At 68.5% G+C, this 54,830-nt stretch carries 57 protein-coding genes, 4 tRNA genes and 1 pseudogene (1 of these 62 running past the window's edge); 28 read left to right on the top strand and 34 right to left on the bottom strand.

The genetic code is table 11. The features are described from left to right. The 12 genes from J2W68_RS03970 to J2W68_RS04025 form a co-directional block, all read right to left on the bottom strand. On the bottom strand, window positions 1–419 hold a 419-nt coding region (locus J2W68_RS03970; protein WP_310233009.1), incomplete at its 3' end, for a GTP-binding protein. Between the two features lie 79 nt (window positions 420–498). Then, window positions 499–574 (bottom strand) — tRNA-Thr (locus J2W68_RS03975). 37 nt (window positions 575–611) lie between these two features. After that, window positions 612–685, bottom strand: a tRNA-Gly gene (locus tag J2W68_RS03980). A gap of 62 nt (window positions 686–747) precedes the next feature. Continuing rightward, window positions 748–833, bottom strand: a tRNA-Tyr gene (locus J2W68_RS03985). 250 nt (window positions 834–1,083) lie between these two features. Then, window positions 1,084–2,175 carry a redox-regulated ATPase YchF gene (gene ychF / locus J2W68_RS03990; protein ID WP_310233011.1) on the bottom strand — a complete coding sequence of 364 codons (1,092 nt, stop codon included), beginning with the start codon at window positions 2,173–2,175 and terminating at the stop codon, window positions 1,084–1,086. Between the two features lie 73 nt (window positions 2,176–2,248). Continuing rightward, window positions 2,249–2,830 (bottom strand): aminoacyl-tRNA hydrolase, encoded by a 582-nt coding sequence (gene pth / locus J2W68_RS03995; protein ID WP_310233014.1) that lies wholly within the window; start codon window positions 2,828–2,830, stop codon window positions 2,249–2,251. A gap of 45 nt (window positions 2,831–2,875) precedes the next feature. Beyond that, a complete protein-coding gene (locus tag J2W68_RS04000; RefSeq protein ID WP_310233015.1) occupies window positions 2,876–3,532 on the bottom strand; it encodes a 50S ribosomal protein L25/general stress protein Ctc in 657 nt (218 codons plus the stop codon). A gap of 83 nt (window positions 3,533–3,615) precedes the next feature. Beyond that, window positions 3,616–4,575: a ribose-phosphate diphosphokinase gene (locus J2W68_RS04005; RefSeq protein ID WP_310150742.1), complete on the bottom strand. Its 960-nt coding sequence runs from the start codon at window positions 4,573–4,575 to the stop codon at window positions 3,616–3,618. A gap of 75 nt (window positions 4,576–4,650) precedes the next feature. After that, a tRNA-Gln gene (locus J2W68_RS04010) sits at window positions 4,651–4,723 on the bottom strand. 63 nt (window positions 4,724–4,786) lie between these two features. Next, complete coding sequence (gene ispE, locus J2W68_RS04015; protein WP_310233016.1) at window positions 4,787–5,656, bottom strand: 4-(cytidine 5'-diphospho)-2-C-methyl-D-erythritol kinase; 870 nt, start codon at window positions 5,654–5,656, stop codon at window positions 4,787–4,789. Between the two features lie 5 nt (window positions 5,657–5,661). After that, window positions 5,662–6,330 (bottom strand): lipoprotein insertase outer membrane protein LolB, encoded by a 669-nt coding sequence (gene lolB / locus J2W68_RS04020; protein ID WP_310233018.1) that lies wholly within the window; start codon window positions 6,328–6,330, stop codon window positions 5,662–5,664. Continuing rightward, window positions 6,327–8,024 (bottom strand): tetratricopeptide repeat protein, encoded by a 1,698-nt coding sequence (locus J2W68_RS04025; RefSeq protein ID WP_310233020.1) that lies wholly within the window; start codon window positions 8,022–8,024, stop codon window positions 6,327–6,329. The genes lolB and J2W68_RS04025 overlap by 4 nt, the downstream gene beginning before the upstream one ends. Window positions 8,025–8,115: 91 nt before the next feature. Here J2W68_RS04025 and hemA point away from each other — a divergent pair, with 91 nt between their 5' ends. From hemA to ppk2, 5 genes are all read left to right on the top strand, one after another. Next, window positions 8,116–9,414: a glutamyl-tRNA reductase gene (gene hemA, locus J2W68_RS04030; protein ID WP_310233023.1), complete on the top strand. Its 1,299-nt coding sequence runs from the start codon at window positions 8,116–8,118 to the stop codon at window positions 9,412–9,414. Then, window positions 9,392–10,474: a peptide chain release factor 1 gene (gene prfA / locus J2W68_RS04035; protein WP_310150732.1), complete on the top strand. Its 1,083-nt coding sequence runs from the start codon at window positions 9,392–9,394 to the stop codon at window positions 10,472–10,474. Before hemA ends, prfA begins: the two co-directional genes overlap by 23 nt. A gap of 85 nt (window positions 10,475–10,559) precedes the next feature. Next, window positions 10,560–11,081, top strand: coding sequence for a molybdenum cofactor biosynthesis protein B (gene moaB / locus J2W68_RS04040; RefSeq protein WP_310233024.1), 522 nt, complete (start codon window positions 10,560–10,562; stop codon window positions 11,079–11,081). Further along, window positions 11,081–11,425, top strand: coding sequence for a helix-turn-helix domain-containing protein (locus J2W68_RS04045; RefSeq protein WP_310233026.1), 345 nt, complete (start codon window positions 11,081–11,083; stop codon window positions 11,423–11,425). The genes moaB and J2W68_RS04045 overlap by 1 nt, the downstream gene beginning before the upstream one ends. Before the next feature lie 23 nt (window positions 11,426–11,448). Further along, complete coding sequence (gene ppk2 / locus J2W68_RS04050; RefSeq protein WP_310233028.1) at window positions 11,449–12,225, top strand: polyphosphate kinase 2; 777 nt, start codon at window positions 11,449–11,451, stop codon at window positions 12,223–12,225. A gap of 7 nt (window positions 12,226–12,232) precedes the next feature. Here ppk2 and J2W68_RS04055 read toward each other — a convergent pair whose 3' ends face one another. Both J2W68_RS04055 and J2W68_RS04060 read right to left on the bottom strand, forming a co-directional pair. Continuing rightward, a complete protein-coding gene (locus tag J2W68_RS04055; protein WP_310150725.1) occupies window positions 12,233–12,805 on the bottom strand; it encodes a TlpA family protein disulfide reductase in 573 nt (190 codons plus the stop codon). Continuing rightward, window positions 12,802–14,076, bottom strand: a complete 1,275-nt coding sequence (locus tag J2W68_RS04060; protein WP_310150723.1) for a YihY family inner membrane protein — start codon at window positions 14,074–14,076, stop codon at window positions 12,802–12,804. Before J2W68_RS04060 ends, J2W68_RS04055 begins: the two co-directional genes overlap by 4 nt. A 237-nt stretch (window positions 14,077–14,313) precedes the next feature. On the opposite strand from J2W68_RS04060, the gene wrbA reads away from it, so the two are divergent. From wrbA to J2W68_RS04075, 3 genes are all read left to right on the top strand, one after another. Continuing rightward, window positions 14,314–14,907, top strand: a complete 594-nt coding sequence (gene wrbA, locus J2W68_RS04065; RefSeq protein WP_310233031.1) for an NAD(P)H:quinone oxidoreductase — start codon at window positions 14,314–14,316, stop codon at window positions 14,905–14,907. 5 nt (window positions 14,908–14,912) lie between these two features. Beyond that, on the top strand, window positions 14,913–15,260 hold the full coding sequence (locus J2W68_RS04070) for a DUF2069 domain-containing protein (RefSeq protein ID WP_430539674.1): 348 nt from the start codon (window positions 14,913–14,915) through the stop codon (window positions 15,258–15,260). A gap of 75 nt (window positions 15,261–15,335) precedes the next feature. Continuing rightward, the gene (locus J2W68_RS04075) at window positions 15,336–15,824 is read left to right on the top strand and encodes an asparaginase domain-containing protein (protein WP_310233461.1); all 489 of its coding nucleotides are present in this window, start codon (window positions 15,336–15,338) and stop codon (window positions 15,822–15,824) included. Window positions 15,825–15,827: 3 nt separating this feature from the next. On the opposite strand, the gene J2W68_RS04080 is transcribed toward J2W68_RS04075, so the two are convergent. The 4 genes from J2W68_RS04080 to sufT all read right to left on the bottom strand — a co-directional run bounded on the left by J2W68_RS04080 (window position 15,828) and on the right by sufT (window position 21,529). Beyond that, window positions 15,828–16,277 (bottom strand): hypothetical protein, encoded by a 450-nt coding sequence (locus J2W68_RS04080; protein WP_310233033.1) that lies wholly within the window; start codon window positions 16,275–16,277, stop codon window positions 15,828–15,830. Window positions 16,278–16,363: 86 nt separating this feature from the next. Next, window positions 16,364–18,682, bottom strand: coding sequence for a pre-peptidase C-terminal domain-containing protein (locus tag J2W68_RS04085; protein ID WP_310233035.1), 2,319 nt, complete (start codon window positions 18,680–18,682; stop codon window positions 16,364–16,366). Window positions 18,683–18,816: 134 nt separating this feature from the next. Continuing rightward, window positions 18,817–20,550 carry a S8 family peptidase gene (locus J2W68_RS04090; RefSeq protein ID WP_310233037.1) on the bottom strand — a complete coding sequence of 578 codons (1,734 nt, stop codon included), beginning with the start codon at window positions 20,548–20,550 and terminating at the stop codon, window positions 18,817–18,819. A 427-nt stretch (window positions 20,551–20,977) separates the two neighbouring features. After that, on the bottom strand, window positions 20,978–21,529 hold the full coding sequence (gene sufT / locus J2W68_RS04095; protein WP_310233039.1) for a putative Fe-S cluster assembly protein SufT: 552 nt from the start codon (window positions 21,527–21,529) through the stop codon (window positions 20,978–20,980). A gap of 100 nt (window positions 21,530–21,629) precedes the next feature. Here sufT and J2W68_RS04100 point away from each other — a divergent pair, with 100 nt between their 5' ends. After that, entirely contained in the window at window positions 21,630–22,052 is a 423-nt protein-coding gene (locus J2W68_RS04100) for a hypothetical protein (protein WP_310233041.1), read from the top strand. A 13-nt stretch (window positions 22,053–22,065) separates the two neighbouring features. Here the strand turns inward: J2W68_RS04100 and J2W68_RS04105 are convergent, their stop codons facing one another. Together J2W68_RS04105 and J2W68_RS04110 are read right to left on the bottom strand one after the other, a co-directional pair. Continuing rightward, window positions 22,066–23,454: an NAD(P)(+) transhydrogenase (Re/Si-specific) subunit beta gene (locus J2W68_RS04105; RefSeq protein WP_310233043.1), complete on the bottom strand. Its 1,389-nt coding sequence runs from the start codon at window positions 23,452–23,454 to the stop codon at window positions 22,066–22,068. Window positions 23,455–23,497: 43 nt separating this feature from the next. After that, window positions 23,498–23,797 (bottom strand): NAD(P) transhydrogenase subunit alpha, encoded by a 300-nt coding sequence (locus J2W68_RS04110; protein WP_310150697.1) that lies wholly within the window; start codon window positions 23,795–23,797, stop codon window positions 23,498–23,500. A gap of 196 nt (window positions 23,798–23,993) precedes the next feature. Here J2W68_RS04110 and J2W68_RS04115 point away from each other — a divergent pair, with 196 nt between their 5' ends. From J2W68_RS04115 to J2W68_RS04125, 3 genes are read left to right on the top strand one after another with little or no spacing between them, the layout of a single operon-like run. Beyond that, a complete protein-coding gene (locus tag J2W68_RS04115) occupies window positions 23,994–24,545 on the top strand; it encodes an RNA polymerase sigma factor (protein WP_310233044.1) in 552 nt (183 codons plus the stop codon). After that, window positions 24,542–24,925: a hypothetical protein gene (locus J2W68_RS04120; RefSeq protein ID WP_310150693.1), complete on the top strand. Its 384-nt coding sequence runs from the start codon at window positions 24,542–24,544 to the stop codon at window positions 24,923–24,925. The genes J2W68_RS04115 and J2W68_RS04120 overlap by 4 nt, the downstream gene beginning before the upstream one ends. Then, window positions 24,922–25,371, top strand: coding sequence for a DUF3106 domain-containing protein (locus J2W68_RS04125; RefSeq protein ID WP_310233047.1), 450 nt, complete (start codon window positions 24,922–24,924; stop codon window positions 25,369–25,371). The genes J2W68_RS04120 and J2W68_RS04125 overlap by 4 nt, the downstream gene beginning before the upstream one ends. 124 nt (window positions 25,372–25,495) lie before the next feature. Here J2W68_RS04125 and J2W68_RS04130 read toward each other — a convergent pair whose 3' ends face one another. The 3 genes from J2W68_RS04130 to J2W68_RS04140 form a co-directional block, all read right to left on the bottom strand. Then, on the bottom strand, window positions 25,496–26,608 hold the full coding sequence (locus tag J2W68_RS04130) for an NAD(P) transhydrogenase subunit alpha (RefSeq protein ID WP_310233049.1): 1,113 nt from the start codon (window positions 26,606–26,608) through the stop codon (window positions 25,496–25,498). An 82-nt stretch (window positions 26,609–26,690) separates the two neighbouring features. Next, entirely contained in the window at window positions 26,691–28,817 is a 2,127-nt protein-coding gene (locus tag J2W68_RS04135; RefSeq protein ID WP_310233051.1) for a DUF1631 family protein, read from the bottom strand. Between the two features lie 80 nt (window positions 28,818–28,897). Then, window positions 28,898–31,243 carry a DUF1631 family protein gene (locus tag J2W68_RS04140; protein ID WP_310233053.1) on the bottom strand — a complete coding sequence of 782 codons (2,346 nt, stop codon included), beginning with the start codon at window positions 31,241–31,243 and terminating at the stop codon, window positions 28,898–28,900. A 70-nt stretch (window positions 31,244–31,313) separates the two neighbouring features. Here J2W68_RS04140 and J2W68_RS04145 point away from each other — a divergent pair, with 70 nt between their 5' ends. From J2W68_RS04145 to J2W68_RS04155, 3 genes are read left to right on the top strand one after another with little or no spacing between them, the layout of a single operon-like run. Further along, window positions 31,314–31,907 carry a nitroreductase family protein gene (locus J2W68_RS04145; protein WP_310233055.1) on the top strand — a complete coding sequence of 198 codons (594 nt, stop codon included), beginning with the start codon at window positions 31,314–31,316 and terminating at the stop codon, window positions 31,905–31,907. Then, window positions 31,904–32,860, top strand: a complete 957-nt coding sequence (locus J2W68_RS04150) for a 5'-3' exonuclease (RefSeq protein ID WP_310233058.1) — start codon at window positions 31,904–31,906, stop codon at window positions 32,858–32,860. The genes J2W68_RS04145 and J2W68_RS04150 overlap by 4 nt, the downstream gene beginning before the upstream one ends. A 41-nt stretch (window positions 32,861–32,901) precedes the next feature. Next, window positions 32,902–33,462, top strand: a complete 561-nt coding sequence (locus J2W68_RS04155; RefSeq protein ID WP_430539665.1) for an NUDIX hydrolase — start codon at window positions 32,902–32,904, stop codon at window positions 33,460–33,462. A 13-nt stretch (window positions 33,463–33,475) separates the two neighbouring features. On the opposite strand, the gene J2W68_RS04160 is transcribed toward J2W68_RS04155, so the two are convergent. The 4 genes and pseudogenes from J2W68_RS04160 to prmC form a co-directional block, all read right to left on the bottom strand. After that, window positions 33,476–34,255 (bottom strand): class I SAM-dependent methyltransferase, encoded by a 780-nt coding sequence (locus tag J2W68_RS04160; RefSeq protein ID WP_310233060.1) that lies wholly within the window; start codon window positions 34,253–34,255, stop codon window positions 33,476–33,478. A 10-nt stretch (window positions 34,256–34,265) separates the two neighbouring features. Beyond that, window positions 34,266–34,475: pseudogene (locus tag J2W68_RS04165) on the bottom strand (alkylphosphonate utilization protein); the annotation flags it as partial. Between the two features lie 101 nt (window positions 34,476–34,576). After that, complete coding sequence (pip, locus tag J2W68_RS04170; protein ID WP_310233061.1) at window positions 34,577–35,518, bottom strand: prolyl aminopeptidase; 942 nt, start codon at window positions 35,516–35,518, stop codon at window positions 34,577–34,579. Window positions 35,519–35,553: 35 nt separating this feature from the next. Continuing rightward, window positions 35,554–36,405 (bottom strand): peptide chain release factor N(5)-glutamine methyltransferase, encoded by an 852-nt coding sequence (gene prmC, locus J2W68_RS04175; RefSeq protein ID WP_310233063.1) that lies wholly within the window; start codon window positions 36,403–36,405, stop codon window positions 35,554–35,556. Between the two features lie 60 nt (window positions 36,406–36,465). On the opposite strand from prmC, the gene J2W68_RS04180 reads away from it, so the two are divergent. The 5 genes from J2W68_RS04180 (at window position 36,466) to rnk (ending at window position 41,524) form a co-directional block, all read left to right on the top strand. Then, on the top strand, window positions 36,466–37,329 hold the full coding sequence (locus J2W68_RS04180) for an alpha/beta hydrolase (protein WP_310233066.1): 864 nt from the start codon (window positions 36,466–36,468) through the stop codon (window positions 37,327–37,329). 342 nt (window positions 37,330–37,671) lie between these two features. Next, window positions 37,672–38,235, top strand: a complete 564-nt coding sequence (gene ahpC / locus J2W68_RS04185; RefSeq protein ID WP_101925207.1) for an alkyl hydroperoxide reductase subunit C — start codon at window positions 37,672–37,674, stop codon at window positions 38,233–38,235. 187 nt (window positions 38,236–38,422) lie between these two features. Continuing rightward, complete coding sequence (ahpF, locus tag J2W68_RS04190) at window positions 38,423–40,006, top strand: alkyl hydroperoxide reductase subunit F (protein ID WP_310233067.1); 1,584 nt, start codon at window positions 38,423–38,425, stop codon at window positions 40,004–40,006. Between the two features lie 73 nt (window positions 40,007–40,079). After that, the gene (locus J2W68_RS04195) at window positions 40,080–40,991 is read left to right on the top strand and encodes a LysR substrate-binding domain-containing protein (protein WP_310233068.1); all 912 of its coding nucleotides are present in this window, start codon (window positions 40,080–40,082) and stop codon (window positions 40,989–40,991) included. A gap of 110 nt (window positions 40,992–41,101) precedes the next feature. After that, on the top strand, window positions 41,102–41,524 hold the full coding sequence (gene rnk, locus J2W68_RS04200) for a nucleoside diphosphate kinase regulator (RefSeq protein ID WP_310233069.1): 423 nt from the start codon (window positions 41,102–41,104) through the stop codon (window positions 41,522–41,524). A 51-nt stretch (window positions 41,525–41,575) separates the two neighbouring features. Here rnk and msrA read toward each other — a convergent pair whose 3' ends face one another. From msrA to J2W68_RS04220, 4 genes are all read right to left on the bottom strand, one after another. Then, window positions 41,576–42,226 carry a peptide-methionine (S)-S-oxide reductase MsrA gene (msrA, locus tag J2W68_RS04205; protein WP_310233070.1) on the bottom strand — a complete coding sequence of 217 codons (651 nt, stop codon included), beginning with the start codon at window positions 42,224–42,226 and terminating at the stop codon, window positions 41,576–41,578. An 82-nt stretch (window positions 42,227–42,308) separates the two neighbouring features. Next, window positions 42,309–42,827, bottom strand: a complete 519-nt coding sequence (locus tag J2W68_RS04210) for an EamA family transporter (RefSeq protein ID WP_310233072.1) — start codon at window positions 42,825–42,827, stop codon at window positions 42,309–42,311. A gap of 3 nt (window positions 42,828–42,830) precedes the next feature. Continuing rightward, window positions 42,831–43,238, bottom strand: coding sequence for a DMT family transporter (locus J2W68_RS04215; RefSeq protein WP_310233075.1), 408 nt, complete (start codon window positions 43,236–43,238; stop codon window positions 42,831–42,833). Window positions 43,239–43,290: 52 nt separating this feature from the next. Further along, complete coding sequence (locus tag J2W68_RS04220; protein WP_310233077.1) at window positions 43,291–45,426, bottom strand: diguanylate cyclase; 2,136 nt, start codon at window positions 45,424–45,426, stop codon at window positions 43,291–43,293. A 262-nt stretch (window positions 45,427–45,688) separates the two neighbouring features. On the opposite strand from J2W68_RS04220, the gene J2W68_RS04225 reads away from it, so the two are divergent. The 6 genes from J2W68_RS04225 (at window position 45,689) to J2W68_RS04250 (ending at window position 51,210) form a co-directional block, all read left to right on the top strand. Beyond that, window positions 45,689–47,452, top strand: a complete 1,764-nt coding sequence (locus J2W68_RS04225) for a glutamine--tRNA ligase/YqeY domain fusion protein (RefSeq protein ID WP_310233079.1) — start codon at window positions 45,689–45,691, stop codon at window positions 47,450–47,452. A 125-nt stretch (window positions 47,453–47,577) separates the two neighbouring features. Continuing rightward, complete coding sequence (locus J2W68_RS04230) at window positions 47,578–47,967, top strand: hypothetical protein (RefSeq protein WP_310233082.1); 390 nt, start codon at window positions 47,578–47,580, stop codon at window positions 47,965–47,967. 26 nt (window positions 47,968–47,993) lie between these two features. Then, a complete protein-coding gene (locus J2W68_RS04235) occupies window positions 47,994–48,554 on the top strand; it encodes a nucleoside deaminase (RefSeq protein ID WP_310233083.1) in 561 nt (186 codons plus the stop codon). 76 nt (window positions 48,555–48,630) lie between these two features. Then, on the top strand, window positions 48,631–49,680 hold the full coding sequence (gene rlmM, locus J2W68_RS04240) for a 23S rRNA (cytidine(2498)-2'-O)-methyltransferase RlmM (protein WP_310233463.1): 1,050 nt from the start codon (window positions 48,631–48,633) through the stop codon (window positions 49,678–49,680). Window positions 49,681–49,701: 21 nt separating this feature from the next. Next, entirely contained in the window at window positions 49,702–50,043 is a 342-nt protein-coding gene (locus tag J2W68_RS04245; protein WP_310233085.1) for a hypothetical protein, read from the top strand. A gap of 231 nt (window positions 50,044–50,274) precedes the next feature. Next, window positions 50,275–51,210 (top strand): DUF808 domain-containing protein, encoded by a 936-nt coding sequence (locus J2W68_RS04250; RefSeq protein WP_310233087.1) that lies wholly within the window; start codon window positions 50,275–50,277, stop codon window positions 51,208–51,210. Between the two features lie 10 nt (window positions 51,211–51,220). Here the strand turns inward: J2W68_RS04250 and J2W68_RS04255 are convergent, their stop codons facing one another. The 3 genes from J2W68_RS04255 to ubiH form a co-directional block, all read right to left on the bottom strand. After that, window positions 51,221–51,457: a hypothetical protein gene (locus tag J2W68_RS04255; RefSeq protein ID WP_310233089.1), complete on the bottom strand. Its 237-nt coding sequence runs from the start codon at window positions 51,455–51,457 to the stop codon at window positions 51,221–51,223. A 71-nt stretch (window positions 51,458–51,528) separates the two neighbouring features. Next, complete coding sequence (locus J2W68_RS04260) at window positions 51,529–52,707, bottom strand: FAD-dependent oxidoreductase (RefSeq protein ID WP_310233091.1); 1,179 nt, start codon at window positions 52,705–52,707, stop codon at window positions 51,529–51,531. Beyond that, on the bottom strand, window positions 52,704–53,927 hold the full coding sequence (ubiH, locus tag J2W68_RS04265; RefSeq protein WP_310233094.1) for a 2-octaprenyl-6-methoxyphenyl hydroxylase: 1,224 nt from the start codon (window positions 53,925–53,927) through the stop codon (window positions 52,704–52,706). Before ubiH ends, J2W68_RS04260 begins: the two co-directional genes overlap by 4 nt. 89 nt (window positions 53,928–54,016) lie before the next feature. On the opposite strand from ubiH, the gene J2W68_RS04270 reads away from it, so the two are divergent. Continuing rightward, a complete protein-coding gene (locus J2W68_RS04270) occupies window positions 54,017–54,607 on the top strand; it encodes a hypothetical protein (RefSeq protein ID WP_310233096.1) in 591 nt (196 codons plus the stop codon). A gap of 12 nt (window positions 54,608–54,619) precedes the next feature. Beyond that, window positions 54,620–54,830, top strand: the 5' end (the start) of a protein-coding gene (locus J2W68_RS04275; RefSeq protein ID WP_310150628.1) for a cob(I)yrinic acid a,c-diamide adenosyltransferase. 341 nt of this gene lie beyond the right edge of the window; the window shows 211 of its 552 coding nt (coding positions 1–211); its start codon is at window positions 54,620–54,622; its stop codon lies beyond the right edge, outside the window.

Genomic DNA, 54,830 nt, shown 5'->3' on the forward strand with positions numbered 1-54,830 from the left:
ATGTCGGCCTTGTTCAGGAACACGACGATGTGCGGCACGCCGACCTGACGCGAGAGCAGGATGTGCTCGCGGGTCTGCGGCATCGGGCCGTCAGCAGCCGAACACACCAGGATCGCGCCGTCCATCTGCGCAGCGCCGGTGATCATGTTCTTGACGTAGTCGGCGTGGCCCGGGCAATCGACGTGCGCGTAGTGGCGCTTCTCGGATTCGTACTCGACGTGTGCGGTCGAGATCGTGATGCCGCGCGCCTTCTCTTCCGGCGCCGCGTCGATCGCGTCGTAGGCCTTGAATTCGCCACCGAAACGCTCCGCACCGATCTTCGTCAGCGCCGCGGTCAGCGTCGTCTTGCCGTGGTCAACGTGACCAATCGTGCCCACGTTCACGTGGGGCTTGGTGCGCTCGAACTTACCCTTTGCCATGGCTGCTTTGTCTCGAAATCTGGTGAGGTGGTGACTGCGTGCCGCGTCGGATCCGCACTGGGCGCGGAACCGCGGAGGATGGTGCTCACGAAAGGAATCGAACCTTCGACCTCCTCCTTACCAAGGAGGTGCTCTACCGACTGAGCTACGTGAGCAACGATGTGGAACTGGGGAACCGCGTGGAACGTTCAATGGAGCGGGAGACGGGAATCGAACCCGCACCATCAGCTTGGAAGGCTGAGGTTCTACCGTTGAACTACTCCCGCACCGGGACCCGCTTGCCGCATTACAACCTGTCGCACTGCACTGTGTTTCCACCGAACGAAAATGGTGGAGGGAGGTGGATTCGAACCACCGAAGGCGTAAGCCAGCAGATTTACAGTCTGCCCCCGTTGGCCGCTTGGGTATCCCTCCGGCGCTTTCGTGTTGCCGGTGAAAACAGCCCGCGATTTTGGGGCCAGTTCCCGATTCTGTCAACGCCGGAAGACGCCTGACTTCACCGGACCCGTCGCCTGGCCGATGACCTGTGCAGACGGGCGCGCATCTTAACCGGCCCTGCGCCGCGACGCCATCGCCACGTGCGCGACTCGACGGTTTCGCGCGCCTTTCTCATGCGAAAGGCGCCCGCAGGCGCCTCTTGCACGACACATCCCACCGCGCGCGGTCAGACGTTGAAGCGGAAATGCATCACGTCACCGCCCTTGACGATGTACTCCTTGCCTTCCAGACGCCACTTGCCTGCTTCCTTCGCACCGGACTCGCCGTTGTAGCGGATGAAATCGTCGTAACCGACGACCTCGGCGCGGATGAAGCCCTTCTCAAAATCGGTGTGGATCACCGCAGCGGCCTGTGGGGCGGTCGCGCCGATCTTCACCGTCCAAGCGCGCACTTCCTTGACGCCTGCGGTGAAGTAGGTCTGCAGCGTCAGCAGGCCGTAGGCCGCGCGGATCACGCGGTTGAGGCCCGGCTCGTCGAGGCCCAGATCGGTGAGGAACGCGTCGCGATCGACATCGTCGAGCTGCGAGAGCTCTTCCTCGATCGCGGCCGACACCGGCACCACTTCGGCACCCTCGCCCACCGCGCGTGCACGCACGGCGTCGAGGTGCGGATTGTTCTCGAAGCCATCCTCAAGCACGTTGGCGATGTACAGCACGGGCTTGGCGGTCAGCAGGAACAGGTCGCGGATCGCCGCGTTGTCCTCGTCGGAGAGCTTGAGCGCGCGCACCGGCTGGCCGTCGGCCAAGCCCTTGTGCACCCGGCCCAGCACTTCGGCACGGACCTTGGCGTCCTTGTCGCCGGTCTTGGCCGAGCGCTCGGCGCGCTGCAGCGCGCGCTCGACCGAATCCAGGTCGGCCAGCGCCAGCTCGGTATCGATGGTCTCGATATCGGCGATCGGGTCGACCTTGTTGTTGACGTGGATGACGTCGGGATTCTCGAAGCAGCGCACCACGTGGGTGATCGCGTCGACTTCGCGGATGTGCGACAGGAACTTGTTGCCAAGGCCCTCGCCGCTCGCAGCGCCCGCGACCAGGCCGGCGATGTCGACGAATTCGACCGCCGTCGGCAGCACCTTCTGCGGCTTGACGATCGCCGCCAGCGCATTGAGGCGCAGATCCGGCACAGGCACGATGCCGACGTTCGGCTCGATCGTGCAGAACGGGAAGTTGGCCGCGGCGATGCCCGCCTTGGTCAGCGCATTGAAGAGGGTCGACTTGCCGACGTTCGGCAGGCCGACGATGCCGCATTTGATGCCCATGACTTGAATCCGGGAGTGGTGATTCGGGATTCGGGATTCGGACAAGCACGCCCGAATCCCGAATCCCCAATCCCTAATCCCTGGGCGTGTGGAGCTTCGTCATCGCATCCATGAAATTGCCATCCATCGCGAGCGGCATCACGTCGATCGCGGCGTCGATCGCGCGTCCGATCAGGATGTCGTCATCGGCATTCGCGCGGCCCAGCACCCACGGCGTGACCTTGTCCTTGCTGCCCGGATGGCCGATACCCACACGCAGCCGGTGAAACCGGCCGTGGCCGAGCAGTTGCATCGTGTCGCGCAGGCCATTCTGGCCGCCATGCCCGCCGTCGAACTTCAGCCGCGCGGTGCCCGGCGGCAGATCCAGCTCGTCGTGCGCCAGCAGCGCCTGCTCGGGTTCGAACTTCCAGAACCGCAGCGCGGCGGTGACCGACTTGCCGCTGAGGTTCATGAACGTGGCCGGCTTCAGCAGCCAGACCGGCTGACCGGCGACGTCGATCTTCGCGGTCTCGCCGAACAACTTGCTGTCGAGCCGGAACGACGCGCCCGCCTTCGCAGCGAGTTCGTCGACAAAACGGAACCCGGCGTTGTGCCGGGTCCGTGCATATTCGGGACCGGGATTGCCCAGCCCGACGATCAGTCGCAGTCCTGCCATGGAAACGGCAACGCAGGCGCGCCCGAAGGCGCGCCCACGCGACGATTACTCGTCGTCCTTCGCGGCCTTGGTGGCCGGGACGTCCGCAGCGGCTTCCTCGGTCTCTTCCGGCTCGGCTTCCACGCGGCCGTGCTTGGCGACGACGACGGCGACGTCGTGGTCCGCGCCCAGCGCCAGCTCGGGGATCTCGACACCCTTCGGCAGCTTGATCTGCGACAGGTGGACGATATCGCCGACGACCATCGCACCGAGATCGATCTCGATGAACTCCGGCAGATCGCCCGGCAGGCAGGTGATGGTGACTTCGTTGAGCTCGTGGGTGATCACGACGTCGACAGCCTTGCCGGCCGGCGAGGTGTCTTCGTTGACGAAGTGCAGCGGCACGGCGGTGCGGATGGCCTCGTTCGCGTTCACGCGCTGGAAGTCCAGGTGCATGATCTGCTGCTTGAACGGATGACGCTGCATGTCACGCAGCAGCACCTTCTGGACGTCACCGTTGAGGCTCAGGTCGAGGATCGAGGCGTAGAACCACTCGTGCTGGCTGGCGAGCCAGACATCGTTGTGGCTCAGCTCGATGCTGACGGGCTTGAGGTCGCCGCCGTAGACGACGGCAGGCACGTTGCCGGCAAGACGGAGGCGGCGGCTCGCACCCTTCCCCTCGTCTTCGCGGCGCTGCACCTTGATTTCATGCGTGGTAGCCATTTTTTTGATTCACTTTTCTGGATTGATACCGCCTCGCGGCGGTGAAGCGTCTCGTCCGCGACCAGACGAGACGTTGCAGCAGGTCAGTCGACGTAGAGCGAACTGACCGATTCTCCGAACGCGATCCGGCGGATCGTCTCGGCCAGCAGCTCGGCGACGCTGAGCTGGCGGATGCGCGTGCAGTTGCGCGCGGCCTCCGACAGCGGAATGGTGTCCGTGACCACCATCTCGTCGAGCTGCGATTTGTTGAGGTTGTCGATCGCCGGGCCCGACAGCACCGCGTGGGTGCAGTAGGCGACGACCTTGGTGGCGCCCTGCGCCTTGAGTGCGGCGGCCGCGGCGCACAGCGTGCCGGCCGTGTCGACGATGTCGTCGACCAGCACGCAGGTCTTGCCGCTCACGTCGCCGATGATGTTCATCACCGTGGAGACGTTGGCGCGCGGACGGCGCTTGTCGATGATCGCCAGGTCCGCATCGTCGAGGCGCTTGGCGATCGCGCGGGCGCGCACCACGCCGCCGACGTCGGGCGAGACCACGACCATGTTGTCGGTGCCGTGCGCGCGCCAGATATCGGCCAGCAGCAGCGGCGAGGCGTAGACGTTGTCGACGGGAATGTCGAAGAAGCCCTGGATCTGGTCGGCGTGCAGGTCGATCGTCAGCACGCGGTCGGCGCCGGCCGCGGACACCATCTTGGCCACGACCTTGGCGGTGATCGGCACGCGGGTCGAACGCAGGCGACGATCCTGGCGCGAGTAGCCGAAGTACGGGATCACCGCGGTCACGCTGGACACCGAGGCGCGCTTGAGCGCGTCGATCAGCACCAGCAGTTCCATCAGGTTCTCGGCCGACGGCGCACTGGTCGGCTGGATCACGAACACGTCCTGGCGACGGACGTTCTCCTCGATCTCGACCTGGACCTCGCCATCGGAGAACGTCGACACCAGCGCCTTGCCCTGGCGCACGCCGAGTTCACGACACACGGCCTCGGCCAGCGGGCGGTTCGAATTGCCCGAGAAGATCAGGAGATTGCGTTCTTCTTTCATGTCTGCAGTTCCGCGTCGCTCTGACCGAGCGGATGGAGGAGTGGCCGTGCCGGCACATGGCACAGACACGGGAATCAGGGGCGGCAGGATTCGAACCTGCGAATGCCGGGATCAAAACCCGGTGCCTTAACCACTTGGCGACGCCCCTTCAGAAATCCGGAATTAGGAATTCGGGATTGGGGAATCGGACATGCCGTCGAATCCCCAATCCCTAATCCCGAACGCCAGCCTCCAATGCATCCAGCAACGGCGAGCGCGCCGCGCCGCCGACCACACGGGACGACACCCGCGACGCGACCCGCATCTGCGCGGCCTCGGCGGATTCGCGCGTGGCGAACTCGACGAAGCAGCCGCTGCCCGTCCCGGTCAAGCGTGGCGACCCGACCTCTGCCAGCACCTTGAACACAGCCTCGACGGCGGGTTCGCGGTGACGCAGGACCGACTCGAACGCGTTGCCGAGCGACGCACCTGAAACGAAGTCGGCCATTGTCGCGGGTGCAGCATTTCGCGTCAATTCAGGGGACTGGAACAGCGCCGCGGTATTCACGTGCACGCCGGGATCGGCAAGCAGGTACCAGGCCGGCGGCAGGTCGATCGGCACCAGCGACTCCCCTACGCCTTCCGCCCAGGCATTGCGACCGCGGACGAACACCGGCACATCGGCGCCCAGCGCGAGGCCCAACCCAGCCAGGCGGTCGTCGCCGAGACTCAGCTGCCACAGCTGGTCGAGGGCGCGTAGAACAGTCGCCGCGTCGGAGGATCCACCCCCCAACCCGGCGCCGGATGGAATCCGCTTTTCGACGCAGATGTCCACACCCTGCGCCACGTTCACTTCTTTTTGCAGCACAAGCGCCGCGCGGACGACGAGATCATCCGCCTCGGCGAGGCCCGGAACGGAATCACCGATCCGACGGATCCGGCCATCGGCGCGCGGCCGCAGGCGGACCGTGTCGCCCCAGTCGAGCATCCGGAAGACGGTCTGCAGCGCGTGATAGCCGTCGGCGCGGCGGCCGGCGATGCGCAGGAACAGGTTCAGCTTGGCCGGGGCCGGCCAGATCGACCAGCCGCCGGCGGCGTCCATATCGCTCATGGCGTCGAAAGCATGCCCGCGGCGCCGCCGCGCGCCCAGCTGTCGACGATCAGGCGCACGCGCGCATCGCCGCGCTGGGCATTGATCCGCGTCGGCAGCGCCAGCACGGCGCCGGAAGCGCTGTCGGGCTGCCACTCGAGGTAATCGATCGTCCAGCCATCCTGCTGCAGGCGCGCCAGCCGACCACCCGCATCGAAAGCGACCTGGGCTGCGCCCGTGTCGGCACGCATCCCCGCAGCCCAGGCCGCCATTGCCGCAACCGGAATCTCGAAGCCGGTCGCCTCGCGCAACAGCACCCCCACGTCGACACCCTCGCGCGGCCCGCCATCGAGGCCGTCGATGCGCGCGCCCTGCGGGCCACCTTCCAGTTGCCAGCTCTGCCGGGTCACCGGCGCGCTCAGCGTCACCCGGTACTCCGCGCCGGTCTGCACCCAATCGATGCGCCCGCTGCCACCATCGCGGCCATTGGACATCGCCACGCGCCCGTTGAATGCAAGTTGCGGCAGCGAGCGCACGGCGTTTTCACGCGCGGCGAGCCGGGCCTGCGCATCGGCGAGAGCGGCGGGTGCTAGCTCGACCGTCTGCAGCGGCGCCCGCACCGGCACGCTGGTGCAGGCAGCCAGCCCCACGGCCGCCACCGCGGCCATCATCATCCGGACGTTCATGCGCCGGTCTTCTCCAGCGCGCGGATCAGCGAGCGGTTCTCCGGATCGATACCACGGGCTTCATCGAAGTACCTGCGCGCTTCGTCGTGGCGACCAAGCACCCACAGCACTTCGCCGATATGCGCGGCGACTTCGGCATCCTTCATCATCGAGAACGCACGGCGCAGTTCGACCAGGGCGTCCTCGTTGCGGCCGAGGCGATACAGCACCCAGCCATAGCTGTCGATGATCGCGGCATTGTCGGGCTCGGCCACGCGCGCGCGGTCGATCAGTTCCAGCGCTTCGGTGTAGCGCGTGGTGCGGTCGGCAAGCGTGTAGCCGAGCGCGTTGAGCGCGGCGACGTTTTCAGGGTCGGCCACCAGCACGCGGCGCAGGTCGGCCTCGGCGCGCGGGATGTCGTCGCGGCGCTCCCACATCAGTGCACGCGAATAGAGCACCGCCGGATCGTCCGGCATCGCCGCGAGCCCGCGGTTGTAGACATCGAGCTCGGTCGGGTCGTTGTCGTTCTGCCGCAGCTCCGCCTCCAGCAGATAGGCGTTGCGGCGCATGTCTTCATCAGACCCGCCGTCGGACTGCAGCTCCCGAAGCCGGGCCCAGGCATCGTCCTTGCGGTCGAGTTCGTGCAGCACCCGCGCGCTGCGTAGCCGCGCCTGCGCGCGTTCGGCGCCGCCGGGCACGGTCTGGTACCAGTCCAGGGCCTCGTCGTACTGCTCCAGATACTCGGCCATCTGCCCCAGCAACAGGCGCTGGGCCGGATTGGGCGTCAGCGCGACGGCCTTGACCTCGTCATACAGCGCGGCCAGCGCAGCCTTGTTTTCGCCGCGCGCCAGCAGCGAGGCGCGCAGGACATAGGTGCGACCGTCCTGCGGGCCCATCGCGAGCGTGCGCTCGGCGTCGGTGAGATCACCGAGGGCTTCGTACTCGCTGGCGATTCCCATGCGCAGGTCGGGCCCGATCAGGGCCGCATCGCCCAGGGCAAGCAGTGCCTGCCTTGCCTCGTCCGGACGCCCGGACTCGCGCAGCTGGCTGGCGCGTAGCAGCGCGACCCGGGGCTCGCCGGGGAAACGCGCCACGATGCGCTCGAGGATGCGCTCGGTCAGATCGGCCCGGTCCAGCCGCTGGGCGAGGCCGCCGAAGGCCATCCACGCCTGCAGGACATCGGGGATCGCGCCGCTGTCGACGAGCTGGCCGAGCAGGCGCGTGGCCTGGGCCTGGTCGCGGGCGCCGCCGCCCAGCACGGTAAACGCATGCCGCCAGCCGGCCGGATCGTCGCTGCGCAACAGTGCTTCCAGCTGGCGACGGGCGACCCGGTCGCGACCGGCGCGCAGCGACAGCGTGGCCTCGGCGGCGCGCATCGGCAGCGAGTCGGGGGCGTGGCGACGCCACAGTTCCAGCGCCTGAGCGGCGCGGCGGTCGTCGCCGGCCAGCAGCGCGATACGGGTGGCGCGCTCGGCCAGACCAGGATCGCCATCCGACTGGCGGGCAGCATCGAGGTACCAGTTGGCGGCCTCGTCCAGCCGACCGGCCTGGACCGCGAATTCGCCGGCGAGCGTCGCGCCCAGCAGATCCTGGTGGAGGGGGTCGTGACGGTCGAGATCGCCGCGCTGGGCGTGGGCCGCGCAGGCCAGTCCCAGCAGGGGCACCAGCAGTGCCGCGCGCAGCCGCGCGGTCCGGGGCGGAGAGAAAACGGGCATCTGGAGCAACCGGGCCGTAAAATGGGCGCCTTCGTCCGCAGCTTATCGCAAGCGCCTGAACGGAATCGCCTTCCGACAGGCACGCCAGCCCATGAGCCTTTACGCACTCGGCATCAACCACCAGACCGCGCCGGTCGCCCTGCGCGAACGGGTGGCGTTCGCCGGCGATGCGCTCGACGCGGCGCTGGCCCAGCTGCGTGCATTGCCGGCGGTGCGCGAGGTCGCGTTGCTGTCGACCTGCAACCGCACCGAGCTATACGCGGTGTGCGACGACGACGGCAGCGCGCTGGCGCACTGGCTGGCAACGCATCCCGGCGACGATGCGTCGCTGGCCGGCGGCTCGCTGCAGGCCTATCTGTACCAGCATCGCGGCGCCGATGCGGTGCGGCATCTGTTCCGCGTCGCAACCGGTCTCGATTCGCTGGTGCTCGGCGAGCCGCAGATCCTCGGGCAGGTGAAGCAGGCCTGGGCCAGCGCGCGCGCAGCCGGCACCCTCGGCAGCGATCTCGATCGCGTGTTCCAGCATGCCTTCGTCACCGCCAAGCGCGCCCGCAGCGAAACCCGCATCGGCAACAGCCCGGTGTCGGTCGCATCGCTCGCCGTGCGGCTGGCGCAGGAATCGTTCGCACGCCCGGCCGATTCGGCCGTGCTGCTGATCGGCGCGGGCGAAACCATCGAACTGGCCGCGCGCCATCTCGCGCAGGCCAACGTCAAGCGCCTGCTGATCGCCAACCGGACCTATGCGCACGCGCAGGAACTCGCAGCGCGCCACGGCGGCATCGCGCTGCCGCTCGACGAACTCGACCGGCATCTGTTTCTCGCCGACATCGTGCTGTCGGCGACCGCCAGCCGCACGCCGATCATCGGCCGCGCCCAGGTCGCCGCGGCGCTGGACGCACGCAAGCATCGGCCGATGCTGCTGATGGATCTGGCTGTGCCGCGCGACATCGCGCCCGACGTGGCCGAACTGCGCGATGTCTTCCTCTACACCGTCGACGATCTGGAACGCACGCTCGACGACAACCGCCGCGGACGTCGCGAAGCCGCCGCCGATGCGGACGCGATCATCGACCTGCAGGTCACCCGCTTCAGCGAATCCAATGCCGCGCGCGGCCGGCTGGCGCCGGTCAAGCGCCTGCGCGCGCACGGCGAAGCAGTCCGCGGCGAAGCCCTCGCCCGCGCCCGCCAACAGCTCGCCGCCGGTCAATCACCCGACGCCGTGCTGGAACTGCTGGCCCATACCCTGACCAACCGGCTGCTGCATCTGCCCACCACCGCCCTGCGCGAGGCCGCGATGCGCGGCGACGACACCCTGGCCGACAGCCTCGACGCCCTGCTGCCGCCCGAACCCGAGCCCCGGACACCCGATGCTGCCGACCCTGCGCCGTAAGCTCGAAGCGCTGGCCGAACGCCGCGAAGAACTCGAACGCCTGCTGTCCGACCCTGCGACCGTCGCCGACCAGGCGCGTTTCCGTGCCCTGTCGCGCGAGTTCGCCCAGCTCGAACCGCTGTCGAGCGCCCTGGCCGACGAGCGCCGCGCACTCGACGATCGCGACGCCGCGCGCAGCCTGCTCGACGATGCCGACATGCGCGAGATGGCCGAGGAGGAGATCGCCGCCGCCAACGCGCGCCTGGAAACGCTGGAAGCCGATCTACTGGCGCTGCTGGTGCCGCGCGACGCGCGCGACGACGGCGGCTTCTATCTCGAGATCCGCGCCGGCACCGGCGGCGACGAAGCGGCGATCTTCGCCGGCGACCTGTTCCGCATGTACCAGCGCTACGCCGAGCGGCAGGGCTGGCGCGTGGAGGTGGAATCGGCCAGCACCGGCGAACACGGCGGCTTCCGCGAAGTCATTGCCGCAGTCGACGGCAGCGGCGCCTACGCGCGGCTCAAGTTCGAATCCGGTACGCACCGCGTGCAACGCGTACCGGAAACCGAATCGCAGGGCCGCATCCACACCTCGGCCGCCACGGTCGCGATCATTCCGATCGAGGACGCAGGCGAGCCGATCGAACTCAATCCCGCCGACCTCAAGGTCGATACCTTCCGTTCGTCCGGCGCCGGCGGCCAGCACGTCAACAAGACCGACTCTGCGATCCGGATCACCCATATCCCGACCGGGCTCGTCGTCGAATCGCAGACCGAACGCAGCCAGCACGCCAACCGCGACAAGGCGATGAAGCGCCTGCGCGCGATGCTGGCCGACGCCGAGGCCGAGCGGCGCGCGGCCGCGACCGCAGAGGTGCGCAAGCTGCAGGTCGGCAGCGGCGATCGCAGCCAGCGCATCCGCACCTACAACTATCCGCAGGGGCGGATCACCGACCACCGCATCGAGGGCCTCACCCTGTATGACCTGCCGAACGTGCTGGAAGGCAATCTCGACGGACTCATCGCGCGGCTGTCGCAGGAACACCAGGCCGACGAGCTGGCGCGCATGACCGCGCAGTGAGCGACGGCGCGACGCAGGTGGCGCAGACCCGCTTCGACCGCGCTTCGCGATGCGGCCGTCCGCGGCGGTGGGGTACCCTCGCCGCATGACTAGCCAGACCGATTTCATCCCTCTCCAGATCTGCGTGCTGACGGTCTCCGACAGCCGCACCCTCGCCACCGACAGCTCCGGCGACTACCTCGTCGAGTCGTTGACCGGCGCGGGCCACGCGGTGGCCGAACGCGCCCTGCTGCCCGACGACCGCTACGCGATGCGCGCGCTGGTGTCGAAGTGGATCGCCGATGCCAACGTCGACGGCATCCTCGTCACCGGTGGTACCGGCTTCACCGGCCGCGACTCCACGCCCGAAGCCTTGTTGCCACTGCTCGACAAGGAGATGCCCGGCTTCGGCGAGCTGTTCCGCGCGGTGTCGGTCGAGGAGATCGGCACATCCTCACTGCAGTCGCGCGCGTTTGCCGGCCTCGCCAATGCGACCTTCGTGTTCGCCCTGCCCGGCTCCACGTCGGCCTGCCGCACGGCGTGGGAGAAAATCGTCCGTCACCAGCTCGACGCGCGCACCAGGCCCTGCAATCTGGCGACGATCCGTCCGCGCCTGAAAGAAGTCTGATGACGATCGACCAGACGCTGCGCCTGCTCGCCAAGGCCCGCGGCCTGACCGCCGCGGAGATCGCCGCGGCGATTCCGCGCGTGGGCGCGGCGACGGTTTCAGCCTGGATGCGCGGCGAGAAAACACCCGGCAGCGCCCAGCTCGATGCACTGGCGCGCGCGTTCGGCGTGCCCGCGGGCGCGTTGCTGGCGACGCTTGCCGCCACGCTCGACCCGGCGCGCACCAAGGGCGAACACGATCTGCTTGCCGCGTACCGCACGCTCAATACCCGCCAGCAGGGTGCCCTGCTGGAAGTCGCGCGGACCATGGCGCAGGCGCCGCCGCGCAAATCTCGCGGCGACTAGCGAACCACCGAACTGGAGCCCGCATGAAACCGCTCAAGCGCAAAGCGTACGAAGCCGCTCTCGAACCGATGCAGGTCGAACTGGCGGCCATGGCGCGCTGGCTGCAGCACAGCGGCCGTCGACTGGCGGTGCTGTTCGAAGGCCGCGACACGGCGGGCAAGGGCGGCGCCATCCAGGCGTTTGCCGAACATCTCAACCCGCGCCAGTGCCACGTCGTCGCCCTGCCCAAGCCCAGCGACCGCGAATCCGGCCAGTGGTATTTCCAGCGCTACGTCACGCACCTGCCTGCGGCCGGCGAGATCGCCCTCTTCGACCGCAGCTGGTACAACCGCGCCGGCGTCGAATCGGTGATGGGCTACGCGACGCCCGCGCAGGTCGACACCTTCCTGGCCCAGGTGCCGGCATTCGAACGCCAGCTGGTCGACGACGGCATCCTGCTGTTCAAGTACTGGCTCGGCTGTGACCAGGCGCAGCAGGAAACCCGGTTCGCCGAGCGCCTGCACGACCCGCTCAAACGCTGGAAGCTGTCACCGGTCGATGTCGCCGCGCGCACGCGCTACGGCGATTACACGCGTGCCCGGGACACCATGCTGCGCGCCACCCACACCGAACACGCGCCGTGGACGCTGGTGGATTTCAACGACCAGCGGCGCGGACGCCTGACCCTGATCCGGGATCTGCTCGACCGACTGCCCGACTGCCACGTCGACGCGCCCCCACTCCGCTTTCCCCGCCTCAGGCGCAAACCTGAGCCGGAGCGTTACGAGGTGCTCCCACCGCTGCCACCATTCAAGGACTGAACGCGGCTCAGGCCTCGATCGTGGGACCCCCGGCGCCTGCAATCATGGTTTCCAGGCCTTCCGCGGTCACCGGCCCGAGGATCTTTTCGACCACCTGTCCTTCGGGGCCGATCAGATACGTCATCGGCAGGCCGGGCGGTGTATCGAAATCCGCGGGCGGGTCGAAGGTGTCGATGATCGCGATCGGGTAGACCACCGGATGCTTCTGCAGGAAGGCGCGCATGTCGTCGGGCTCGATGTCCTCGTAGGCCAGCCCGATCACCTGGATGTGTTCGCGCATCGCATCGAGCGCCGACAGTTCCGGCATCTCCTTCAGACAGGGCGCACACCAGGTCGCCCAGAAATTCACGATCACCCACTGGCCGCGATGTGCGGCGAGATCGAAGCGACCGCCGTCGAGTGTCTCCACCTGCAACGCGGGATGCGTCCTGGACGCCGACGCGGCCACTGCATCGGTCGAGGCGGGCGCGGATGTGGGCGTCGCACCATCACCAGCCGCGTTGTTCGTCGAGGTCTGCCCGTCGGGCTTGCAGGCGGCGAGCAGGATGGCGAGTGCGACACAGGGAACAAGGCGGTTCATGCGGAAATCTCCGGGGAATCGTAGAGGCTGCCGACCCGCCGCTTGAGCAGGTCGCGCAGCGGAATGCGCAGGTCGTCGAGGGCGGCGGACACCGTCACGCCGAGCGCATCGTCGCGGCACGGCAGATGGGCTTCGGCAATGGGAACACGCAGCTCGCAGGCTTCGTAGAGTTCCCCGAGCGTCAGGCCATCGAGATCGCGCGCGAGCAACCACTCGCCGGATTCGGCCCGGCGCAGCAGCGCGATCTCCTCCAACTGCGCAAGCATGTGCTGCACCAGCGCATCGGTGAGCATCGGCTCCAGCGCCTGGATCTCGTCGCTGTGCAGGCCCCGCCCCTGGGTGCGCGCGGCCGCAAAGCGGCCCAGCATCCGCAGCAGGCCGTAGAACTCGAAACCCGCAGGCAGGCGCATGTGCGCAGGCTGGTAGCGGAAGGCGGAGATCGACGCGGCGAACGAGGCGCCGAGCAGGATCGCCACCCAGCTCAGGTACACCCACAGCAGGAAAATCGGCAGGAAGGCGATCTGTCCGTAGATCTTCTCGTAGGCGTCGAAGCTGCCGAGGTAGAGGCCGATTGCCCACTTCACGACTTCCGACAGCAGCACCGCCAGCGTCGCGCCGGCCAGCGCATGCCGCCATTGCACGGTGCGATGCGGCACCACGCGGAAGATCGTCGTGAACGCGGCGAGTTCGATCAGCATCGGCGCCGCCCACAGCATCAGGCCGCGCAGCAGGCGTCCCGAATCGGTACTGAAGATCTCCAGCGCGAAGAACCGCGCCGACACCGCCAGGCTGGCCGTCGCCACCAGTGCGCCGAGCGTGAGGACAGTCCAGTACACAAGGAACCGACCGAACGTCGGCCGCGCAGACTTCACCCGCCAGATGCGGTTGAACGTGGTCTCCACGCTGAGCAGGGTGACCAGCACCGAGATCACCAGCGCGATCACGCCGATCGTCGTCAGCTGGCCGGTATTGGTCGACAGCTGCAATAGCACCTGCTCGACCGCGCGCGCCGAGTCGGGTACGAAATTGGAGAAGATGTAGTCGCTGAGCTGGTCGCGCCACTGGCCGAACGCCGGAAACACCGACAGCACGCCGAACACCACCATCGACAGCGGCACCAGCGCGAACACCGTGGTGAACGCGAGCGCGCCGGCGGCCTCGAACAGGCGATCGTCGAGGAAGCGACGCCACAGAAAGCGCGCGAAACTCAGCGCGCGCGCGCGGTCCGCCATCCGTTCGGTCCAGCGGTTGAAGGTGGCGAGTGGCTCCATCGGCGCAGCGTAGCAAAGCGCTTGGGTGGGCATGCATGGGCTGTGGCTTTGCGCGGCACCGTTCTCTTGCGGAAGTCGCTATTCCAGCCGGAATGACGGTATGCGGGGGCACGCCTGATGCGGGATTTCCCCGCTCGCCGCTCGCTGCGCGAGAATGCAGACGCGCAACGTCATCGAGCCCCTGACATATCAAGGGGCTTCAGACGCCGCATGCCCTCTTCGCACACAGACGCCTCCATGCCCGACATCCTCGTCCTCTACTACAGCCGCAACGGTTCGGTCGCCCGCCTCGCGAAGCAGATCGCCCGTGGCGTCGGCGAAGTCGACGGCATGCAGGCGCGGTTGCGCACGGTGCCGCCGGTCGCAGCCATCACCCAGCAGGCGGCGCCGCCGGTGCCAGAAGAGGGCGCGCCCTACGTGGAGCGTGCGGATCTGGCCGAATGCGCCGGCCTGCTGCTCGGCAGCCCGACACGCTTCGGCAACATGGCTGCGCCGTTGAAGCATTTCCTCGACGGCCTGGGCGCCGAATGGGCCAGCGGCACGCTGGTCGGCAAACCGGCTGGGGTGTTCACCTCGACCGCCACGCAGCACGGCGGCCAGGAAGCGACATTGCTGACGATGCTGGTCCCGCTGCTGCACCACGGCTGCGTGATTGCCGGCATTCCCTATACCGAGCCCGCATTGACAACCACGCGCGGCGGCGGCACGCCCTACGGCGCAAGCCATGTCGCCGGGCAGCAGGACGACCCGCAGCCCAGCGAGGACGAGGCCGTGCTTGCGCGCGCGCTCGGCCGGCGCATCGCCTTGCTCGCCGCGAAGCTCGGCGCATGAGCGGGATGCGGCCGCCGGCCACGCGGGTGCTGGCGACGTCATTGGTGCTGATCGCGGCGCTGTATGCGGCCTGGTATCGCGACGACGCGCATTTCGGCGCAGCCCTGCTGGTATTCGTGTTGCCGCCACTGCTGCTGCTTGCCGGCGTGCTGCTGCGCCGGCCGAGCGCGCCGCTGTGGTCGGGCATCGCAGCACTGTTCTGGTTCTCCCACGGCGTCATGTACGCCTGGTCGCATCCCGAGCTCGGCCTGTGGCCGTGGGCCGGAATCGCGCTGTCGCTGGCGGTGGTGTTCTCCGCCAGCCTGCCCGGCATGCGCGCACGCTTTTCGCGAAATCGTCCGCCGAAGGGCTGAAACGCGCCGGCATCGGACGCCGCGTGCGCCGGTATCATGGGCAGCCGCTTCGCTGCCCTGCAGGACCGCATCACGATGGACGAACTGCTGATCGTCACCACCGGTGGCACGATCGACAAGATCTACTTCGACGACAAGTCGGATTTCCAGGTCGGTGATCCGCAGATCGGACGCATGCTCGAAGAACTCGGCGTCGCGTTCCGCTTCCGGGTGATTCCGATCATCCGCAAGGATTCGCTGCACATCACCGACGAGGATCGCGAATTGATCCGCGCGACCATCGCCGCGCAGCCCGCGAAGCATGTGCTGCTGACCCATGGCACCGATTCGATGGTGGACACCGCCAAGGTGCTCGCCTCGATCGCCGACAAGACCATCGTGCTCACCGGCGCGCTGAGCCCGGCGCGGTTCCGCGGCTCGGATGCGGAATTCAATATCGGCACCGCGGTCGGCGCCGTGCAGTCCAAGCCGCCAGGCGTGTACGTGGCGATGAACGGCCGCATCTGGGATCCGCTGAAAGTCCGCAAGAACGTCGAAGCCAACCGCTTCGAACCGCTGGGCTGAGGCTCAGTCGACCGCGGGACCGCGCATCGGCATGTCGGTGCCGGGACCGATGGTCATGCGGCCGTCGGGTTCGGCGTACTGGACATCGGGTTCGGCGTTGAGGGCCTCGAGCAGGCGCTGCGCCTGCGCGGCATCGAGTTCCGGATCGATCGACACCACATCGGCGCCGACCGCCAACCGGCGCAGCCAGGTCACCCTTCCGGGCATGCCCTTGGCGTCGACCAGACCCGCGTCGCGCGCGCTCTGCGAGATGCGTTCGGCGACCAGGGCCGGATCGCGTTCAGGCGCACTGCCGGGCGTGTAACGGACGATGAAACGCTGCTGCATGGCGCTGACCTCGCTGGACGTGGTGGCGGGCGCATCGCCGCCCATCGCGCACCCCGACAGCAGCAGGGCCGATATGAAGAACGCGGCGCCGAAGCGCCGCGCGATCTCACGGTGGAATCGATGCATGGCGGTCTCCGCGGAGCACGCCGATGCGTGCGACCCCTCGATGATGCCTCCACCCCGGGCGTTCCCGGGGTGAAAGCAGCCGCGGGTCACCAGGTGGCGGTCAGCGACGCGCCGTCGAACGTCGAGTAGGCGTTGATCAGCACGTGATACGTGCCCGCCTGCGGATTGCTGATGGTGCAGGTCTCGTTGTTGCCGAACAGATAAGGACGGCAATCGTAGGTCGTCGTCGTCGGCTGCGCGCCGGCGCGGACGTACAGATCCGCGTCACCCGTGCCGCCGCTCATCGCGACCGCCAGGGTGCTGGTGCCGGCCGGGACCTGGATCGTCCAGAACTGCTGGCTGCCCGTCGCGCCGCCAATCCCGGTGACCGGCACGCCGTTCTGCAGACCCCCATCGCCCCCGCCTTCGCTCGGCGGGTTGTGGCGCGCCTGCACGCTGACGTTGGCGAATGCGGACACGCCGACCACCTTCACGTAGTACGTGCCGGCTTCGACGTTGGCGATCCGCACCACTTCGTTGTTGCCGGGACGCTGGGAGATGAAGTCGTAGGCATCGGCCTGCGGTTCTTCGTCCAGGCTGACGTACAGCGTGACGTTGCCGCTGCCACCAGAAGTCGTGATGGTCAACGGACCGGTGACGCCTTCCGGCACGGTGATGCTGTAGAGCAGCGCGTCGCCAGCAGCGCCCGCCAGTCCCGACACCGGCGTGCGGTTGGTCAGCTCGGTCGCATCGGGAGCAAGGTCGCCTACTTCCACCTGCTGGGTACTGGTACGAGTGTTGCCCTCGTCGTCGGTGACCGTCAGCGCGACCGAGTACACGCCGGCTGCGTCGTAGGTCTTGACCGGGCTGGCCTCGGTCGAGGTGGTGCCGTCGCCGAACGCCCACGCGTGCGAGACGATCTCACCGTCGTCGCTCGAGGTGTCGGTGAAGGTCACGGTCAGGGTCTCGTTGTCGACGGTGAAATCGAAGCCGGCCACCGGTGCGCCGGGCGTGCCGCCGCCATCGGCGCCGATCGTGTCGACGAATTCCTCGCCCGTGCCCGCGGCATCGAGCCAGTCGCTCAGACGCGTGGCCGCGGTGCCGCCGCCGGTCCACGAGGTGAACAGACGGCCGTACCAGTCGACGTGGTCGGCGCCGGTTGTCGTGCACGAGGCATAGCCGCCGTGCAGCTGGCCGATCACCCGGCCTTCGGGGCTGTAGATCGGCGAACCCGAGGAACCACCTTCGGTGGTGCCGCGCTGGTTCCACTGCACCCACAGATGGCTGTTTCCGCTGTTGCCGAGATAGCCCTCGACGCGCAGCGGGTTGTCGGAGTGGGTGATGCGCTTTTCAGCAACGCGGGGGTGATGGATGCCGGTCGCGCCCGACGGCGCGACATCACGGCGATCCCAGCCCGACCAGCTCAGGTTGTAGTCCGGATCCGCGGGGTCGTCGAATTCGAGCAGGGTGAAGTCGGATGCGGCGTAGGTCGCACGGACCACGGCGCCGGTCTGGTTCTGCGCAAGGCTGCCGTCGCCGTTGGCGCCGCTCTCGGCGCTGCCGGGCGTGCGGCAGGTCGAATTCTGGTAGTTCCAGTAGACGACGATGCTGGCTGCCGCATCGGCAGTGCCCATCTGGCAATGATTGGCGGTCAGGAAGTACATCTTCTGGTCGCCGGCGGTGTTGTTGACCAGCGAGCCACTGCAGTACTCGACGCCGAAGCGCGTGTACGCGCCGACCGATGGAATCTCGTCGCGGAACTCGTCGCCGTCCGGGCACACCACGTCGACGTTGCAGCTGCCCGACACGCCCTTGGTCTGCGCCAGCGCACCTTCACGAGCGAGGCGACCGAAGCCGAGGTAATCGTGGTTGACGCTGCTCAGGCGCAGCTTGAGATCTCCGACACGCGCCTTCGGCACGACGACTTCGATGACCGCGTTGTCACCCGGCACCAACGGTGTCCACAGGTTGCCGCTGGCCTTGTTGTCGGCATCGGTGAACGCGCGGATCGCTTCGGGATTGGCGTTCTTGTCCAGACCTTCAGGATAGATCAGCAGGCGCGCGCCTTCGGGCAGATGGAATTCGGAGAACCCGAAGTTCAGCGACAGCGCATCCTTCGACTCCACGCGCAGGCGCCACACGAGATTGCCGCCGGCAATCTCGTCCCAGTCACCGGCGTTGTTCGGTGTCAGATTGACCGTGTGGGGCGTCGCGAAGCGGACCGGACGCAGGCCCATGGCCCGGTCCTGACGCGCATCCTCGGCGCGCAGACGCGCGGCGTCGACCGCCGGCATGCGCTTGAGTTCGACTGTCTGCTCTGCCGGCAGCCGGTTGTCGAATGCGGCCGGCCGCGCGTCGCGCGTCGCCGCCGCGGCAGCACCGACCGAGAGCGTGCCGGCGGTGATGCATGCGATGAGAATCTTCATCCTGTTCTCTACCCCTCATTGGTGACCTGAAAAAACGGAGCACGCCGCGAGCGGCATGCTCCGCCGGCAACAGACATCACGATCACGATGTGTGCTGCCTGCCCTTCCTCCCCCGGAACTCCCCGAACCCGCCTTCAGTTGTGGCTGGCGCGCAACGTGACCCCGGAGAACGACGTGTAGCCACGGACCAGCACGTGATACGTGCCCGCCTGCGGCGTTGCGAACGAACAGCTTTCGGCGTTGCCCGTGCGGTACGGCCGGCAGTCATAGGTCGACGTGGTCGGCGCACTGCCCCGGCGCACGTACAGATCGGCGTCGCCGCTGCCGCCCGAAATCGCGATGACCAGGTTGCTGGCCCCCGCCGGCACGGTGAACGTCCACCTCTGCGTGCTGTTGGCCGCACCCGATACACCGGTCACCGGCACGCCGTTCTGCAGCCCGCCGGTGCCCGGAGCGGGATCAGGATCCGGTACGGTGCCGCCGCTCGCGGCCGCGACAGCCGCAGCGGCATCGACGATGCCCGCGCCGATCGGCTGGGACGGCGTCGAAGGGAATGCGCGCGCGGTGCTGGTCAGCAGGGTCTTGATCTGCGCCGGTGTCTTGGCCGGATTGGACACCGACTGGATCAACGCGACGACGCCGGCGACATGCGGCGCTGCCATCGATGTGCCGTCGTAGGACGCGTAGCTTTCGCTGCCCGGCGTCGTCTGGCCGCTGTTGAGCGTGGAGACGATGCCCGAACCGGGCGCCGAGATCGTGATGCCGGCGCCGTAGTTCGAGAAGCTCGAACGCGCACCTGTACTGGTGTTCGACGCGACCGAAATGACGTTGCTGCAGTTGGCCGGCGAGAAGCCCGAGACATTGGCGTTGCTGTTGCCCGCGGCGATGACCAGCGTCGTGCCGCGGCCGACCGCGCCATTGATCGCACTCTGCATCGCATTGCCGCAGGTGCCGGCGCCGCCGAGGCTGAGGTTGATGACCTCGGCCGGATTCGCGTTTGCCGGCACACCGCTGACGGTACCGCCGGACGCCCAGATCACCGCGTCGGCGATGTCGGAGTCGTAACCGCCGCCACGACCGAGCACGCGCACCGGCACGACCTTGGACTCCGGCGCGGTACCCGCGACCCCGATGCCGTTGTTGGTGACCGCTGCGACCGTGCCGGCGACGTGGGTGCCGTGCCAGCTCGACGCGCGACCGTTGTAGAAATCGCCCGGATCGCTGGGATCCGAGTCGCGCCCACCGCCGTCGCCCGACACGGCCGTGTCGATGATGAAGTCGTAGCCCGGCAGGATGTTCGCGTTGAGATCGCTGTGGTTGGTGATGCCGGTATCGAGCACGGCAACGACCGCGCCCGCCCCCTTGGTGACGTCCCAGGCCTGCGTCGCGCGGATGCCGCCCGCGCCGGTGCCGAAACCGTATTGGCTGCTGAAACGCGGATCGTTCGGCGTCCAGAACACCTGATTGAGCTTGTCGACTTCGACGAACTCGACGTTCGGATCGGCGGCGATCTGCCGCATCAGGGATTCGGCGTCGGCGCGGTCGAGCTTGCGGCTGGTGCGCACGACGTCGGCGCCCAGCGTCATGCGTCGGACGTGTTCGAGGCGCAGTTGCTTGCCGCCACCGCTGACGGCGATCCGGCTGGCGGATGCGCGCAGCGCGGTGTCGATTGCAGCCGGATCGGTCTGCACAGTCGAGCCGTCTCGATATTTGACGATGAAGCGGTCGTGGGTCTCGGACGACTGCAGGCTGCCGAGGTTGAGCCGGTCGGTGGCGTTGAGCGACAGCGGTGCCAGGGCCGCGAGCGCGAGGGACGTGGCGGCGACGAGCAGACGACGGCGCGGCGCGTGACGCGGGTGATTCGACATCCGATAACCCCCAAACCATGGGTGAGCCGCGCTGGGCGGCAGATCCGAAGCCGTCATTGCCGCCTGAACTTCGGGCAACACCGACTTCGCTACCAATGCGGACATGACAAAACTGACCGCAAACTGACGCTACGCGACAGTGCGGCCGATCTGCAACGCAGAAGACCGTTAATTTTTCATTAAAAATGTCGCATACCGTCACATTTTGACGATCTGGGTCAGGCGTGCGGGCCAAACGCATGCTGAATACCCGCTGCGCAACGTGCGGTTATTCCGGAATGCGAAGCGTTCAGGGCCGAATTTTTTCGCGCGCAGCGACACCGCCAACGCGGCAGTGCGCAAGGACCGGATATCGAGGGTTGCGAAGGATCGACCGCCTAGGGCGTATCCCGATCCGTGCATCGCAGCCGGACGGCCGCGGCACGTGTCAGAGCATGCCGGTTTCGAGGCGCGCGGCTTCCGACATCATCGAGCGGTTCCACGGCGGGTCGAACACGAGTTCCACGTCGGCCTCGACGACCGTGGGAATCAGTTCCAGCTTGCTGCGCACGTCGTCGACGAGGATGTCGCCCATGCCGCAGCCTGGCGCGGTGAGGGTCATCTTGACCTCGAGCCGGCGCTGACCATCGTCGGCAGCCTGCACATCGGCCTCGTAGATGAGTCCGAGATCGACGACATTGATCGGGATTTCCGGGTCGAAGCAGGTGCGCAACTGGCTCCAGACCATGCGCTCGACGGCCGCATCATCGGCGCCGTCGGGCAGTTCCAGCGGCACCGGCGGCTCCTTGCCGATCGCATCGGCGTCGCGGCCGGAGATCCGGAACAGGTTGCCTTCCACGAACAGCGTGTAGCTGCCGCCCAGCGCCTGGGTGATGTAGCCGGCGCTGCCCGCGGGCAGGGTCACGTGTTCGCCGGCCGGCACGAGGACGGCGGCGCAATCGCGCTCGAAACGGACGGGTTCGCTGCTGCGGGAGTACATAGGACCATCAGATGGTGGCCAGGGGCGGCCACGACAAGTGCTGTCATTGTATCGCCGCGCGCCGGTATGCTGGCCGGCCGTTTCCGCGATGCAGCCTTCCATGCCGCCAAGGCACCACCCCGCGGGCGCCCGGCGCTGGCCGCTGGCGACCGCATTGTTGCTGCTCGGCAGCACCGGTATTGCCGCCGCCTGGATCCTGCTGGCCGACGCGAGCGGTACCCAGACCAGCTGGATGGCGGTCATCGCCGCGCTCGATGCGGCCTGGCTGCTGCGGCTTGCGCGCGCCCGACCCGGCCTGGCGCGCGCGTTCGCCGGCACCGCGGCCACCGTGCTGTCGATCGTGATCGCCAACTTCGGCATCGCCGCCGCGCAGCTCGCACGCCCGATGGGCGTGCTGCCCTGGGAGTCGGCGCTCAAGCTCGGCCCCCACCACGCCTATACGCTGGCCTCGCTGGCCAACGCGCCCGTGGACCTGGCCTGGCTCGGTGCCGCGGTCGTGATCGCGGCGGTGACCTCGCGCTGAGCCGACAAGCGGCTCAGTGGCCGCCATCGAGAGCCTTGAGCTCAGCGACCAGCGCGCCCGCGGCTTCGGCGCCGTCTCCGTAGAGCATGCGGGTGTTGTCGGCGTAGAACAGCGCGTTCTCGATGCCGGCAAAGCCCGTGCCTTTGCCGCGCTTGATCACCACCACGTTCTTCGCCAGCACCACGTCGAGGATCGGCATGCCGTAGATCGGACTCTGCGGGTCGGTCTTCGCCACCGGATTGACCACGTCGTTGGCGCCGATCACCAGCACCACGTCGGTGTTCGGGAATTCCGGATTGACGTCGTCCATGTCGACGATCAGGTCGTAGGGCACGCCGGCCTCGGCCAGCAGCACGTTCATGTGCCCGGGCATGCGTCCAGCAACGGGATGGATCGCGAAGCGCACCTTGACCCCGCGCTCGATCAGGCGCTGGCTCAGCTCCCAGATCTTGTGCTGCGCCTGGGCCACGGCCATGCCGTAGCCGGGCACGATCACCACACGCTCGGCATACGCCATCAGCGCGGCGACATCGGCCGCTTCGATCGGTTTCTGGCTGCCTTCGATCGCAGCCGCGGGGCCGCCGGCGCTGAAGCTCGAGAACAGCACGCTGGCGATCGAGCGGTTCATCGCCTTGGCCATCAGCCGCGTCAGCAGCATGCCGGCTGCGCCGACCATGGTGCCGGCGATGATCAGCGCCTCGTTGCCGAGCACGTAGCCCTCGAAGGCCACGGCAAGCCCCGTCAGCGCGTTGTAGAGCGAGATCACCACCGGCATGTCGGCGCCGCCGATCGGCAGCGTCATCAGCACGCCGAGCGCGAGCGCCAGCACGAAGAACACGACGATCGCCGGCACACCGAGCGCGTGCACGATCAGGCCGCCGGCGATCAACGCGCCGACGAACACCACCAGGTTGAAGAGCTGCTGGCCCGGAAACACGTAGCGCTTGTCCATGCGCCCATCGAGCTTGGCCCAGGCGATCACCGAACCCGACAGCGCGATCGCGCCGATCAGCGCGCCCAGTACCGCGAGCACCAGCGACAGCCGCGCCGGCGCTGCGCCAGCCGCCGACCAGCGCAGCAGCTCGACCGCCCCGATCGCCGCCGCCGAACCGCCGCCCAGGCCGTTGTAGAGCGCGACCATCTGCGGCATGTCGGTAATCGCGACCTTCTTGCCCGACACCCAGGCAAAGCCGGTGCCCAGCGCGATCGCAACCAGCATCAGGCCGATGTTCGCCAGCCCAGGGACGAAGAACGTCGCCACCGTCGCCAGCACCATGCCCACGCCGGCCCACTGGATACCCGAACGCGCGGTACGCGGCGAGGCCATGCGCTGCAGGCCGAGCAGGAACAGCGTGGCGGCGATGAAATAGCTGGCGGCGACGAGCCCCTGCAGACCGCTCATGCGATGCCTCCCATGCGCGTCGGACCCGCAAGGCAGGCGGCCCTCACTCCGGCTTCCCCGGACGGCCCGACGGCTTGAACATCTCCAGCATTCGCTCGGTCACCACGTAACCGCCTGCGGCGTTGCCGGCCCCCATCAGCACGGCGATGAAGCCGATGACCTTCTCCAGCGTGGTATCGGCGTGGCCGAGCACCAGCATCGCGCCGATCAGCACGATGCCATGGATGAAGTTCGAACCCGACATCAGCGGGGTGTGCAGGATCACCGGCACCCGCGAGATGATCACGTGGCCGGCGATCGCCGCCAGCATGAAGATGTACAGCGCCACGACACCATCGATCATTGCGATTCCCCGGGCCCGTCGTCCGCATCATAACCGCCGTTGAACGGCGCGCCAGCCGCTGCGTGCCCGCGACGTCAACCACCTCGACGGACGCGCGTTGACCTGTGCACACCCCGCCACTGGCGACGACCCGACGATGGATGGCAGCTACTTCCCCGAACCACGAGCGCGTGCCGCGCACGGTAGGCTTGGCGACGTGACCGACACCTTCGTCGCGGCCGACGCCGCCAGTCCCGTGCAGCCGACAACGCTGGAAGGCTTTCTCGCCAGCGTCGAACGCCGCGCCTTCCGCTTTGCCGAACTCGGCCTGCGCCATCGCGACGATGCGCTGGACGCGGTGCAGGACGCGATGATCAAAATGCTCGGCTATCGCGACCGACCGCCGGCGGAATGGACACCGCTGTTCTGGACCGTGCTGCGCAGCCGGATCATCGATGTGCAGCGGCGGCGCACGTTCCGCCTGAGCTGGCTCAGCGATGCGCGCATGCCCGACGGCGAAGAGATCGACTGGGCCGACGCCGGCCCCGATCCAGCACGCAACCATGATGGCCGCGAAGCCTGGGGGCGGTTGACCGAGGCACTGCGCCAGTTGCCGCGGCGCCAGCGCGAAGCGTTCTCGCTGCGCGTGCTCGAAGAGTTCGACGTCGAAACCACCGCCCGCATCATGGGATGCGGCGAGGGCTCGGTGAAAACCCATCTGTTCCGCGCCCGCGACGCGCTGCAGAAGCACCTGGAGGAATTCCGATGAACCGGTCGCACGACCCGCAGGACGACGCCGCGCTGCGCGCGCTCTACGCCCAAGCGCAGGACTCGATCTCGCCTGCGACCACCACGCGCCTGCATCGCGCGCGCCACGCCGCATCGCAGACGCCTGCACCCGCACGTCGCGGCTGGGGCATGCCGCTGGCGACCGGTTTCGCCGCGGTGTGCGCGATCGCCATCGGCGCACGCATGCTGATCCCCGGTGTGGATTCGCCGGCGCAGACCGCAACGCCGGTCCTCGCCGCAGCCGACTCGGCCGCGCACCTCGACGAAGGCGTGGATGAGGCCCTGGCCGGTTACGACGAATCCCCTGATTTCTATCGCTGGCTTGCCGCCAACGAATCCACCCTGCTTGCCGTGGAATGACCATGTCCCTGTCCCGTACCGTTCTTCTCACCGCGGCACTGCCGCTGCTGCTCCTGTGCGGCCGCGCTGCGATCGCCCAGTCCGCGCCGCCCCCGGCCTGGGACCAGCTCACCCCCGCCCAGCGCGAACAGCTGATCGGGCCGGTGCGCGAGCGCTGGAACGGCGCCAGCGCCGAGGAACGCAGCCGCATGCTGGAACATGCGCGGCGTTGGCAGTCGATGACGCCGGCCGAGCGCGCCGAGGCCCGTCACGGCATGCACAGCTGGAAGCAGTTGCCGCCCGAGCAACGCGAGGAAGCGCGCGCGCTCTACACCAAACTGCGCACACTGCCGGACGCCGAGCGCGAAGCACTGCGCGAACGCTGGAAGCAGATGACGCCCGAACAGCGCCGGCGCTGGGCTGCGGAGAATCCGGCACCTGCGCATCGCGGCGGCCCGGGCCGCTGATCGACCGCGCGTCGTGGCGCGTCGGCCGGCAGCGCCATCGTCCGGGCGTCGGCCGCAATGGAACGGCCCCTGGCCCGATTTCAACGTGCCCCCTGCCCTCTGATGAGCGAGGGCGGGGGCACATTCAATCCGCGACGCGCTCAGCAGCAGGTCGCGCCGGCCACACCGTTCTGGCCAGCAACTCGTCGTGCCAGTCGGGCGCCAGTGCGCCCTCGACCAGAAGCAGCTGGACGAAATTGAACACATTGCGCGCGAACATATCGCTTGCATGAGTCGCGCCCATCGATGCGAGATCGAGGGGCCCGGCGACGATGACACCATCGACGTCGACGGTTTCGCCCGGCCGGGTCGCCTCGCAGTTGCCGCCGCTTTCCGCAGCCAGATCGACAATCACGCTGCCCGGACGCATGCCCGCGACCATCGCTGCGGTGACGATCTTCGGCGCGGGCCGCCCCGGCACTGCCGCGGTACAGACGGCGACGTCGATGCCCCTGAGATGCTCTCCGAGCCGCCGCTGCTGTTCGGCGCGCTCCTCATCGGTCAGCGCTCGCGCATAGCCGCCCTCGCCTGCCGCGCTGACGCCCAGGTCCAGGAAGCGCCCGCCCAGCGATTCGATCTGCTCGCGCGTCTCCGGTCGCACGTCGAACCCCTCGACCTGCGCCCCCAGCCGTTTCGCCGTTGCAATCGCCTGCAGACCGGCGACACCCGCGCCGACCACGAGCACCTTCGACGGCCGGATTGTGCCGGCCGCGGTCGTGAGCATCGGAAAGAAACGCGGTGCAAGCTGCGCGCCGATCAGCACCGCCTTGTAGCCGGCCATGCCGGCTTGCGAACTGAGCACGTCCATCGATTGCGCACGCGTCGTGCGCGGCAGCCGTTCGAGCGGAAACGCGACCAGCCCGCGCGTGACGATCGCTTCGCCGCGTGCGTCATCGGCTTCGGGCTGTAATACCCCGACCAGCACCGCGCCAGGATCGAGCAATTGCAGGCGATCGACCTCCGGTGGCCGCACGCACAGCACGATGGCAGCCCCTGACAATGCGGCCGGCGCATCGTCGACGAGCACTGCGCCGGCGTCGGTGTAGGCGGCGTCGGCAAAATGCGCGGCGACGCCAAGCCCGCGTTCGACGCGTACCTCGGCACCCGACGCCACGAGTTTCTTGCAGGTTTCGGGCGTCAGCGCAGTCCGCCGTTCGCCTGCCGCGGTCTCACGCGCTACGCCGATCGTCACCGCCATCGACATCGTCCCGGCCTGGAGTCGTGCTCATCCTAGGGCATGTCGGGGGTCGCGGCGCAGCGCCCGGAACACGGCAGCTCGGTCAGCCGCCACCGGCCTGCGCGGCAAGCGTCGCCAGCGCCTGCGAAACCGCGCCGCCCGACGGCCGGGGCTGCAACTGCCCGGCTTCGATCATCGCGTGCAGGTCGGCGGGCATCAGCACCCACTGGCGAGCGCCGGTGGCATCGACGAGCAGGCAGGCGCCGCTGAGCGCGCTCCGCCATGCCAGGCGCAACCTGCGCGCCGCGCCCGCAGCGCCGGGCTGCACGAAACGTTGTCCCTCGACGAATCGCGTGTCGGCAAGCCCCGCCTGTGGATCGGCATCGTCGGGCAACAGTGGCGCGTCGGCAGTGGCCGGCGGCGTGGGCATATGCGTCCGCCGCGGCGTCTGACTCGCGTGCTCGGCGACCAGTCCGGCCAGCCGCGCCTCGGTGGCATCGGCATCGTTGCCCGATTGCGCGCAGCAGTCGCGCAGCGCGGGCAGGATACCGAGCAGGCGATCGGCCACCGCGCTGCCTCCGTCATTGGCCGCCAGCGCATCGGACTCGAGCAGCGCATCGCCGAGCGACAGCACTTCGCGGTAACGATCCGACATCTCGCCATCCCGGAGCCAGGCCTGCTCCAGCGCGCGGCGCCACTCGACATCCAGAAAGCCTGCGACCGATGGCAGCAGTGCACCCACTTCGAGCCTTCGCGACACTTCCGAACGCGCCTGGCGCCGCGCCGCGTCGAGTCGCTCCCGGCCGCGCAATGCCTGCCAAGTGCGGCGCTCGACGGCTTCGGCGCGGCGGCGATTCGCGGCCAGCGCCGCATCGATCTGCGCGAGTTGTGCGGGGAATACGCGGCCATCGCCATGCGGACTGTCGAGCACGGCATCGGCGGCGCGATCGGCGAGTGTCTGCTGCTCGATCGACTGCGGATCTTCGGGATCGACGCCGTCCCACAGCTCAACGAGCGCCGACAACAGCTGCATGGCGGGCGGCGACGAAGGCTCGAACAGCTGCATATCCTCGAGGGCGAGGTGCACCCACACCACGGCGAGCAACGCCAGTCGTTCACGCGCGGGGGGCGTCAACTGGTGGCGTGCGGCGATCAGATCGAACACCGCCCCCACCAGGATCAGCGCCTCGTCCTGCTCGCCGTCGAAGGCGACGGCCTGGCGGTCGATGCCAAGGCCGGCTGCTACCGCGTACAGCCCCTCCCGCAGACGGATCGCGTGGGTCTCCCCGGCCGGCAGGCTGCGTTCGGACTGCAGCAGCGACAGCGTGGAGAGAAACTCGTCGCGACGGAAGCTGCGCTGCGCGGCATCGAGCTCCGCGCGGCGCGCATCGCGCTGACGACGCGCATACCGGCGCAGCACATTGCCGCGCGGTGCGTCCGCACGCAGGCCGGGCGCCACGCCGGCACCGGCTCGCATCACCGCATTGCCCTGCTCCCAGATCGGGGTCCTGTGTGACGGCAAGGCCTCCGTCGAACCCCCGAGGCCCGCGAGCAGGGCTGCATGGTCGCTGTCGCCTGCCAGCGCGCAGCCGGCCTCGGCCAGGCGGGTATTGCACCAGGCGTAGAGCGCGCCCAGTGCGCCGTCCAGCAGGAGCTCGTGACGCCGCAGCAGCAAAGCCCGCAGCCGACGCCCGCAGTCGCCCGCCGCGAATGCGCGCAGGAAGCACTCGACCAGAAAACGCGCGGACAAGGGGTTGCACGGTCGACCGCGGTACTGCACGCGAGTGGCCAGCGTATGCAGCCGGCGATCGATGATGTCGCGCTGACTCTCGAACCGACGATCAAGGGCCTCGGCCACCGGCTGCCCGATCAACTGGGCCTGCAATTCGTCGTCCGACAACAGCGAGAACGCACTGCGGGCGTGGGTCAGCGGAGGCTCAGGCCAGGCCGCGAACACCTCGCCCAACGCCTTCTGCCAGCGATGCTCGTGTTGGATCAGTTCGGCAGCGAGCACGGTCAGACTGGTCAGGTCCTCCACATCGGCGTCGTGCGCCGGCGCGCCCTGGGTGGCGTCATCGCAGGCCTGCTGCAGACGCGCACGCTCGGCGCGCAGGGTTTCGCCCAGCAACGGCAGCAGCCGCGCGGTGGTCTCGCGACGGATTCCTTCCATCAGCTGCGCAGGCGTTTCAGCCCGCTGGGCATCGCCCTGTCCTGGCGTCGACACGGGCATCGCCCCCACTCCGTCCCTCGAAAGATCGCGGGACAATAACGCAAGCGCCGTTTTTGCGCCGCAACGCCGGCGGACGAATGTCAGCCGGTCGCGGCGTCGTTGCCAGGATCGTTGGCGGCGTTGAGTTGCTGCCACAACTGCTTCATCGCCTCGTCGAACGGCGCATCGACCGCACGAACGACCGCGCGGCCGGCGCCGACGAGTGCGGCCAGTTCCTCAGGAGAGACGACCATTCGACGCACGCCGCGGCGGTTGACGATCAACAGGCGGTGCGACAACGGGCTGATCCACGCGATACGCGCCGCGGACTCGCGACCGTTCTCGTCGACCAGCCGCAACCACTGCCCAACGCGCAACTGGCGCATGCGCGCGGCGATCGTGGGATCGAACGCCAGCGCATCGTGGCCGCCCGCCAGACGCAGGGCGGGGTCAGTGACGTCGTCCTCGACCTCGGGAGACTGCGGCGCATGCACGCTGCGCGGCGTGTCGGGGAGCGCCAGCGCGGCAATGATCCGCGCCACCGCGTCGCGCGCTGCATTGGCGTCGAGCCCGCAGCTGGAATAGCACTCGGCCAGCGGCACCTGCAGCGCGAGCAGTTCATCGGCGACTGCCGTGCCGAGCGCATGTGCAGCGTCGAAGTCGACCTGGACCATCGCGTCGCCAACGCCGATCGCGGCGAGATGCCGGGGCGAGTCCGGCCCATCGCGCAACCAGGTCTGGGTGAGGTGATGGCGCCAGTGGCGATCAAGGAAGAACGCGACCGCAGCCGTCAACGGACGCTCCGACAACCGCGAGGCCACCATGTCGTCGACACCGCGACGCGCCTGCTGCAGGCGTTCGCGGCCGTGGATGGCCTCGGCCGCGCGGCGTTCAGCGACGTCGGCACGCCGACGCTGCTGGTCCAGCCGCTCACGTAGCTCGGCGGCGGCCAGCTCGAAAACGGCCTGGTCGCTCTCATATTCATCGACAACCCGGTCGACCACGCGACCGGCCTGATCGAGCAGATCGCGGTCCTGCGGCGTATCGCCGACGTTGCCGTCGCAGGCCTCGGTGACCGCGTCCAGCAGACGACGTGCCGGATGGGCGCGCTGATTGAACATCGAATCGTCGGTCAGGGCGACCTTCAGGTACGGCATCACCAGCCGGCCGTAGATGTCCCGCGCCTGCAAGAGCAGATCATTGGCGTCGAACAGGGCCTGGAACAGGATGCCGACCAGATCGATCGCATCCTCGTCCTCCTGGCTCAGCGGCGTCTGCTCGGTGTCGACGCCCAACTCGCGCAGGCCCCGCAGCAACTCGTCGCGGATCACATCGCCCAGGCGGCGACGGTCGTCGCCGACCAGCGCGCGCGCGAACGGCGCGGAGTCGTCGCCCTGCAGCATCCGCGCGACGCTCAACAGCTGCGACATGTCCAGCACCGGCCCACCCGCGCCATCAGCGCCCGCGTCCGCCGCCGGGCTCTGGGCGCGATACTCGCGCCAGTGGTGCAACTGCTCACGCACGAGGTCGCGGTAGCCGCGCGGCGCACTCGACCCGGCGGGCGTGTGTCCGTGCGCTGCAAGCACGTCCATCAGCCCGGCGGACAGCGGACCGTAGACCGGCGTATCTTCACCATCGGGGGACACTGCGAAGTCCTGTGCCGTATGCGGCACCACGCCGCCATCCGGCTCCCACTGTTCGCCGGCCGCATCCTGCCGCGTCGAGCGGGCTGGAGCTGCCGCGTGGACTGCATGAGCTGCTGGGCGCCCGGTGGACTGCGCGGCGGTCGCGCCGGGACCGATCCCTGCCGCGTCCAGCGACGCATTGGCCTTGGCGTAGACCTCCCCCAGAATGCCCGGAAGACGTTTGTCGAGCTGGCTGAATACCATCGTCCGAAGACCGGCGGGCAGCTCATCGGCTTCGAACAGCCGCACAAAGGCCACCACCGCCACTTCGGGACGCAGCGGATTCGCGTGCACGCCCTCGATGCCCAGCCGCGCCGCCAGCGCATCCATCCGGTCGCCCAGCGCGGTGAGCGGATGCAGAAACTGGTGATCCATCAATTCGATGATCTGCTGCGCAGCCAGTTGCACTTCCAGCTCGCCTTCCGACATCAACGACAGGCCATCGGCGACGGGCGGCGCAGGGCGGTCCGCCAGCCACTGGTCGAATTCGGTTTCGATCGCCTTGCGATAGCGCGTGGCAAGCTCGAGCGCGCGCTGGCTCAGATCCAGCACGGCCACGCGTTCGTCCTGCGCGACCATGTAATCGTGATGCGCGAGCGCGGCCAGCCGCACCTGCTCCTCGATTGCGCTCCAGAAGCCCGACAGCACCCCGCCGAGTCCGGTCACCGCGTCATGACGCAGCGTCTCGAGCACGCGGGCAGCGTCGCGCGCCGGACCCGCGCGCGAACCCGAGGCAGCGCCGATTTCGTGGTGATGCGTCATTTGGGGGAGAATCGGAGGAGGGCAGAGTGCCCCGTGCATACGATTCCCCAATGGTGGCGACAGATCTGTGATGAATTCCTCAAATCCTGAACACGACGCACTCTCATTGCTCAATGCCCGCCGTTCAGTGCCTGCCAAGCAGCTCGATGCCCCCGGCCCGGACGAGGCCACGTTGCTGCGGATGCTGCGCTCCGCGGTGCGCGTGCCCGATCACGGCAAGCGGGTGCCGTTCCGCTTCCTGCGCATCACAGGCAGCGACCGCGACGCGCTCGGGGAGCGGCTCGCGGCGCGTTCACAGGCGCGCGATCCGGATATCGGCGAAGGCGCTCTCGACAAGGACCGCCGGCGCTTCTCGCATGCACCGATGGTCATCGTCGTGGTGGCGGTGCTCGATCCCGACGACACCAAGATTCCCGAGGTCGAGCGTCTGCTGACCGCCGGCAGCGTTTGTTTCGCCCTGCTCCAGGCCGCGCAGGCGCTGGGCTTCGGCGCTTCGTGGCTGTCGGGCTGGCCGGCCTACGATGCCGAGATCCTCGCCCTGCTCGGCCTGGGTGGGAACGAGCGCGTGGCGGGTTTCATCCATATCGGCACGCCACGCATCGAGGCGCCGGAACGCGAGCGGCCGGATCCTGCCGCATTGCTGACCGATTGGCACGCGCCATGACGTTGCCGCCGCAGACGCTGCAGGCATCGCCACCGCCGCCCACTGCGCCGCTGTACCTGATCGACGCCAGCCTCTACGTGTTCCGCGCCTGGCATTCGATGCCTGACGAGTTCCGCGATGCCGAGGGCTGGCCGACCAATGCGGTGCACGGCTTCGCACGCTTTCTCGCTGAACTGGTCGAGCGGGTGAATCCGCAGTACATCGCCATCGCATTCGACGAAGCGCTCGACAGCTGCTTCCGCAACCGCATCTATCCCGCCTACAAGGCCAACCGCCCGCCCGCGCCCGACGAACTGCGTCGCCAGTTCGCGCACTGCAAGGCGCTATGCCGCGCGCTCGGCTTCGTGGTGCTGGCCGATACCGAGTACGAAGCCGACGATCTGATCGGCAGCGCGCTGGTGGCCGGCCGTACGCGGGCACATCACGGCGTCATCGTGTCGGCCGACAAGGACCTGTCGCAACTGCTCGAGGGCGCGGACGAACAGTGGGACTACGCGCGTGGCGTGCGCTGGAGCGCGGCCGGCGTACGCGATCGTCACGGCGTCGAGGCGCACCAGATCGCCGACTACCTGGCGCTGTGCGGCGACGCGGTCGACAACATCCCCGGCGTGCCCGGCATCGGCTGCAAGACCGCGGCGAGTCTGCTGCATCACTTCCGCACGCTCGATGCGTTGCTGGAACGCAGCGACGAAATCCAGTTCCTGCGCTTCCGCGGCGCCGGCCAGGTGGGTCCGAAACTGCGTCAGCACGCCGAGGCCGCGCGCCTGTACCGGCAGCTGACGACGATTGCCTGCGACGCGCCGCTGGGCGAAGGCACAGGCGGTTTCGCGCGCCGCACCGGCGATGCCGCAGCGCTGCAGGCGCTGTGCGAAACCCTGCGTTTCGGGCCGCTGACCCGTCGTCGCCTGCACAGCGTCGCCGGCCTGGACTACGCGCCGCCCGCGATGGCCTGAGCGCGCTGTCGGTCGTCACGGCCGCGCGTTAGCATCCACGCATGACGAATCCATCGATGCGCGAACATACCGAAGTGCTCTACCAGGGCGACTGGCTGCGGCTGGTCCGCCATGGCACATGGGAAGCCTGCGAACGCACGCACGGCGGCGACGGCATGGCGGTGCTGGTGATCGCGGTGACACCTGACGACGAAGTGCTCTTTGTCGAGCAGTACCGGGTGCCGCTGGGCGCCCGGACGATCGAAATGCCGGCGGGGCTGGTCGGCGACGGCGGATCCACCGATTCGCTCGAAGATGCGGCGCGACGTGAGCTGATCGAGGAAACCGGCTGGTCGGCCGGCCGCGTCGACGTGTTGTTGACCGGCCCGACCACTGCCGGCATGAGCAACGAACGCGTCGCCTTCGTGCGTGCGCGTGAGCTGACGCGTGTCGGCGACGGCGGCGGCGTCGATGACGAGGCGATCATCGTCCACACCGTCCCGCGCGCGACCGCACCGGCCTGGCTGATGCGCAAACACGCGGAAGGCTTCGAGCTCGATCTCAAGCTCTGGGCCGGCCTGTGGATGGTGGACTTCAATCCGGACGGTTCACCCGCGGATTGAGCGACGGACAGCCCTATGGCGCGCGGAACGCCAGCGTTGCGAGGGCGACCGGCATCAGGCGATTGAGCGGAGTGACCGTGTCATCCCAGTCGTCCTCGTACAGGCCGGCAAGACGGAACCCGGCTGCCAGTTGTCCGCCGATCTGGGTCTGCAGCGAATGCCCGAACTCGGCGGCGCGTCCGCTTGCGTCCCAGGCGGCACGCGCGGCCGGCCTCAGACTGTCCGGCTCCGCATACGGCAGGCGGTGACGCGCGACGCAGACACCGGTGTCCGTCGCCTCGTCATGATCGAACAGAAAAAACGCAGGATTCATGAAGCCGGCCAGCAGGCGTCCGCCCGGGCGCAGTACGCGGGCGCACTCGCGCCACACCGCTTCCACGTCCGGCACGAAGACGTTCGATACCGGATGGAACACGATGTCGAAACTCGCATCAGCGAACGCAGACAGGTCGGCCATGTCGCCGCGTACGCAATGCAGCGCCAGCCCGTCGCGTTCGGCGACGGCACGGTCCTTTTCGAGTTGCACGTCCGACAGATCGAAACTCGTGACCCGCGCCCCGGCCGCAGCCAGGACCGGCGCCTGCTGTCCGCCGCCCGACGCCAGACACAGCAGATCGCATGCGTCCAGCGTACCGAACCAGTCGCGCGGCACCGCACGGTTCGGCGTCAGGATGACGGACCAGTCGCCACCACGCGCCGCCGCGATCACCCCGGCGTCCACAGGCGTCGTCCACGCGCTGCCGGATGTGGATTCGCGATTCCACGCCGCACGGTTGTGTTCGAGCACATCCATCAGATGGACCTCAGGCCTTCTTGACGAACTCCGTCCGCAGTACCAGGCCCTTGACCTTCTCGACGTTGCATTCGATCAGGTCGGGGTCGTCGGTCAGACGGATGTTCTTGGCCAGCGTGCCGCGCTTGAGCGTGACGCTGGTGCCCTTGACCTTGAGGTCCTTGATCACGGTGACCGCGTCACCGTCGGCGAGGCGGGCGCCGTTGCTGTCCTTGACGATGATTTCTTCTTCAGACATCGGAATTTCCTGCGCGCGACGGGCCTGCCGTCGCGCATTGATGGGTGGACTGGCGGCGCCGCAGATCGACTACGGCGCGTGCATCAGGCGAAGCGATCGGTCGCACGCACCAGCGCGTCGATGTTTTCGGCCTCGAACGCGGAATGGCCCGAGGCCGGCGTCACGACCAGCTCGGCCTTGGGCCAGACCTGGTGCAGATCGAACGCGTTCTGCACCGGGCAGACCACGTCGTAGCGGCCGTGGACGATGACGCCCGGGATGTCGACCATGCGGTAGGCGTCGCGCAACAACTGGTCGTCGACCTCGAAGAAACCCGCGTTGGTGAAGTAGTGGTTTTCGATGCGCGCGAAGGCGAGCGCGAACTGCGCGTCGGCGTGGCTGTCGGCGAAATCGGCATCGACGTGCAGGAAGCTCGTCGCGCCTTCCCACACGCTCCAAGCGCGTGCGGCCGCCAGACGCGTGGTTTCATCGTCGCTGGTCAGGCGGGTGTGGAACGCCGCGATCAGATCGCCGCGCTCCGATTCCGGAATGGCGGCGATGTACTGCTGCCAGGCCTCCGGAAACAGACGCGACGCGCCTTCCTGGTAGAACCATTCCAGTTCCCAGCGGCGCAGCATGAAGATGCCGCGCAGGATCAGTTCGGTGACCTGGCGCGGATGCATCTGCGCATAGGCCAGGGCCAGCGTCGATCCCCAGGAGCCGCCGAACACCTGCCAGCGCTCGATGCCCAGATGGACGCGCAACCGCTCGATGTCGGCGACGAGATCCCAGGTGGTATTGGCGACCAGGTCGGCGTGCGGCGTGGAGCGGCCGGCCCCGCGCTGGTCGAACAGCACGATCCGGTATTTGGCGGGATCGTGGAAACTGCGCATCTTCGGACTGCAGCCGCCACCCGGACCGCCGTGCAGCAGCACCACCGGCTTGCCCTTCGGATTGCCGCACTGCTCGTAATAGAGCGTGTGGCGGTCGTCGACGGCGAGCATGCCGGTGTCGAAGGGTTCGATGGCGGGATAGAGCTGGCGCATGCGCGTGGATCCGGGGAAAACAGGCGCCCAGTCTATCAGTCGGCCTTTCGTGCCTCGGGTGCGCGGCCCAGCGTCACGCGGTCGCGGGCTTCGAGATCGCGCTCGGTCGCCACCTCGACGAGACCCGCTCGTTCGAACAGCGCGCGCACCGCCGCTCCCTGCGCGAGACCGTGCTCGACCAGCAGCCAGCCACGGGGCGCAAGATGCGCGAGCGCGCCCGCGGCGATGCTGCGGATCGCGTCCAGACCATCGGCACCGGACGACAGCGCCGAGGTGGGTTCGAAGCGCAGATCGCCCCGCGCCAGATGCGGGTCCGCGTCTTCGATATAGGGCGGATTACTGGCGATCACGTCGAAGCGCGCGCCGGCCAGCGGCGCGTACCAATCGCCGTGAGCGAAGCGCACCTGCGTCAGTTCCAGCGCTTGCGCGTTGGCGCGTGCGACCGCGAGCGCGTCGACGCTGGCATCCGTCGCCAGCACCGCGGCGTCGGGTCGTTCGCGTGCGATCGCCAGCGCGATTGCCCCGCTGCCGGTGCCGAGATCCACCACGCGCGCGTCCGCGGCAGGCAACCGCGCCAGCGCCAGTTCGACCAGCAATTCGGTTTCCGGCCGCGGAATCAGGGTTGCCGGCGTCACCGCCAGATCGAAGTCCCAGAAGCCACGCACGCCGGTGAGATAGGCGACCGGTTCACCGGCGGCGCGGCGCGCGACCAGCGCTTCGAAACGCTCGGGCACGCCATCGGGCGCGGGATCGCGTGCATGCGCGTAGAGCCAGCTTTGCGAACGACCCGCGGCATGTGCGAGCAGCCAGCGCGCATCGATCGCGTCGATACGGCCGGCGGCGTCGCGCAGCAGTGCATCCAGAGCGGGACTCGGATTCGTAATCATGACTTCACATCGTAGCCGGGCCCCGGCCGGGCATGGTGTCGCACCTCGAGGAGATCACCGATGCGCCGTTCGATCCACGCCTGTGTCGCCGCCACCCTCGCCCTGCTTGTTTCGGGCTGCCAGAGCGCGTTCTTCGGCTTCGTCAATCGCGATAGCACACAGCCGGATGCCACGGCGGTCTACGACGCCACGCGCGGGCTGGCGCTCGACATCTACCGCCCGCAGAACGCGGCGCCCGATACCCCAGTGGTGCTGTTCTTCTACGGCGGCTCCTGGCAGTACGGCACGCGCGCGCAGTACCGCTTCGTCGGCAGCCGGCTGGCGCAGAACGGTGTCGTTGCCATCGTTGCGGATTACCGCACCTGGCCGGCCGCCGGCTTCCCGGCGTTCATGGGCGACGCCGCGCACGCGGTGCGCTGGACCGTCGACCACGCGGCCGAGTACGGCGGAGACCCGAAGCGTGTATTCGTCGCAGGCCACTCGGCCGGCGCCCAGATCGCCGCGCTGCTGGGCACGGACGCGCGACATCTCGCCGCGGTCGACCTGAAGCCGAAGGATCTGGCCGGCGTGATCGGCCTGTCGGGCCCGTACGACTTCGTCATCAGCGGCAAGCTCGAGGAGATCTTCGGCCCGCGCAGCCAGTGGCCCGAGGCGATGGCGGTGAAGTTCGTCGATGGCGACGAGCCGCCGTTCCTGCTGATCCATGGCGACGGCGACCGCACGGTCGATGTCGGCAACAGCCGCAAGCTGGACTTCGCGCTGCGTCGCAAGGGCGTCGACTCGACGCTGGAGATCATCTCTGGCGGCAACCACTTCGTGACCGCCGCCGCGTTTTATGAGCCGGAGCGCGCCCCCGAGGTGTTGCCGGCGGTGCGCGAGTTCATCGGCCTGGTTCAGGCGGATGCCGGATCCGAGACAAAATGAAGGCGGCCGAAGCCGCCTTCAAAAATTCCGTGGACGTGTGGGAGGGAAGTACGAACACGGAACCCGGTACGCGGCTTCAAGGCCGCGGGCGCCGCCTGAAATCGCTGGACGACGCCTGTTGACCCGATATTGCTGCAGCGCAGCAGCGATTGCAAGCGTCCATGTAATCGTTTCCGGTGACACTATTCACGGTCCATTGGCGTGAGGAAATCGATAGCCCCCATCTATCGATTGAATTTCTATAATCGATTTCCCAAATCGATAGACGGCGCCTAATCTATGCGCAGCCGGAGTCACCGGCCGCGACCAAGTCGCACGCCTTCCCCCCGTCCAGGAGCTTTCATGTCCCTCATCAACACCGAAGTCCAGCCGTTCAAGACCACCGCATTCCAGAACGGCGAGTTCATCGAAGTCAGCAACGAGAGCCTCAAGGGCAAGTGGTCGGTCCTGATCTTCATGCCCGCCGCCTTCACCTTCAACTGCCCGACCGAGGTCGAGGACGCGGCCGACAATTACGCCGAGTTCCAGAAGATCGGCGCCGAGGTCTACATCGTCACCACCGATACGCACTTCTCGCACAAGGTGTGGCATGAGACCTCGCCGGCCGTCGGCAAGGCGCAGTTCCCGCTGGTCGGCGACCCGACCCACCAGCTGACCAACGCGTTCGGCGTGCATATCGCCGAGGAAGGCCTGGCGCTGCGCGGCACCTTCGTCATCAACCCCGAGGGCGTGATCAAGACTGTCGAGATCCATGACAACGCGATCGCCCGTGACGTCACCGAAACCCTGCGCAAGCTCAAGGCCGCGCAGTACGTCGCCGCCAACCCGAACGAGGTCTGCCCGGCCAAGTGGAAGGAAGGCGAGAAGACCCTTGCCCCGTCGCTCGATCTCGTCGGCAAGATCTGATCTGCGCCACCGGTGGTCGCGCGTATCGCGCGTGACCGCCCTCGCCCCCACGCCGCTGCAAGCGGCTCGGGGGGTGAACCGGAGCCGGCGGCCCCGCCGCCGTCTGCGGTTCACCCCTCCCCCCTGTCCGGATGCGTCGTGCCACGATGCGTCACGGGCGATTCAACCCTGACGTCCGGAGTTCGCCATGTTGGAAGCCGCTCTCAAAACCCAGCTCAAGGGCTACCTCGAACGCGCCGTGCGCCCGATCCACATCGTCGCGTCGGTCGACGAGGGCGAGAAGTCGCGTGAGTTGCTCGCGCTGCTGGCCGACATCGGCGAGGCCAGCGACCGCATCACGATCGACACCACCGGCACCGACGCGCGCAAGCCCTCGTTCGCACTGACCTCGCCCGGCCACGATATCGACGTGCGCTTCGCGGGCTTGCCGATGGGTCACGAGTTCACCTCGCTGGTGCTGGCGCTGCTGCAGATCGGCGGGCATCCGTCGAAGGCGGCCAAGGACACGATCGAGCAGGTCGCGGCCCTCGATGGCGACTACCTATTCGAAACCTATTACTCGCTGTCGTGCCAGAACTGTCCGGATGTGGTGCAGGCGCTGAATCTGGCCGCGGTGCTGAACCCGCGCATCCGCCACGTGGCGATCGACGGCGCGCTGTTCCAGGCCGAGGTCGAGGCGCGCGAGATCATGTCGGTGCCGACGGTGTTCCTCAACGGCCAGAAGTTCGACCAGGGCCGCATGACGCTGGAGCAGATCGTCGCCAAGCTCGACACCGGCGCGGCCAAGCGCGAGGCAACAAAGATCGCGGCGAAGAAGCCCTTCGACGTGCTCGTCGTCGGCGGTGGCCCGGCCGGCGCGGCCGCAGCGATCTACGCCGCGCGCAAGGGCATCCGCACCGGCGTAGCCTCCGAGCGCTTCGGCGGCCAGGTGCTGGACACCATGGCGATCGAGAACTTCATCTCGGTCAAGGAGACCGAAGGCCCGAAGATGGCCGCGGCGCTCGAGCAGCACGTGCGCGAGTATGACGTCGACGTCATGGATCTGCAGCGCGCGACGCAGCTGCTGCCGGCCGACGATGACGGGCTGATCGAAATCCAGCTCGAGAACGGCGCGTCGCTGAAGTCCAAGACCGTGGTGCTGTCGACCGGGGCGCGCTGGCGGCAGATGGGCGTGCCCGGCGAGGACCAGTACCGCAACAAGGGCGTGGCCTATTGCCCGCACTGCGATGGTCCGCTGTTCAAGGGCAAGCGCGTGGCGGTGATCGGCGGCGGCAATTCCGGTGTCGAGGCTGCGATCGATCTGGCCGGCATCGTCGCCCACGTCACCCTGATCGAGTTCGATGCGCAGCTGCGCGCCGACGAAGTGCTGCAGCGCAAGCTGCGCAGCCTGCCGAACGTGCGCATCGTGACCAGCGCGCAGACGACCGAAGTGCTCGGCGACGGCGCGAAGGTCAATGCGCTGGTCTACCGCGACCGGGTCGGCGGCGACAGTCACCGAGTCGAACTGGAGGGTGTGTTCGTGCAGATCGGCCTGCTCCCCAATACCGAATGGCTGAAGGGTGTGGTCGAGTTGTCGCCGCGTGGCGAGATCATCGTCGACGACCGTGGCCAGACCTCGGTGCCCGGTGTATTCGCCGCCGGCGACGCGACGACCGTGCCCTACAAGCAGATCGTCATCGCGATGGGCCAGGGCGCGACGGCTGCGCTCAGCGCGTTCGACCACCTGATCCGCGTACCGGTCGTCGAGACGGCCGAGGCCGAAGCGGCGTGATCCCGCGCGCGGCCCGCGCCCTGCACGACCCGGCATCGCTTGCGCGATCCGGGGCGTGCGTGGGACGCGCGCCGTGAACCTGCGCGATCTGCGCTATCTGGTCGCGCTCGCCGACGAGCGGCATTTCGGTCGCGCCGCGGCCGTCTGTTTCGTCAGCCAGCCGACGCTGTCGACGCAGATCCGCAAGCTCGAGGAAGAACTTGGCGTCGCACTGGTCGAACGCGCGCCACGCAAGGTCATGCTGACGCCGATCGGCGTGCAGGTCGCCGACCGCGCGCGCCGCATCGTCGGCGATGTCGAACAGATGAAAGCCCTGGCCCGGCGCAGCATGGACCCGGAAGCGGGGTCGATCCGCCTGGGCCTGTTTCCGACCCTCGGCCCCTATCTGCTGCCGCACGCAATACCGCCGCTACGCGCACGTTTTCCGCAGCTGGAACTGCTGCTGGTCGAAGAGAAGAGCGACGTGCTGCTGACGCGGCTTCGCGACGGCCGGCTGGATGCGGCGATCCTCGCGTTGCCGGTCGACGAGGACGCGCTGCATGCGGAGTTCCTGTTCGAGGAACCGTTCCTGCTCGCGGTGTCCGACCAGCATCCACTGGCCGCGCGCGAACGCCTGAGCCTGCAGGAGCTGTCGTCGCAGAAGTTGCTGCTGCTCGAGGACGGGCATTGCATGCGCGAGCAGGCGCTCGATGTCTGCCGCTTGTCGGGCGCCGGTGAACATGCCGAGTTCCGGGCCACCAGTCTGGAGACGCTGCGGCAGATGGTGGCTGCGAACGTCGGCGTCACGCTGCTGCCGATGCTCGCGACCAAACCGCCGGTCGCACCGTCGCCGCATCTTCGCCTGCTCGATTTCAGCGACACCCGCCCCACCCGGCGCATCGCCCTGGTCTGGCGTCGCAGTTCGGCCATGCACGCGTTCCTGCTGGAAGTGGCCGGCGTACTGCGCGCTCTGCCGCCTGCGCTGTTCGAGCCCGCCGCGAGCTGAGTCGCCTCTCCGCGCACCACCTGGACGCGGCACAATAGACCCCGGGCGGCGCATTGCGTCGCCTTTCTCATGGGCGCTGGTCCAGCGCCTCCCAATCCCAGGAGATCCAGATGTCATCGCAATCCAAGAGCGGCCTGCCCCCGTCCGACGCACCGCCGATCCGCATCACCCGCCATGACCTGGCGCGCCTCGACGCTTTGCTCGATTCACCGACTTACCGGCAACACCCCGGCGCGTCTGCGCTGCAGCGCGAACTCGATCGCGCCGATCTGCTGCCAGACGATGCCCCCGCCGACGCGATCGTCGGCATGCACGCACGTGTCACGTGCATCGACGACGAAACCGGCACCCGGCACACACTCACACTCGTCTATCCGCACGAAGCGGACGTGGACGCCGGTCGCGTGTCGATCCTGGCGCCTGTCGGCACGGCCCTGCTGGGATTAAAGATCGACCAGCGCATCGACTGGCCGGTCAGCGGCGGTCGCACCCTGCGCCTGCGCGTGCTGGAAGTCGCACCCGCCGATCACTGATCGCAGTGCGTGCGGCGCCGACCCGGGCGCCGCACGGTTCATCGCATCGATTCAGAGCGGCACGCCGACTTGGCACGCTACGCCGGTGCCGCCGATGCCGCAGTACCCGCCGGGATTCTTGTGCAGATACTGCTGGTGCTCGCTCTCGGCGTAATAGAACGGCGGCGCCTGATCGAGGATTTCGGTGGTGATGTCCGGATACCCCGCCGCCTGCAGCTTCGCCGCATACGCGTCGCGGCTGCGATGGGCGAGCGCGGCCTGCGCCGGCGTCGTGCAGTAGATCGCCGAACGGTACTGGGTACCGGTGTCGTTGCCCTGGCGCATGCCCTGGGTCGGGTCATGGCGCTCCCAGAACGTCTGCAGCAACGTCTCGAACGCGATCTGCGCCGGGTCGTAGACCACCAGGACGACCTCGGCATGACCGGTCTGTCCGGAACACACCTCGCGATACGTCGCGTTCGGCGTCACCCCGCCGGCATAGCCGACCGCGGTCGTGACCACGCCCGGCAGCGACCAGAACATACGTTCCGCGCCCCAGAAACACCCCATGCCGAACTGCACCTGTTCCAGACCGTCGAACGCGTCCTGCAGCGGGCGGCCATGCACCGCATGTGCGTTGTGCAGCGACACGGGCGTATCTCGACCCGGCAGCGCGTCCTGGGGCCGTGGCAGACGCTGTTTCCAGGCTCCGATTCCGAGCATCTTGATCTCTCCGGGTCGCGGCACAGTGCCGTGCGCTCTGCATGCGGGCGCGGGCGTCCGCTTCCAAGGTGTCGGAACCCGTTCAGGCCGGCTGCGCCGGAATCCGCGCACGGCCCTTCAGGCTCGCGAGGAAGATACCGGCCAGAGTGAAGGCGAGCCCGAGCCATTCGCGTGGCAAGGTCTGCCGCTGCAGCACCAGAATGTCGAGCAGGAACGCGCAGACCGGCTGAGCGAGCAGCAACAAACCGACCAGCGCGACCGACAGGTGCTGCATCGCCCGCGAGATCAGGATCCAGCTCAGGCAGTGGCCCAGCGATGCGAGCAGAAGCAGCCAGCCCAGCGCCTGCCAGCTCGGAATCGCGAACGACACGCCTTCGGCGACACCGGCCAGGCCGAGCAGCGCGGCGCAGAGCAGCGACACCATCGCCAGCACCTGCGCCACCGGCGCGGACGCCGCCGCATTCGTCGTGCCGACGTTGCCGGCCCGCTGCACGTGGCGCAGGCCGATGTTGTAGACCGCGTAACACAGGCCAGTGGCGAGCCCCAGCCACACGCCCCAGCGGTAATCGGCCGGCAGCGTCGCCCAGTCCGCGCCGAGCATCAGCTACAGGCCGAAGAACGCCAGCGCGATGCCGGCGACGAACCGCAGGCCCACACGTTCACCGAACAGCACGACCCCGGCCAACGCCATGAAGAACACCTGCGCATTGGCCAGCAGCGTCGCCAGTCCCGGACCGATCAGCAGGATGCTCCGGTGCCACAGCCACAGGTCGGCAGCAAACGCGGTGGCCGGCAGCAGCGCCAGCCACCACATGCGCCGTGGCATTGGTCGCCAGTCTCGGCGCAGATGGACGAACAGCGTCAACAGCACGCCGGCGAAGAGCATCCGGTAGAAGGCCGACACCGTGGGCGCCGTGCCGGCCAGGCGCACCATCAGGCCGTTGGTACCGATCAATGCGGCGCCGGTCAGCATCCACGCCAGAGCGACGCGACCGGAAGGGACGTCGTGCATCGAGGGGACTCGCGTGGGGGACGCGCAGCGTAGCAGCGACGCGCGACGGCCTTCAGCTGAAGACCGCGGGCGCCACCTGTACGCAGTTGCGGCCCTGGCGCTTGGCTGCGTACAGGGCCTTGTCGGCGCGCGCGACTGCGGCCGCCGGCGCATCCTCGCCGCGCTGGCGGGTCGCGATGCCGATGCTGACCGTCAGCCGGACCCGCTGGGTCTCATGGCGCACTTCGCAGTTCTCGACCGCGGTGCGCATCCGCTCGCCGACCGCACGCGCCTCGGCGCCATCGCGGCCCGGCAACACCGCGATGAATTCCTCGCCGCCGTAACGGCCGAACATGTCCGCATCCGACAGCACGCTGCGCAGTGCGGTCGACACCGCGCGCAGGCAGTCATCGCCGCAGGCATGGCCGTAGCGGTCGTTGACCGACTTGAAGTGGTCGAGATCGATGAACAGCACGGAGACCGGGCGCCCCGAGCGCTCGGCGTCGGTGAAGGTGCGCCCGATCCACAGATCGATCGTGCGGCGGTTCATGGTGCCGGTCAGTGCGTCGATCTCCGCCGAGCGCCGCAGCTTCACGGCAGCGGCGGCCTGGTCGACGTGCAACTGCACGACCCGCGCCAGTTCGCCGATCACCGACATCTCCTCGGTCGTGAATCCATCGCCACCGGCGCGGCGCAGCAACAGCACCCCCCAGCCCGGCGCACGCATCTGGAACGGAACCAGGGCTTCCATCGCCACGGCCGGACCACCCGCCGAGGCACGCACCGGCTGCTGCAGGGCCAGGCCCGCGACCGCCTGCCGACGCAGGGTCAGCCCGCGGTGGTTGATCTCGTGTTCGACCGACGGCAGCGCATCGGACGGCTCGACCAGCAGATGATCACGGCCCTGATAGCCGCGCAGCACCGCGATGCACGATTCCGTCGGCACCAGCGGCAACAGGTGGTCCATCAGCAGCCGGAAGCCCTGCCAGGGAATCTCGCCGGGATCGAGACCGTTGAGCTGGGTCTGCAGCGCGGTCGACAGGTCAGCGCGCGCAGCTTCGCGCCGCATCCTGCGTTCGGTGTCCTGACGGGCGAGCCGGTCGCGGTCGCGCTGATTGCGGTAGTCGCCGATGCGGTGAGTCAGCGACAGCGCGAGCACCAGCGCGAATGCAACGGCGGTGCCCTGATAGCCGAAGTGCAGCAGCGGCCCGTTCGGCGCCAGGCCGTGCCGCGACAGGGAGATCCACACGCCAGCCAGCACCGAGAAAGCAGTCGCTGCTGTCAGGGTCCACGCCATCGGCACGCCACGACGCCCGGCATCGACCAGCATGCAGAGCACCGCGAGCCCGGCCAGGGTCCAACCCGAGGCGCTCACGGCCTGCGACACCTGTGCCAGCCAGGGCAGATTGAGCAGGAACACTGCCGCCAACGCGATCAGCCCGATACCGAGGCCGCGCACCAGGCGCGCGTGGCGATACCCGCGACCGTGCATCGCGTAGGCCTCGATCAGCCACAGCGCAGCTGCCGCGTGCAGCACCGTCAGCGCAGACACACCCTGCAACTGCCACAGCCCGAAGAACCGCACGCCCGGCAGACCGTACAGATGGCCGTTCATCGCCTGCAGCAGCAGCACCAGCGCGACCGTGAAGCCGAAGAAGCCGATGAACAGCCGATCGCGGGATGCATGCGCCAGCGCGAGCGCGAGCGCTGCCAGCGCCAGCAAGCCGCCGTAGACGGCGGCAGCCAAGGCGACACCGGACCGCTCCACCCGGCGGACATCGGTTGCCTGCGCCAGCACCGGGCGCAGGCTGCCATGCAGTCCACCCGCCATCTCGGCCTCGAGCGTCATCGGACCATGCGCATCGCGGGGCAGCAGGAAGGCGTATCCGGCCGGCAGGATGCCCTCGTCCGCGCCGACGCTGAAGAACTGCAGCGTCTCGCTGCGCCAGCCATCGGCGGCGACCAGTTGCAGCCGGCTCACCGGCTCGCGCGGAAACCACAGCGCCCAGCGCGTGGTCACCTGGGCCGGCAGTTCGAAACGCAGCTGGACCACGCCATCCGACCGCGGCTGGACCTCGACTGGAAGGCTTTCGCCGGGGCGCAGCTGGGTCGCGGACACCAGTGCCGCGAACAAGCCCATCAGCAGCAGCAGGCAGGCGGCCAAGACCCAACCGTGGCCGGGCATTGCGCGCGAGGCGGTCAGTTCCATCGACACGCCTGCCCGTCGGCCACGCGAGGCCGTGCTGCGATCTGTCCGATGCCCCGATGCGCTGGATCGCGCATGCGCCGCCCCCTTGGTGTCCCCCGCTCCATCGCAACTCGCATGCCACGGTTTCCATACCGCCGTCACGAAATTATGTCAGGACTACGTCACAGAAATCGCCACGACGCCGTCACGCCTCCCCACCCGCGTCGCTTGTGGACCGTCCGCTACACTGCACGGCTTTCCCGCAACCGCCGCCCGAGTCTCCATGTCTTCCGCCGAATCCGCCGTTCCGCCGACCGATCCCGCCACCCCGGCACGCCAGGACTTCATCCGGCAGATCGTCCGCGAGGATCTGGCCAGCGGAAAGCACGCCTCGATCCGCACACGCTTCCCGCCCGAGCCCAACGGTTACCTCCATATCGGCCACGCGAAGGCAATCTGTCTGGATTTCGGCATCGCGGCCGAATTCGACGGCCGCTGCAACCTGCGCTTCGACGACACCAATCCTGAAAAGGAAGACCTCGAGTTCGTCCGCGCGATCGAGGACGACGTGCGCTGGCTGGGCTTCGAGTGGGCCGAGCTGCGCCACGCCTCGGACTATTTCGACGTCTACTACCGCGCCGCCGAGAAGCTGATCGAACAGGGCGACGCCTTCGTCTGCGATCTCACCGCCGAGCAGGTGCGCGAGTACCGCGGCACCCTGGTCGAACCGGGCCGCAATTCGCCGTTCCGCGACCGCGGCGTCGAGGAGAACCTCGACCTGTTCCGGCGCATGCGCGCCGGTGAGTTCGCCGATGGCACGCGCACGCTTCGCGCGAAGATCGACATGACCAGCGGCAACATGAATCTGCGCGACCCGGCGCTGTACCGCATCAAACAGGTCGCCCACCAGAACACCGGCGATGCCTGGCCGATCTATCCGATGTACGACTTCGCCCACGCGCTGGGCGATTCGATCGAGGGCATCACCCATTCGCTGTGCACGCTGGAATTCGAGGATCACCGCCCGCTGTACGACTGGGTGGTGGATCGCGTCGATCTGGCCGGCAATCCGGACCTTCTGACCTCGCTGAGTGCGCGGGGCCTGCCGAACGTCGCCGCGAAGCCGCGCCAGATCGAATTCTCGCGCCTCAACATCAACTACACGGTGATGAGCAAGCGCAAGCTGACCCAGCTGGTCGGCGAAGGGCTGGTCGACGGCTGGGACGACCCGCGCATGTACACGCTGCAGGGCCTGCGCCGCCGCGGCTATACGCCGGCGAGCCTGCGCCTGCTGGTCGACCGCGTTGGTATCAGCAAGCAGAACTCGGTCATCGACTTCTCGGTGCTCGAGGGCGCGCTGCGCGACGATCTCGACGCCCGCGCGCCGCGCCGCATGGCGGTGGTGAACCCGCTGAAGCTCGTGCTGACCAACCTGCCCGACGGCCATGCTGAAACCCTGAGCTTCCCGAATCATCCCAAGGACGAAACGCAGGGCGTGCGCGAGGTGCCGTTCTCGCGCCAGCTGTGGATCGAGCACGACGACTTCGCCGAGGTGCCGCCCAAGGGCTGGAAGCGGCTGATTCCCGGCGGCGAAGTGCGTCTGCGCGGCGCTGGCATCGTGCGCTGCGACGAGGTGATCAAGGATGAGAGCGGTGCGATCGTCGAACTGCGCGGCACGCTCGATCCCGAGTCGCGTCCCGGCATGGACGGCGCCAACCGCAAGATCAAGGGCACGATCCATTGGGTCAGCGCCGCGCACGCGGTCGAAACCGAAGTGCGGCTCTACGACCGGCTGTTCGTGGTCGAGAAACCCGACGACGAATCGACCGGCAAGACCTATCGCGACCATCTGAATCCCGAGTCCAAGCGCAGCGTCACCGGCTACGTGGAACCGGCTGCCGCGACCGCCGCGCCCGAACAGTCGTTCCAGTTCGAGCGCCTGGGTTACTTCGTCGCTGACCGCGTCGACCACGCGGCCGCGAAGCCGGTGTTCAACCGCAGCGTGACGCTGCGCGACACCTGGGCCGGGGACAAGTCGGGCGGCTGAGGCGCTGCGGTACACGCGAGATCGCTCGACCGCTTACGTGCCGGTCGCTCCATCCGAACGCCGCGGCGCTCGAACCCGCAGGCGCCTTTGGGCGCTCGACGCGCTGGGGCGGTAACATCCCCGGCATGATCCGCCCGCGCACCCTGTCGTTTCGCCTGTTGCCTGTGCTGCTATTGCTGGCGCTGGTAGCGTGCGCGGCGCCTGCGGCGCCGGTCGTCGAGGCCGCGCCGCCGCCAAACGCGCCGGTCATTGATCGACCCGCCGCACCATCCGGCGTGCCGAACCTCGACACCCGCTGCCGCGTTGACAGCGACTGCGTCGTCAAGAATGTCGGCAGCTGCTGCGGTTATCAGCCGGCCTGTGTCAATGCAGACGCGCAGGTCGATCCGCAGGCGGTGCAGGCCGATTGCGCGCGCCGTGGCATCGCCGGGGTCTGCGGCTTCGTCGAGATCCAGTCCTGCGCCTGCGTCAACTCGCGCTGCGAGGCGCCCGCACCGGGCAGCCTCTTGCGCTGATCCCCGCTTCATTTCCGGAATTTTCAATGCTGTATGCCCAGGTCCACCTGACCCTGCCCGCGTGGGTGCACGAACACGTCGACGTGTCGCGCGCCTACGTCGGCGACGACACCAAGGTCGCGCTCGCCATCGATCTTTCGCGCCTGAATATCGAGGCGCAGAGCGGTGGTCCGTTCGGCGCGGCCGTGTTCGGCAGCGACGACCGCATCATCGCCGTCGGCGTGAACCGGGTGATGCCGCACAGCTGCTCGGTCGCGCACGCCGAAACCATGGCCTACATGCTCGCCCAACAGCGCCTGCAGACGCCGCGCCTCAACGAGCGCGGTGGTCCGGTCACGCTGGCGACGTCCTCGCAGCCCTGCTGCATGTGCTACGGCGCGACGGTGTGGGCCGGTATCGATCGGCTGCTGATCGGAGCACGCTCGGAAGATGTCGAAGCACTGACCCCGTTCGACGAAGGTCCGTTGCCCGAGGACTGGATCGGCGCGCTCAACCAGCGCGGCATCGAGGTCGTACGCGACCTGCTGCGCGACGACGCGCGCGCAGTGCTGCGCGCCTATGGCGAAACCGACGGGGCGAAGTACTGACATGACCGACATCGATCACGACCAGAGCGGCGCCGTCGTCGCACCCGCCGAAGCCTCCATGGCGCCACAGCAGACGATCAGCGGCCTGCTGTGCTACTGCCGCCCGGGCTTCGAGCCCGATCTCGCCGCGGAACTGACCGAGCGGGCGGCAGGCGTGCATGTCGCCGGCTACGCTCAGACCAAGCGCGGCGACGGCTACGTGCTGTTCCATTCCGACAACGGGCCGTCGCTGACCAGCGAACTGCCGTTCCGCGAGCTGATCTTCGCGCGCCAGAAAATGATGCTGCTGGCCGAACTGCGCGATCTCGACCCGACCGACCGCATCACACCGATCTTCGAAGTGCTGGCCGGCCGCGGCCGCCATGGCGAACTGATGGTCGAGCATCCCGAATCCGATGAGGGCAAGCAGCTCGCCGGCCTCGCACGCAGCTTCGCCAATGCGCTGCGTCCGGCGTTGCGCAAGCGCGGCTTCCTGAGCCAGAAGGACGAGGCGCGCTTCCCGCGCCTGCATGTGTTCTTCGTGTCGGGCACGCACGCCTACATTGCGCAGTCAGTGGTCGGTGACAGCGCGCCATGGGCGATGGGCATTCCGCGCCTGCGCACGCATGCCGATGCGCCGTCGCGTTCGGCACTAAAGCTCGAAGAGGCCTTCATGGCGCTGCTGACCGAACGCGAGCGCAATGCCCGCATCAAGCCCGGCATGCGCGCCGTCGATCTGGGCGCGGCGCCCGGCGGCTGGACCTGGGTGCTGACGCGCGAACACATGCGCGTGGTCGCGGTCGACAACGGGCCGATGCAGGCCGAACTGCTCGAAACCGGCCTGGTCGATCATCACCGCGTGGACGGCTTCCGCTACCAGCCCGTCGGCGCTGTCGACTGGATGGTCTGCGACATGGTCGAGCAGCCACGCAAGGTCGCCGAGCGCATGGCGACCTGGTTCCGTGAAGGCTGGTGCCGCAATGCGGTCTTCAACCTCAAGCTGCCGATGAAGAAGCGCTGGCAGGAGACGCTGCTGGCGCTGGATCTGTTCGCCAACAACGCCGGCGAGCACGAGAACCTGGTGATCCGCGCGCGCCAGCTCTATCACGACCGCGAAGAGATCACGGTCTACGCCAGCGTCGAGTAACCCGGAACCGGAGAGCGCCTCATGGCCGCAGGCTGGATCACCGTCGTCGCCCCGTATCTGCCGGAAATCGTCCGGCTGGCGCGGCCGATCTTCACCCGTACGCCGCCGCCCCTGGTCGATCTGGGGCAGCAGCGCCGCAACGACGTGATCGACGCGCAGATCACCGAGCTGCAGGATGCGGCGAGCCAGAACGCCGACTCGATCGGCAAGCTGGCCGCCGACATGCAGAAGACCATCGAGGTGCTGCAGTTGGGCGCGGCGCGTGTCGAACAGCGTCTGCTGCGCGCGCAGGTGCTCGCCGTGGTCGCCAGCACCGTCGCTGCACTGGCCTTCGGCCTCGCCGCCTGGGCGCTCGCGCGCTAGATCCGGTACGAGATCCGTCGTGAGCGCCGCGGTACGCGCGCACGGTGGGCGACATCCGGCGCCCACTGTTCGGGCGAGCGGCAAACGCTGTCAGCAACCGCGTTCTGCGGCGCCTTCCGAGCCCCGGATGCGCGCCACTCGGTAAGCGCAGCAGGGCATCGCATCGGTACTGACGCAGCTGCCACGTCGGCGCTGCATACTGCGCGCGCCCTCAACTCCGGATCTCCCCGCATGGCGTCCAGCCTGCTGACCCTGCTCGACGATATCGCCACCGTGCTCGACGACGTGGCCCTGATGACCAAGGTGGCCGCGCGCAAGTCCGCCGGCGTGCTCGGCGACGATCTCGCCCTCAACGCGCAGCAGGTCACCGGCGTGCAGGCCGACCGCGAACTACCCGTCGTCTGGGCGGTCGCCAAGGGCTCGGCGCGCAACAAGCTGATCCTCGTGCCCGCCGCCCTGGCGATCAGCGCGTGGCTGCCGTGGCTGGTCACGCCGCTGCTGATGGCCGGCGGTCTGTTCCTTTGCTACGAAGGTTTCGAGAAAGTGCTGCACAAGCTGCTGCACAAGGTCGAGGACGACGCCGCCAAGCCCGGCCGCACCGCCGCGCTCGCCGGCGCCGATGTCGACCCGGTGGCGTTCGAACGCGACAAGATCCGCGGCGCCGTGCGGACCGACATGATCCTGTCGGCCGAGATCATCGCGATCACGCTGGGCACCGTCGCCGGCGCGGCGTTCCTCACCCAGCTCGGCGCGCTGGCGGCGATCTCCGCGCTGATGACTATCGGCGTCTACGGCCTCGTCGCGGGCATCGTCAAACTCGACGACGCCGGCCTGTACTTGAGCAAGCGTGCATCCGGTGCGGCGCAGGCGATCGGTCGCGGCATCCTGCGCGTCGCCCCCTGGCTGATGAAGACGCTGGCCATCGTCGGCACCGCGGCGATGTTCCTCGTCGGCGGCGGCATCCTGACCCACGGCGTGCACGACGTGCAGACCTGGATCAACGACGCGGCGAGCGGCCTGGGTGCATTGCCTGAAGTCGGCATGGTGCTTGGCGCGATGCTGCCGACGGTGATCAACGCGATCGTGGGTATCGTCGCCGGCGGCATCGTGGTGGGCGTCATCGCGCTGATCCGCCGCATGCGCGGCAAGCCCGCGCTCGCCCACTGAAGGCGCGTGGTCAGCAGGGCAGGACGAACGCACCCAGCCAGACCAGCAGGCCGGCGAGCCACACGCCCAGCATCACCACGCACGCGCCGAGCAGCCACAGCGCGCGCATGCCCGGTCGCAGTGCGCGGGTGCGCCGCCAGGTGAGCAGAGGCGCGGCGAGCCCGACGCACAGCGCGAGTGCGAGCACGCCGTAACCGAGCGCGACGAACCCGCCCGACTTGACCGATTCGACCGGGCACTGGGTCATTGCGAACGCGGGTAACGCGGCGCAGGCCCACAGTGCAACGGCGGCGGCCTGCACGGAAGCGGGCAGCGACCTCAAAGCCCGGCGGCCCGCTTCCACAACAGATTGCGCAATGGCGGTAACGCGTGTGCGATCCCGAGTGCATGGCTGCGCAGCAGCACCGGCAGCAGGGCGTCGTTCGAGTAGGCACGGTTGATCGCTTCGAACGCGTGCGCAGCAACGGCACTCTCGCTGCGCCGCGTGCGCGCCCAGCGCGCGAGCCGTTGCGGCGCATCCCAGCGCGCGCCGCGACGCCGTGCATCGGCGACGCTGTCGGCCAAGCCGATGACATCGCGCAGGCCGAGGTTCACGCCCTGACCGGCCAGCGGATGCACGACGTGCGCCGCATCGCCGATCACCAGCACGCGGCCCTGCAGCTGCGCATCGGCCAGCTGGCGCCGCAGCGGAAACGCGGCGCGCGGCGAGACCGGCGTCAGCATGCCGAGCCGGCCACCGGACGCGCGCGTCACTGCATCCGCGAATGCCACGTCGTCGAGTTCGCGCATGCGCGTCGCTTCATCGGCGGGCAGTGTCCAGACGATGGAACTGCGACCCTGGTCGACCGGCAACAGCGCCAACGGGCCGGTTGGCAGGAAGCGCTGCCACGCGGTATCTCGATGCGGCTCTGCGCTTTCGACATACCCGACCACGCCGGCCTGCGCGTAGTCGTGCGCGCGGGTGCCGATGCCGGCGAGCGTGCGCAGCGTCGATGCGGCGCCGTCGGCAGCGATCGCCAGCCGCGCTTCGACCCGGCTGCCCGCATCCAGCCGCAGGGTCAGGCCGTCGGCATCCTGCTCCAGCGCCTCCACCTGCGCCGGCGCGCGGACGTCGACGCCGGCCGCGGACAGCCGCGCCCACAACCGGTCGACCAGCAGACCGTGTTCAACGATCCAGCCGAGTTCGCGCATTCCGAGCTGGTCGGCGTCGAAGACCAGTTCACTGCCGCCGCCGGCGTCCCAGACCTGCATTCGCAGGTAAGGATGCGCGCGCGCGGTGCGGACCTCTTCCCAGACGCCGACCGAACGCAGCAGGCTGGCGCTGTCGTGGGCGAATGCATACACGCGCAGATCGGGTCTCGCCGCCGACCACGCAGCCGGTGCGCGCGCCTCGACCAGCACCACATCGAGATCCTGCGCGGCCAGCGCCAGGGCGCACGCGGCGCCGACCACGCCCCCACCGACGATCACGACATCGCGTCGATCGCGGCGGCTCATGCAGTGGCTCCGCGGCACAGCGCCGGTACGTCGCCGCGATAGCCCATCGCACCACCGGCGAGCATCGCCTGCAGCGCGGAATCGCGATCGATCGCCAGAAGCCCGAGACTGCGCAGCGGCCGCAGCAGGCGCGCCGAATTGGACGTGACGCGGGCAAGGCCGTCAGAGAACGCCAGCGTGCGGGTGCGATCGTCCAGGCGGCGTGCGGCGTGGCGTTCGAGCAGTTCAGGCGCGCCGGGATCGGCGGCGCCCGCGATGCACTCGGCCAGGGTCAGCGCATCGCGCAGGCCGAGGTTGAACCCCTGCGCGCCGATCGGATGCAGGCTCTGCGCCGCATTGCCCACCAGCACGGCACGTGTATCGACAACGCGCTCGGCCACAACACGCCGCGCCGCATGACGACTGCGCGGACCGACCGCGAGGAAGCGGCCGGCGCGCCAGCCGAATGCCTGCTGCACGCGGGCCAGGAACGCCGCGTCATCGAGTGCGGCGACCGCATCGGCCTCGTCGCTGGCGACGCCGTGGACCAGGCCGTAATGCCGGTCGCCACGCGGCAGCAGCGCGGTCGGGCCGGCATCGGTCAGGCGTTCGAACGCGCGGCCATCCGGCGCACGTGACGCGCGCAGGCGCGCAATGAACAGGGTCTGCGCGTAGTCGTGGATGTCAGCGCCGATGCCCAGGGCCTGGCGCGCCGCGCTATCGGCGCCGTCGGCGCCGACCACGAGACGCGCCCGCACGCGGGTCTCGCCGTCCGGTCCCGCAAGCCGGACCACACGATGGCCGTCCTCGATGCCGTCGAAGCCGGCAAAGCGTGCCGGCCGGTAGCGGACCAGTCGCGGCAGTTCCGCCAGCCGCGCTTCGAGCGCCTCGCCGAAATCGCGCGCGACCACGACCTGCCCGAACGCCTCGCGCCCGTAGCCGGCCGCAGTCAGCTTCACCCGCCCGAAATCGCCGGCGCGGCTGACGTGGATCTCGCGGATCGGTCCGCCCGGCGCGCGCAGCTTCTGCAACACGCCGAGCGCGGTGAGTGCGTTCACGGTGGCCTCGGCGAAGCTGAGGTTGCGCTCATCGAAGACCATCGGCATCGACCCCGGCGGCGTGGCTTCGACCAGCGCGGCATCCACGCCCGCCCGATCCAGCGCGATCGCAAGACTGGCGCCGACCAGACCGCCGCCGATGATGAGGACCGGATGCACCGGTTCGGGATGTGTGTCGACCATGCCCGCGATGATACGCGTCGCCTCCTGCGCCCCGGGTCGCCGCTCCGTTAGAATGCGCCCTTGACCTGTTGCTGTACCGGAGCCCTGCGATGACCGTCACCGCCCGCCGCGCCACGATTTTCGCCCTGATGGCCGCGTTGATTGCTGCGACCCGGCTGCACCATTTCGCCGCGATTCCCGATGCCTCGTGGGCGGTGTTTTTCATCGGCGGCTTCTACCTCGCCAACTGGCAGCGCTGGGCGTTTCCGGCACTGATGGTGCTGGCAGTCGCGGTCGACTGGTTCGTCATCACAAGCCAGGGGCTGTCGTTCTGGCAGCACTACTGCGTGTCACCGGCCTACTGGTGCCTGGTGCCGGCGTATTTCGCGCTGTGGGCCGGTGGCGGTTTGCTGCGGCGCCACCTGTCGGCCTCGGCCCCGATCGCGATCGGCCAACTGGTCGTCGCTCTGGTGGCCTCGGTCGCGGTCTGCCATCTGCTGGCGCAGGGCAGCTTCTACTGGATCAGCGCCTCGGTCGCCGAACCCACGCTCGCCGGCTGGTGGAAGAACTACAGCGTCTGGCTGCTGCCCTACATGCGCGTCGCCGCGCTGTACGTCGGCGCCGCGGCGATGGCCCATGTGTTGCTGACGCGCGTGCTGCCGAAGCCGGCGACCGCCGCCCGTCCGCTGCACGCCGACTGACGCGCCGCGCCGATGGGCAACCGTCTTTCGAAGATCTACACCCGCACCGGCGACGACGGTTCGACCGGTCTCGGCGATGGCGCCCGTGTGGGCAAGGATTCGTTGCGCGTGGCTGCCTACGGCACCGTCGACGAGGCCAACTCGACGATTGGCCTGCTGCTGGCCGCCGACGTGCCGGACGACATCCGCAGCCTGCTGACGACCGTGCAGCACCAGCTGTTCG

Origin of the sequence: Luteimonas terrae, assembly GCF_031457535.1 — a bacterium.
Taxonomy (GTDB): domain Bacteria; phylum Pseudomonadota; class Gammaproteobacteria; order Xanthomonadales; family Xanthomonadaceae; genus Luteimonas; species Luteimonas terrae_A.

Bases quoted from the DNA above. Each gene is read 5' to 3' on its own strand.
- ychF (WP_310233011.1), bottom strand. From the start codon at position 2,175: ATGGGCATCAAATGCGGCATCGTCGGCCTGCCGAACGTCGGCAAGTCG.
- pth (WP_310233014.1), bottom strand. From the start codon at position 2,830: ATGGCAGGACTGCGACTGATCGTCGGGCTGGGCAATCCCGGTCCCGAA.
- J2W68_RS04000 (WP_310233015.1), bottom strand. From the start codon at position 3,532: ATGGCTACCACGCATGAAATCAAGGTGCAGCGCCGCGAAGACGAGGGG.
- J2W68_RS04005 (WP_310150742.1), bottom strand. From the start codon at position 4,575: ATGAAAGAAGAACGCAATCTCCTGATCTTCTCGGGCAATTCGAACCGC.
- ispE (WP_310233016.1), bottom strand. From the start codon at position 5,656: ATGGACGCCGCCGGCGGCTGGTCGATCTGGCCGGCCCCGGCCAAGCTG.
- lolB (WP_310233018.1), bottom strand. From the start codon at position 6,330: ATGAACGTCCGGATGATGATGGCCGCGGTGGCGGCCGTGGGGCTGGCT.
- J2W68_RS04025 (WP_310233020.1), bottom strand. From the start codon at position 8,024: ATGCCCGTTTTCTCTCCGCCCCGGACCGCGCGGCTGCGCGCGGCACTG.
- hemA (WP_310233023.1), top strand. From the start codon at position 8,116: ATGAGCCTTTACGCACTCGGCATCAACCACCAGACCGCGCCGGTCGCC.
- prfA (WP_310150732.1), top strand. From the start codon at position 9,392: ATGCTGCCGACCCTGCGCCGTAAGCTCGAAGCGCTGGCCGAACGCCGC.
- moaB (WP_310233024.1), top strand. From the start codon at position 10,560: ATGACTAGCCAGACCGATTTCATCCCTCTCCAGATCTGCGTGCTGACG.
- J2W68_RS04045 (WP_310233026.1), top strand. From the start codon at position 11,081: ATGACGATCGACCAGACGCTGCGCCTGCTCGCCAAGGCCCGCGGCCTG.
- ppk2 (WP_310233028.1), top strand. From the start codon at position 11,449: ATGAAACCGCTCAAGCGCAAAGCGTACGAAGCCGCTCTCGAACCGATG.
- J2W68_RS04055 (WP_310150725.1), bottom strand. From the start codon at position 12,805: ATGAACCGCCTTGTTCCCTGTGTCGCACTCGCCATCCTGCTCGCCGCC.
- J2W68_RS04060 (WP_310150723.1), bottom strand. From the start codon at position 14,076: ATGGAGCCACTCGCCACCTTCAACCGCTGGACCGAACGGATGGCGGAC.
- wrbA (WP_310233031.1), top strand. From the start codon at position 14,314: ATGCCCGACATCCTCGTCCTCTACTACAGCCGCAACGGTTCGGTCGCC.
- J2W68_RS04070 (WP_430539674.1), top strand. From the start codon at position 14,913: ATGCGGCCGCCGGCCACGCGGGTGCTGGCGACGTCATTGGTGCTGATC.
- J2W68_RS04075 (WP_310233461.1), top strand. From the start codon at position 15,336: ATGGACGAACTGCTGATCGTCACCACCGGTGGCACGATCGACAAGATC.
- J2W68_RS04080 (WP_310233033.1), bottom strand. From the start codon at position 16,277: ATGCATCGATTCCACCGTGAGATCGCGCGGCGCTTCGGCGCCGCGTTC.
- J2W68_RS04085 (WP_310233035.1), bottom strand. From the start codon at position 18,682: ATGAAGATTCTCATCGCATGCATCACCGCCGGCACGCTCTCGGTCGGT.
- J2W68_RS04090 (WP_310233037.1), bottom strand. From the start codon at position 20,550: ATGTCGAATCACCCGCGTCACGCGCCGCGCCGTCGTCTGCTCGTCGCC.
- sufT (WP_310233039.1), bottom strand. From the start codon at position 21,529: ATGTACTCCCGCAGCAGCGAACCCGTCCGTTTCGAGCGCGATTGCGCC.
- J2W68_RS04100 (WP_310233041.1), top strand. From the start codon at position 21,630: ATGCCGCCAAGGCACCACCCCGCGGGCGCCCGGCGCTGGCCGCTGGCG.
- J2W68_RS04105 (WP_310233043.1), bottom strand. From the start codon at position 23,454: ATGAGCGGTCTGCAGGGGCTCGTCGCCGCCAGCTATTTCATCGCCGCC.
- J2W68_RS04110 (WP_310150697.1), bottom strand. From the start codon at position 23,797: ATGATCGATGGTGTCGTGGCGCTGTACATCTTCATGCTGGCGGCGATC.
- J2W68_RS04120 (WP_310150693.1), top strand. From the start codon at position 24,542: ATGAACCGGTCGCACGACCCGCAGGACGACGCCGCGCTGCGCGCGCTC.
- J2W68_RS04125 (WP_310233047.1), top strand. From the start codon at position 24,922: ATGACCATGTCCCTGTCCCGTACCGTTCTTCTCACCGCGGCACTGCCG.
- J2W68_RS04130 (WP_310233049.1), bottom strand. From the start codon at position 26,608: ATGGCGGTGACGATCGGCGTAGCGCGTGAGACCGCGGCAGGCGAACGG.
- J2W68_RS04135 (WP_310233051.1), bottom strand. From the start codon at position 28,817: ATGCCCGTGTCGACGCCAGGACAGGGCGATGCCCAGCGGGCTGAAACG.
- J2W68_RS04140 (WP_310233053.1), bottom strand. From the start codon at position 31,243: ATGACGCATCACCACGAAATCGGCGCTGCCTCGGGTTCGCGCGCGGGT.
- J2W68_RS04145 (WP_310233055.1), top strand. From the start codon at position 31,314: ATGAATTCCTCAAATCCTGAACACGACGCACTCTCATTGCTCAATGCC.
- J2W68_RS04150 (WP_310233058.1), top strand. From the start codon at position 31,904: ATGACGTTGCCGCCGCAGACGCTGCAGGCATCGCCACCGCCGCCCACT.
- J2W68_RS04155 (WP_430539665.1), top strand. From the start codon at position 32,902: ATGACGAATCCATCGATGCGCGAACATACCGAAGTGCTCTACCAGGGC.
- J2W68_RS04160 (WP_310233060.1), bottom strand. From the start codon at position 34,255: ATGGATGTGCTCGAACACAACCGTGCGGCGTGGAATCGCGAATCCACA.
- pip (WP_310233061.1), bottom strand. From the start codon at position 35,518: ATGCGCCAGCTCTATCCCGCCATCGAACCCTTCGACACCGGCATGCTC.
- prmC (WP_310233063.1), bottom strand. From the start codon at position 36,405: ATGATTACGAATCCGAGTCCCGCTCTGGATGCACTGCTGCGCGACGCC.
- J2W68_RS04180 (WP_310233066.1), top strand. From the start codon at position 36,466: ATGCGCCGTTCGATCCACGCCTGTGTCGCCGCCACCCTCGCCCTGCTT.
- ahpC (WP_101925207.1), top strand. From the start codon at position 37,672: ATGTCCCTCATCAACACCGAAGTCCAGCCGTTCAAGACCACCGCATTC.
- ahpF (WP_310233067.1), top strand. From the start codon at position 38,423: ATGTTGGAAGCCGCTCTCAAAACCCAGCTCAAGGGCTACCTCGAACGC.
- rnk (WP_310233069.1), top strand. From the start codon at position 41,102: ATGTCATCGCAATCCAAGAGCGGCCTGCCCCCGTCCGACGCACCGCCG.
- msrA (WP_310233070.1), bottom strand. From the start codon at position 42,226: ATGCTCGGAATCGGAGCCTGGAAACAGCGTCTGCCACGGCCCCAGGAC.
- J2W68_RS04210 (WP_310233072.1), bottom strand. From the start codon at position 42,827: ATGCTCGGCGCGGACTGGGCGACGCTGCCGGCCGATTACCGCTGGGGC.
- J2W68_RS04215 (WP_310233075.1), bottom strand. From the start codon at position 43,238: ATGCACGACGTCCCTTCCGGTCGCGTCGCTCTGGCGTGGATGCTGACC.
- J2W68_RS04220 (WP_310233077.1), bottom strand. From the start codon at position 45,426: ATGGAACTGACCGCCTCGCGCGCAATGCCCGGCCACGGTTGGGTCTTG.
- J2W68_RS04225 (WP_310233079.1), top strand. From the start codon at position 45,689: ATGTCTTCCGCCGAATCCGCCGTTCCGCCGACCGATCCCGCCACCCCG.
- J2W68_RS04230 (WP_310233082.1), top strand. From the start codon at position 47,578: ATGATCCGCCCGCGCACCCTGTCGTTTCGCCTGTTGCCTGTGCTGCTA.
- J2W68_RS04235 (WP_310233083.1), top strand. From the start codon at position 47,994: ATGCTGTATGCCCAGGTCCACCTGACCCTGCCCGCGTGGGTGCACGAA.
- J2W68_RS04245 (WP_310233085.1), top strand. From the start codon at position 49,702: ATGGCCGCAGGCTGGATCACCGTCGTCGCCCCGTATCTGCCGGAAATC.
- J2W68_RS04250 (WP_310233087.1), top strand. From the start codon at position 50,275: ATGGCGTCCAGCCTGCTGACCCTGCTCGACGATATCGCCACCGTGCTC.
- J2W68_RS04255 (WP_310233089.1), bottom strand. From the start codon at position 51,457: ATGACCCAGTGCCCGGTCGAATCGGTCAAGTCGGGCGGGTTCGTCGCG.
- J2W68_RS04260 (WP_310233091.1), bottom strand. From the start codon at position 52,707: ATGAGCCGCCGCGATCGACGCGATGTCGTGATCGTCGGTGGGGGCGTG.
- ubiH (WP_310233094.1), bottom strand. From the start codon at position 53,927: ATGGTCGACACACATCCCGAACCGGTGCATCCGGTCCTCATCATCGGC.
- J2W68_RS04270 (WP_310233096.1), top strand. From the start codon at position 54,017: ATGACCGTCACCGCCCGCCGCGCCACGATTTTCGCCCTGATGGCCGCG.